50 protein-coding genes and 1 pseudogene (1 of these 51 running past the window's edge) are annotated in these 57,671 nt (G+C 60.3%); 34 read left to right on the forward strand and 17 right to left on the reverse strand.

Features of this window, described 5'->3' with window-relative positions; all coding sequences use genetic code 11:
* The first annotated feature begins 214 nt into the window (after nt 1-214).
* Entirely contained in the window at nt 215-2,041 is a 1,827-nt protein-coding gene (locus PH552_RS14375; protein ID WP_183762849.1) for a bifunctional diguanylate cyclase/phosphodiesterase, read from the forward strand.
* On the opposite strand, the gene PH552_RS14380 is transcribed toward PH552_RS14375, so the two are convergent.
* On the reverse strand, nt 2,004-3,026 hold the full coding sequence (locus PH552_RS14380; RefSeq protein ID WP_285166076.1) for a YeiH family protein: 1,023 nt from the start codon (nt 3,024-3,026) through the stop codon (nt 2,004-2,006). The two genes, PH552_RS14375 and PH552_RS14380, sit on opposite strands and share 38 nt — an antisense overlap.
* A 116-nt stretch (nt 3,027-3,142) precedes the next feature.
* Here PH552_RS14380 and PH552_RS14385 point away from each other — a divergent pair, with 116 nt between their 5' ends.
* Entirely contained in the window at nt 3,143-4,024 is an 882-nt protein-coding gene (locus PH552_RS14385) for a LysR substrate-binding domain-containing protein (protein WP_285166077.1), read from the forward strand.
* A 58-nt stretch (nt 4,025-4,082) separates the two neighbouring features.
* Here PH552_RS14385 and PH552_RS14390 read toward each other — a convergent pair whose 3' ends face one another.
* The gene (locus PH552_RS14390) at nt 4,083-4,892 is read right to left on the reverse strand and encodes a DeoR/GlpR family DNA-binding transcription regulator (RefSeq protein ID WP_112340485.1); all 810 of its coding nucleotides are present in this window, start codon (nt 4,890-4,892) and stop codon (nt 4,083-4,085) included.
* Nucleotides 4,893-5,203: 311 nt separating this feature from the next.
* Here PH552_RS14390 and PH552_RS14395 point away from each other — a divergent pair, with 311 nt between their 5' ends.
* Both PH552_RS14395 and PH552_RS14400 read left to right on the forward strand, forming a co-directional pair.
* Nucleotides 5,204-6,082 (forward strand): choline/ethanolamine kinase family protein, encoded by an 879-nt coding sequence (locus PH552_RS14395; RefSeq protein WP_183762857.1) that lies wholly within the window; start codon nt 5,204-5,206, stop codon nt 6,080-6,082.
* A 9-nt stretch (nt 6,083-6,091) separates the two neighbouring features.
* On the forward strand, nt 6,092-8,539 hold the full coding sequence (locus tag PH552_RS14400) for a GcvT family protein (protein ID WP_183762860.1): 2,448 nt from the start codon (nt 6,092-6,094) through the stop codon (nt 8,537-8,539).
* Between the two features lie 45 nt (nt 8,540-8,584).
* Here PH552_RS14400 and PH552_RS14405 read toward each other — a convergent pair whose 3' ends face one another.
* Complete coding sequence (locus tag PH552_RS14405) at nt 8,585-9,016, reverse strand: P-loop NTPase family protein (protein ID WP_285166078.1); 432 nt, start codon at nt 9,014-9,016, stop codon at nt 8,585-8,587.
* A gap of 338 nt (nt 9,017-9,354) precedes the next feature.
* On the opposite strand from PH552_RS14405, the gene ung reads away from it, so the two are divergent.
* The 3 genes from ung (at nt 9,355) to PH552_RS14420 (ending at nt 11,783) form a co-directional block, all read left to right on the forward strand.
* Nucleotides 9,355-10,056: a uracil-DNA glycosylase gene (gene ung / locus PH552_RS14410; RefSeq protein ID WP_113351624.1), complete on the forward strand. Its 702-nt coding sequence runs from the start codon at nt 9,355-9,357 to the stop codon at nt 10,054-10,056.
* A 167-nt stretch (nt 10,057-10,223) separates the two neighbouring features.
* Nucleotides 10,224-11,156 carry a VOC family protein gene (locus PH552_RS14415; protein WP_183762866.1) on the forward strand — a complete coding sequence of 311 codons (933 nt, stop codon included), beginning with the start codon at nt 10,224-10,226 and terminating at the stop codon, nt 11,154-11,156.
* Nucleotides 11,157-11,171: 15 nt separating this feature from the next.
* Nucleotides 11,172-11,783, forward strand: a complete 612-nt coding sequence (locus PH552_RS14420) for an alpha/beta hydrolase (RefSeq protein WP_183762869.1) — start codon at nt 11,172-11,174, stop codon at nt 11,781-11,783.
* Nucleotides 11,784-11,834: 51 nt separating this feature from the next.
* On the opposite strand, the gene PH552_RS14425 is transcribed toward PH552_RS14420, so the two are convergent.
* Complete coding sequence (locus tag PH552_RS14425; protein ID WP_183762872.1) at nt 11,835-12,260, reverse strand: hypothetical protein; 426 nt, start codon at nt 12,258-12,260, stop codon at nt 11,835-11,837.
* Between the two features lie 245 nt (nt 12,261-12,505).
* On the opposite strand from PH552_RS14425, the gene PH552_RS14430 reads away from it, so the two are divergent.
* The 5 genes and pseudogenes from PH552_RS14430 (at nt 12,506) to rutF (ending at nt 15,920) form a co-directional block, all read left to right on the forward strand.
* Nucleotides 12,506-13,402: a DMT family transporter gene (locus tag PH552_RS14430; protein WP_183762875.1), complete on the forward strand. Its 897-nt coding sequence runs from the start codon at nt 12,506-12,508 to the stop codon at nt 13,400-13,402.
* Between the two features lie 62 nt (nt 13,403-13,464).
* Nucleotides 13,465-13,854 carry a RidA family protein gene (locus tag PH552_RS14435; RefSeq protein ID WP_183762878.1) on the forward strand — a complete coding sequence of 130 codons (390 nt, stop codon included), beginning with the start codon at nt 13,465-13,467 and terminating at the stop codon, nt 13,852-13,854.
* Nucleotides 13,854-14,360: a VOC family protein gene (locus PH552_RS14440; RefSeq protein WP_183762881.1), complete on the forward strand. Its 507-nt coding sequence runs from the start codon at nt 13,854-13,856 to the stop codon at nt 14,358-14,360. The genes PH552_RS14435 and PH552_RS14440 overlap by 1 nt, the downstream gene beginning before the upstream one ends.
* 125 nt (nt 14,361-14,485) lie before the next feature.
* Nucleotides 14,486-15,201 (forward strand): annotated as a pseudogene (locus PH552_RS14445) (class I SAM-dependent methyltransferase).
* A gap of 179 nt (nt 15,202-15,380) precedes the next feature.
* Nucleotides 15,381-15,920, forward strand: coding sequence for an NADH-dependent FMN reductase RutF (gene rutF, locus PH552_RS14450; protein WP_181592280.1), 540 nt, complete (start codon nt 15,381-15,383; stop codon nt 15,918-15,920).
* A gap of 18 nt (nt 15,921-15,938) precedes the next feature.
* Here the strand turns inward: rutF and PH552_RS14455 are convergent, their stop codons facing one another.
* The 3 genes from PH552_RS14455 to PH552_RS14465 form a co-directional block, all read right to left on the reverse strand.
* Nucleotides 15,939-16,712: an alpha/beta fold hydrolase gene (locus PH552_RS14455; RefSeq protein ID WP_183762950.1), complete on the reverse strand. Its 774-nt coding sequence runs from the start codon at nt 16,710-16,712 to the stop codon at nt 15,939-15,941.
* Between the two features lie 5 nt (nt 16,713-16,717).
* Nucleotides 16,718-17,722, reverse strand: a complete 1,005-nt coding sequence (locus PH552_RS14460; RefSeq protein WP_183762884.1) for an NAD-dependent epimerase — start codon at nt 17,720-17,722, stop codon at nt 16,718-16,720.
* 71 nt (nt 17,723-17,793) lie between these two features.
* The gene (locus PH552_RS14465) at nt 17,794-19,116 is read right to left on the reverse strand and encodes a UDP-glucose dehydrogenase family protein (protein WP_112340472.1); all 1,323 of its coding nucleotides are present in this window, start codon (nt 19,114-19,116) and stop codon (nt 17,794-17,796) included.
* 327 nt (nt 19,117-19,443) lie between these two features.
* Between PH552_RS14465 and PH552_RS14470 the strand changes: the two genes are divergently transcribed.
* From PH552_RS14470 to PH552_RS14485, 3 genes are all read left to right on the forward strand, one after another.
* A complete protein-coding gene (locus PH552_RS14470; protein WP_183762887.1) occupies nt 19,444-20,301 on the forward strand; it encodes a GNAT family N-acetyltransferase in 858 nt (285 codons plus the stop codon).
* A gap of 347 nt (nt 20,302-20,648) precedes the next feature.
* Nucleotides 20,649-21,944, forward strand: a complete 1,296-nt coding sequence (locus tag PH552_RS14475) for an adenylosuccinate synthase (protein ID WP_183762890.1) — start codon at nt 20,649-20,651, stop codon at nt 21,942-21,944.
* Nucleotides 21,945-22,005: 61 nt separating this feature from the next.
* Nucleotides 22,006-24,363, forward strand: a complete 2,358-nt coding sequence (locus PH552_RS14485; protein WP_183762893.1) for a hypothetical protein — start codon at nt 22,006-22,008, stop codon at nt 24,361-24,363.
* A gap of 92 nt (nt 24,364-24,455) precedes the next feature.
* On the opposite strand, the gene rpoH is transcribed toward PH552_RS14485, so the two are convergent.
* Together rpoH and PH552_RS14495 are read right to left on the reverse strand one after the other, a co-directional pair.
* Nucleotides 24,456-25,364 (reverse strand): RNA polymerase sigma factor RpoH, encoded by a 909-nt coding sequence (gene rpoH, locus PH552_RS14490; RefSeq protein ID WP_112340468.1) that lies wholly within the window; start codon nt 25,362-25,364, stop codon nt 24,456-24,458.
* Between the two features lie 370 nt (nt 25,365-25,734).
* Nucleotides 25,735-26,760, reverse strand: coding sequence for an RluA family pseudouridine synthase (locus tag PH552_RS14495; protein ID WP_183762896.1), 1,026 nt, complete (start codon nt 26,758-26,760; stop codon nt 25,735-25,737).
* Between the two features lie 49 nt (nt 26,761-26,809).
* On the opposite strand from PH552_RS14495, the gene PH552_RS14500 reads away from it, so the two are divergent.
* Nucleotides 26,810-27,187 (forward strand): hypothetical protein, encoded by a 378-nt coding sequence (locus PH552_RS14500; protein WP_112340466.1) that lies wholly within the window; start codon nt 26,810-26,812, stop codon nt 27,185-27,187.
* A 10-nt stretch (nt 27,188-27,197) separates the two neighbouring features.
* A complete protein-coding gene (locus PH552_RS14505) occupies nt 27,198-28,028 on the forward strand; it encodes a TrmH family RNA methyltransferase (protein WP_183762898.1) in 831 nt (276 codons plus the stop codon).
* Nucleotides 28,029-28,037: 9 nt separating this feature from the next.
* Here PH552_RS14505 and PH552_RS14510 read toward each other — a convergent pair whose 3' ends face one another.
* Both PH552_RS14510 and PH552_RS14515 read right to left on the reverse strand, forming a co-directional pair.
* Nucleotides 28,038-29,246 (reverse strand): coiled-coil domain-containing protein, encoded by a 1,209-nt coding sequence (locus PH552_RS14510; protein WP_183762901.1) that lies wholly within the window; start codon nt 29,244-29,246, stop codon nt 28,038-28,040.
* Between the two features lie 184 nt (nt 29,247-29,430).
* Nucleotides 29,431-30,042: a DUF1134 domain-containing protein gene (locus PH552_RS14515; protein ID WP_112340568.1), complete on the reverse strand. Its 612-nt coding sequence runs from the start codon at nt 30,040-30,042 to the stop codon at nt 29,431-29,433.
* 304 nt (nt 30,043-30,346) lie between these two features.
* Here PH552_RS14515 and chpT point away from each other — a divergent pair, with 304 nt between their 5' ends.
* Together chpT and PH552_RS14525 are read left to right on the forward strand one after the other, a co-directional pair.
* A complete protein-coding gene (chpT, locus tag PH552_RS14520) occupies nt 30,347-30,994 on the forward strand; it encodes a histidine phosphotransferase ChpT (RefSeq protein WP_112340463.1) in 648 nt (215 codons plus the stop codon).
* Nucleotides 30,995-31,197: 203 nt separating this feature from the next.
* Entirely contained in the window at nt 31,198-31,560 is a 363-nt protein-coding gene (locus PH552_RS14525; RefSeq protein WP_183762904.1) for a response regulator, read from the forward strand.
* Between the two features lie 135 nt (nt 31,561-31,695).
* Here PH552_RS14525 and ctrA read toward each other — a convergent pair whose 3' ends face one another.
* Entirely contained in the window at nt 31,696-32,397 is a 702-nt protein-coding gene (ctrA, locus tag PH552_RS14530) for a response regulator transcription factor CtrA (RefSeq protein WP_069611718.1), read from the reverse strand.
* Nucleotides 32,398-32,838: 441 nt separating this feature from the next.
* Here ctrA and PH552_RS14535 point away from each other — a divergent pair, with 441 nt between their 5' ends.
* A complete protein-coding gene (locus tag PH552_RS14535; RefSeq protein ID WP_112340461.1) occupies nt 32,839-33,195 on the forward strand; it encodes a flagellar export protein FliJ in 357 nt (118 codons plus the stop codon).
* 233 nt (nt 33,196-33,428) lie between these two features.
* On the opposite strand, the gene PH552_RS14540 is transcribed toward PH552_RS14535, so the two are convergent.
* The 3 genes from PH552_RS14540 to cysQ all read right to left on the reverse strand — a co-directional run bounded on the left by PH552_RS14540 (nt 33,429) and on the right by cysQ (nt 35,319).
* A complete protein-coding gene (locus PH552_RS14540; protein ID WP_112340460.1) occupies nt 33,429-33,710 on the reverse strand; it encodes a GNAT family N-acetyltransferase in 282 nt (93 codons plus the stop codon).
* 237 nt (nt 33,711-33,947) lie between these two features.
* A complete protein-coding gene (gene sciP, locus PH552_RS14545; protein WP_004107124.1) occupies nt 33,948-34,223 on the reverse strand; it encodes a CtrA inhibitor SciP in 276 nt (91 codons plus the stop codon).
* 301 nt (nt 34,224-34,524) lie between these two features.
* Nucleotides 34,525-35,319, reverse strand: coding sequence for a 3'(2'),5'-bisphosphate nucleotidase CysQ (gene cysQ / locus PH552_RS14550; RefSeq protein WP_112340459.1), 795 nt, complete (start codon nt 35,317-35,319; stop codon nt 34,525-34,527).
* A gap of 327 nt (nt 35,320-35,646) precedes the next feature.
* On the opposite strand from cysQ, the gene PH552_RS14555 reads away from it, so the two are divergent.
* From PH552_RS14555 to PH552_RS14610, 12 genes are all read left to right on the forward strand, one after another.
* Nucleotides 35,647-36,900 (forward strand): sarcosine oxidase subunit beta family protein, encoded by a 1,254-nt coding sequence (locus PH552_RS14555; RefSeq protein WP_112340567.1) that lies wholly within the window; start codon nt 35,647-35,649, stop codon nt 36,898-36,900.
* Nucleotides 36,901-36,913: 13 nt separating this feature from the next.
* On the forward strand, nt 36,914-37,189 hold the full coding sequence (locus PH552_RS14560) for a sarcosine oxidase subunit delta (RefSeq protein WP_112340458.1): 276 nt from the start codon (nt 36,914-36,916) through the stop codon (nt 37,187-37,189).
* Nucleotides 37,186-40,143, forward strand: a complete 2,958-nt coding sequence (locus PH552_RS14565; protein WP_112340457.1) for a sarcosine oxidase subunit alpha family protein — start codon at nt 37,186-37,188, stop codon at nt 40,141-40,143. Before PH552_RS14560 ends, PH552_RS14565 begins: the two co-directional genes overlap by 4 nt.
* A 7-nt stretch (nt 40,144-40,150) precedes the next feature.
* On the forward strand, nt 40,151-40,705 hold the full coding sequence (locus PH552_RS14570; protein WP_113250539.1) for a sarcosine oxidase subunit gamma: 555 nt from the start codon (nt 40,151-40,153) through the stop codon (nt 40,703-40,705).
* Between the two features lie 217 nt (nt 40,706-40,922).
* The gene (locus PH552_RS14575; protein ID WP_285166080.1) at nt 40,923-43,349 is read left to right on the forward strand and encodes a GcvT family protein; all 2,427 of its coding nucleotides are present in this window, start codon (nt 40,923-40,925) and stop codon (nt 43,347-43,349) included.
* A 309-nt stretch (nt 43,350-43,658) separates the two neighbouring features.
* Complete coding sequence (locus tag PH552_RS14580) at nt 43,659-44,561, forward strand: branched-chain amino acid ABC transporter permease (protein WP_112340454.1); 903 nt, start codon at nt 43,659-43,661, stop codon at nt 44,559-44,561.
* Between the two features lie 4 nt (nt 44,562-44,565).
* The gene (gene livM / locus PH552_RS14585; RefSeq protein WP_112340453.1) at nt 44,566-45,990 is read left to right on the forward strand and encodes a high-affinity branched-chain amino acid ABC transporter permease LivM; all 1,425 of its coding nucleotides are present in this window, start codon (nt 44,566-44,568) and stop codon (nt 45,988-45,990) included.
* Nucleotides 45,990-46,862 (forward strand): ABC transporter ATP-binding protein, encoded by an 873-nt coding sequence (locus tag PH552_RS14590; RefSeq protein WP_112340452.1) that lies wholly within the window; start codon nt 45,990-45,992, stop codon nt 46,860-46,862. Before livM ends, PH552_RS14590 begins: the two co-directional genes overlap by 1 nt.
* Nucleotides 46,862-47,590: an ABC transporter ATP-binding protein gene (locus PH552_RS14595; protein WP_112340451.1), complete on the forward strand. Its 729-nt coding sequence runs from the start codon at nt 46,862-46,864 to the stop codon at nt 47,588-47,590. The genes PH552_RS14590 and PH552_RS14595 overlap by 1 nt, the downstream gene beginning before the upstream one ends.
* Nucleotides 47,591-47,614: 24 nt before the next feature.
* Nucleotides 47,615-47,968, forward strand: a complete 354-nt coding sequence (locus tag PH552_RS14600; RefSeq protein ID WP_112340450.1) for a DUF6867 family protein — start codon at nt 47,615-47,617, stop codon at nt 47,966-47,968.
* 185 nt (nt 47,969-48,153) lie between these two features.
* A complete protein-coding gene (locus PH552_RS14605; protein WP_112340449.1) occupies nt 48,154-49,275 on the forward strand; it encodes a branched-chain amino acid ABC transporter substrate-binding protein in 1,122 nt (373 codons plus the stop codon).
* Nucleotides 49,276-49,431: 156 nt separating this feature from the next.
* Nucleotides 49,432-50,403, forward strand: a complete 972-nt coding sequence (locus PH552_RS14610; RefSeq protein WP_112340448.1) for a 2-hydroxyacid dehydrogenase — start codon at nt 49,432-49,434, stop codon at nt 50,401-50,403.
* Between the two features lie 39 nt (nt 50,404-50,442).
* On the opposite strand, the gene PH552_RS14615 is transcribed toward PH552_RS14610, so the two are convergent.
* The gene (locus PH552_RS14615; RefSeq protein ID WP_112340447.1) at nt 50,443-51,366 is read right to left on the reverse strand and encodes a response regulator transcription factor; all 924 of its coding nucleotides are present in this window, start codon (nt 51,364-51,366) and stop codon (nt 50,443-50,445) included.
* Entirely contained in the window at nt 51,359-54,748 is a 3,390-nt protein-coding gene (locus PH552_RS14620) for a hybrid sensor histidine kinase/response regulator (RefSeq protein ID WP_112340446.1), read from the reverse strand. The genes PH552_RS14615 and PH552_RS14620 overlap by 8 nt, the downstream gene beginning before the upstream one ends.
* Before the next feature lie 229 nt (nt 54,749-54,977).
* Here PH552_RS14620 and urtA point away from each other — a divergent pair, with 229 nt between their 5' ends.
* Together urtA and urtB are read left to right on the forward strand one after the other, a co-directional pair.
* Complete coding sequence (urtA, locus tag PH552_RS14625) at nt 54,978-56,267, forward strand: urea ABC transporter substrate-binding protein (RefSeq protein ID WP_112340445.1); 1,290 nt, start codon at nt 54,978-54,980, stop codon at nt 56,265-56,267.
* 67 nt (nt 56,268-56,334) lie between these two features.
* Nucleotides 56,335-57,671, forward strand: the 5' portion of a protein-coding gene (gene urtB, locus PH552_RS14630) for an urea ABC transporter permease subunit UrtB (protein WP_112340444.1). It continues 289 nt past the right edge of the window; only the first 1,337 of its 1,626 coding nucleotides appear in the window; the start codon lies at nt 56,335-56,337; the stop codon falls past the right edge of the window.

The following is a 57,671-nucleotide window of genomic DNA, read 5'->3' on the forward strand; positions in this document are numbered from 1 at the left end:
AAATCGACTTACAATCTGAATCCGCGCTAGAAACAGACAGGTGGGGCAAGATGTCGTTCCGAAGCCGTTTGCATTTTCGGCATTATGCTCTGGTTCAGATATCGAAAACTGCTGATGACCAATGCACTACCATTAAAGTTCGTGAAAGGGAGTAGTGCATATATACTTGCGGCAGTTATGCGGTCTCTTCAGTTCCCGAAGGGAGTGGAGCTCTTTGGCAGAGACTATATCAGGGCGAAGCGAAGAAGAGTTCCAGGACCTTTTGAGAAGGCTGGAGCTGGCGCTGGAGGCGTCACAAATCGGCGTCTGGCAACATAACGTCAACGAGCAGGAGCTGCTCTGGGACCAGCAGATGCACAAGCTCTACGGAACAGGGCGCCACAACCGCCGGGTTTCCTCCAATGTCTGGTTTAAGGCGCTGCATCCGGAGGATCATGAAAGGGCGATCAACGACTTCCAGATCGCGCTCGAGGGGAAGGGTTTCTACAACTCGCAGTTCCGCATCATTTTGCCCAGCGGTGAGGTGCGCCATCTGCGTTCGCGCGCGCATTACTATGAAGATGCCGACGGCGGGCCTTCCTTCATCGGCGCCGAATGGGATGTAACCGCCGATGTTTTGCTCAATCGCGAGCTGACCAGCCAAAAGGCCATTGCGGAAGCCCGCGCCGTTGCGCTGGAGCAGAGCCGCGCGCGAATCGAGCATGCCGCCGACCACGATTATCTCACCGGCCTTCCGAACCGGCGCTATTTCGATCGGCGATTGGCTGAATTGCGTAACGACGCATCTATCGAGACATTGGCCGTGCTCCACATCGATCTCGTCGGGTTCAAGGAGATCAACGACAAATGGGGTCATGCGGCCGGAGACGCGACATTGCAGAGTGCTGCCGCGCGCATATCCGGAGCCATCACCGCCAACGATATAGTCGCGCGTATCGGCGGCGATGAATTCGTGGCTGTGCTGGTGAATGTCGGTAACGCCGAGAGGCTGGTGGCGATCGCGAATGATATTTTCCGGCGATTGCGACGCGAGGTGCGTTTCGGCAGTGAGATGCTGAGCATTGGCGCGTCCATCGGTGTGGCCATGAGCGAGGCCGGCGGCGCCGGCAATCTGCTGGCGGAATCCGATGTCGCCCTTTTCCAGGCCAAGAAGCTCGGTCGCAACCGGGTGGAGTTCTTCACGCCGAAGCTGCAGTCCGACCTGCAGGCGGAACGTCAGCTGGCCGACGAATTGCGTTTGGCGCCGGTGTTGTGTCAGATCGAGCCTTTCTATCAAATTCAGGTGGATGCCCGCAGCCGCCGCATTGTCGGGCTGGAGGCTCTCGCCCGCTGGCGCCATTCGGAAAGGGGATTGTTGAGCCCAATCGCCTTCCTGAAGGTGGCCGATGAATACGGGCTCACCGCGGAGATCGATGCGGCCGTCCTGAAGCGCGCGCTTGCCGACCGGTCGGACTGGGTGTCGCAAGGTCTCTCGCCGCCGCGCATTGCCGTCAATATCTCCGGGCGCCGACTTGCGGATCCGGATCTTATCGAAGGGTTGAGGGCGCTCAGGATACCCCGTAATGCCATCGCCTTCGAACTGGTCGAAACGATCTTTCTCGATGCTCCCGACGAGCGGGTGCTCGCCAATATCGCCGGCATCAAGGAGATGGGAATCGATATAGAAATCGATGATTTCGGCTCGGGACACGCGTCGCTGATCGGCCTGGTCACGTTGAAGCCGAAGCGGTTGAAGATCGACCGGCAACTGGTGACGGCGGTGACGGTATCGGACGAGCGGCGCCGACTTGTCGGTTCCATCGTCGATATTGCGCGCGCCTTGAATGTCGAGGTCGTTGCCGAAGGGGTCGAGACCGAAGAACATGCGCGCATCCTGGCGGAAGTCGGCTGCGACGGGCTGCAAGGCTATGCCATCGGCTATCCCGCTTCTGGAAGCGAGATCGCTGCGTTGCTGAAAGCGGCTCTTGTCATGGACAAGAACCGATCCACGGCGGGCACGCGGGCTACTGGATCTGCAAGACGGCGATCAAGCCGTAGCTGATCAGACCGAGCATCAGCAGCGATAGCGTCGCAGCGGCGATGACCCGACCTCCCGCATGCGCGACGGAGCGGATATTCACGGACAAGCCGAGCGCCGCCATGGCGATGACCGTCAGGATGCCCGAGACCACCTCCATTGGAGCAACCAGCGTATCCGGAATAAGGCCGAAGGAGCGCAGCGCCATCAGCCCGAGAAAGCCGCAGATGAACCAGGGAACAAGCGAATGATGGTGGCTGCCGCGGGCGTCGGCGCCAACGGCCTCAGCCTTGGTAATGATGCCGAACAGAAAGATCACGGGACCCAGCATCAGGACGCGGACAAGCTTGACGAGCGTGCCGGTCTGGATGGCGAGCAGACCGACGGGCGCGGTCGCGGCCAGTACCTGCGGCACCGCGTAGACGGTCAATCCGGCCAGAGTGCCGTATTGCGGTACGCTCATGCCGAGATGGAAATAGAAAAGCGGCAGCAGAAACACTGCCGCAATGCCAAGGACGGCGGTAAAGGCGAGTGCGGCTGCGATCTCCTGCGAATCCGCCTCGATCACGGGGGCCACGGCTACGATTGCCGAGTTGCCGCATATCGAATTGCCGCAGGCGATCAGCGTTGCCAGCCTTGGCGGCAGGCCAAGCTCGCGCCCGATGACGTAGGTGGCGGCGATCGACAAAATGACAACAATGGCGATGCCGACGATCAGCCAGACGCCGGCGCCGCGAATGGCCGGGAGGCTGATGGAGGCGCCGAGAAGCACGATGGCGATTTCCAGCAGGGTCTTGGCGCTGAAATCGATGCCGGGCTTCATGGCCGGGTTCAGCGGCTTGAGAGTGCAGACGGCGATGCCGATCGCGATGGCAAGCACCAGGCTTTCGATCCATCGGCCTCCGAACAGGCCGATTTCGAGATGTTCGCCGGCATAGGCGAGAGAGGCGACGGCACAGGTGAGTGCGAGGCCGGGGAGGATCGTGTTTGCGCGTCGAGCAAGTGACATATCGTGCCGTCGTTCGTTTGGTATGCTTCGGTGACGGCAGGAAAGTCTCATCTGTCGATGTCGACATCCATCGAATATTATCCTATGTTTCATTCGATAAATTAGAATGATTTCCCATGACCTTCGAGCAGCTCGCAATTTTCGTCGCCGTCGCCGAGCGCGAACATCTGACCAATGCCGCCGAAGCCATCCATCTGACGCCTTCGGCCGTCAGCTCGGCGATCAAGAATCTCGAGGCCTATTACGGCGTGGAGCTGTTTCATCGCGTCGGCCGGCGGATCGAGCTGACGGAGACGGGACGGTCCTTCCTGGGTGAAGCCAAGGCGACGCTCGCCCGCGTGCGCTCGGCGGAACTCATGCTGTCTGAATTGGGTGGGCTGCAGCGCGGCCGGCTCAGCATCTATGCGAGCCAGACCATCGCCAGCTACTGGCTGCCGCCTCTGTTGATGCGGTTTCATCGCGACTATCCTGGCATCGAACTTGATCTGACGATCGGCAATACGCGAACCGTAACCGAAGCCATTATCGACGGTGCGGCCGAGCTGGGCTTCATCGAAGGCGAAGTAGATGCGCCGGCGCTGTCGATGAAGACCGTCGCTCAGGATGCGCTCGTCATCGTCGTGCCGCCGCATCATCCCTGGGCTGATGGTCGGCGGTTGACCGCGGCCGACCTCGCCACCGGCACCTCCTGGGTGATGCGCGAGGAGGGCTCGGGCACGCGTTCGGAATTCGAGAATGCGGTCGCCAGGCTCGGTGCAAACCCGCGAGATCTCGACGTGGCGCTCGTCCTCCCCTCCAATGAGGCGGTGCTGTCCGCCGTCTGTGCCGGGGAAAGCGCTGCGGCTGTTTCCAGTGCTGCGGCAAGCGCCTATCTCGGACAGGGTTTGCTTGTTCAAGCAACCTTCGATCTGCCCGTCCGCAGCTTCCGGCTGCTGCGTCACAAGGAGCGTCATGCGAGCAAGGCGGCGCTGACGCTTGAGGCGATGTGCAAGGATTGAGGAGATTCAATGCATTCCGGAAGCGGATGCCGGCGATGCCGATAGCATCACTTTCAATCTATCGCCGCTCGGCCCGCTGCCGATTGGCGACCACGAGTTCGATGTTGTTGCGCTCCAGCATGGCGCGAATGTCTGATGGCGGTGTATCGTCGGTGACCAACTTATCGAATGCTGACGGTTCGTTGAGGACAATGGGCGCGCTGCGTCCGAACTTGGCGCTGTCGGCGACGATGATGCAGTTTTCGGCGCGGCCGGCCGCTTCCCGGGAATATTCCGCCTCCTCCAAATCGTGCAGCATGAAGCCGGAGGTGGCGTTGATGGCGCCCACCGACAGGATGGCATGGCGTATGTTGAAGCGGCGCAGGAAATTGGCGGCCTCCATGCCAAAGGCGCCGCCGTCATGCCCGCGCAGTTCGCCGCCGGCGAAAAAGACGCGGTTGCCATTGCGAGTGGCAAGCGCGTGAGCGACCGCGACGGCATTGGTGACGACGAAGAGGTTCTGATGCTTCTGCAGCGCGACGGCGATGAAGGCGGTGGTCGAGCCGACATCGAGGAAGAGTGCGTCTCCATCCTCGATCATGGCGGCGACCGAAGCGGCGATCATCCGCTTGGCCTCCGCGTTCTCGTTCATGCGCAGATGCAGCGGCGGCTCGATCATCGAATCCTTGATGTGGACGCCGCCATGCACCTTGGTAACGAGCCCGTTGGCCTCCAGGCTGCGGATATTGCGGCGGATGGTTTCTTCGGAAACGCCGAGCCGTTCGGCCAGGAACTGGATGCGGCTCGCGCCGCCGGCCAGGCGCAGTTCCTCCAGAATCTCGCGTTCGCGATGATTGGAGTGAAGCGGTGGCTGGGATATGCCCGACATGGTTGCTGATCCTATTGAGGGTATGATCCCGAAATGTGCCTGGCGTCCACAATAACTGACCCCTGACGCCGCCAGAGGCGCCAGTTCGCACAGCTTGATCCGATTGCCTCGCGCTTGAGTTTTTAAGACAAATCTCACCTATGGTGAAGCGCCGTATTCGCGATATCCATAGCTCATCCAATTCGAGTGGCCTCTCGAAACCAACAAAAAGCCAAATCTTCGTTTCATTTTGTGGGGTGCCCTTGACAGCTTCGCGTTTGTAAGGGACCTTTCTCATCCGAAGGATGCTCAGCAGTGGTACCGGAGGGGGAATGGCTGCGACGCCGGAAGACAGGATCCACTCTCTGGGCATCTGGCACGGGGCGATCGAGATCGCCCCGCTGGCGGGCGGCATTACCAATCGCAACTATCTGGTCGGCAACGCAGGCCGGCGTTTCGTCGTCCGGCTTGGGGCGGATATTCCCGTTCACCACATCAGCCGCGCCAATGAATTGGCGGCGAGCAGGGCTGCCCATGCGGCCGGTCTTTCGCCTGCTGTGATCCATCATGAACCCGGCATACTGGTGCTCGACTATATCGATGCGAGGCCGCTGTCGGCCGATGATATGAGAAATCCAGCCATGATGAGCCGTGCCGTGCCGCTCGTCCGGTCCTGTCATCGCGACGTCGGCAAGTATTTTCGTGGGCAGGCGGCGATCTTCTGGGTCTTCCATGTGGTCAGGGACTATGCGGCCGTTCTCGAGGCCGGCGGTAGCCGGCACCGAGCGATGCTGCCTTCCTTTCTGGAGACGGCAGAGCGGCTCGAACGCGAAGCGGGTCCTTTCGAGATCGCTTTCGGCCACAATGATCTGCTGGCGGCGAATTTCCTCGACGACGGCAAGCGGCTGTGGTTGATCGATTGGGATTATGCGGGGTTCAACACGCCGCTGTTCGATCTGGGCGGCCTTGCCTCCAACAATGAATTCTCCGAGGCGCAGGAAGAGGCGATGCTGGAGGCCTATTTCGAGGCTCCCGTCGGCGATGAACTGCATCGGCGCTATCAGGCGATGAAATGCGCCTCACTCCTGCGCGAGACGATGTGGAGCATGGTTTCGGAAATCCATTCCGACATCGAATTCGATTATTCTTCCTATACAGTTGAAAATCTCAGGCGCTTCGAGAGCGCCTGGCAGGATTATCGCCATTCTTGAGGTAATGTCATGAAGGAACTGCCGGCTACCGCAAAGACCGTCGTCATCGGCGGTGGCATCATCGGCTGCTCGACGGCCTACCATCTCGGCAAACTCGGCTTCACCGATACCGTGCTGCTGGAGCGCAAGAAGCTGACTTCGGGCACGACCTTCCATGCTGCCGGCCTCGTCGGCCAGCTGCGCACCAGCGCCAACATCACACAGATGCTCGGCTATTCCGTCGATCTCTACAAGAAGCTCGAGGCGGAGACGGGGCTTGCCACCGGCTGGAAGATGAATGGCGGCCTGCGCCTTGCCTGCAACGAGGGGCGTTGGACCGAGGTAAAGCGGCAGGCGACGACGGCGCAGTCCTTCGGCCTGCAGATGCACCTGCTGACGCCGCAGGAAGCGCTCAATCTCTGGCCGCTGATGGATGTTGACGATCTCGTCGGCGCCGCCTTCCTGCCGACGGACGGTCAGGCCAATCCTTCCGATATCACCCAGGCGCTGGCGAAAGGCGCCCGCATGAGCGGCGTGTCGATCTTCGAGGATACCGAAGTTCTCGATCTGGAGATCGACCAGGGCCGGATCCGTGCCGTCATCACCGAGAAAGGCCGTATCGAATGCGAGCGCGTCGTCGTCTGCGCGGGGCAATGGACGCGAACTTTTGCAAGCCGTTTTGGCGTCAATGTGCCGCTGGTCTCCGTCGAGCACCAATACCTCATCACCGAATCCTTCGGCGTGCCGTCCAACTTGCCGACGCTGCGTGATCCCGATCGGCTGACCTATTACAAGGAAGAGGTCGGCGGGCTGGTCATGGGCGGCTATGAGCCCGATCCTATCCCATGGGCACTCGACGGCATCCCGAAAGATTTTCATTACACCTTGCTCGACAGCAATTTCGACCACTTCGAGCAGATCATGGAGCAGGCGCTGGTGCGTGTGCCGGCGCTGCAGACGGCCGGCATCAAGCAGCTGCTGTGCGGCCCGGAGAGCTTTACGCCCGACGGCAATTTCATTCTCGGCGAGGCGCCGGAACTGAGGAGTTTCTTCGTCGGCGCCGGCTTCAATGCCTTCGGCATCGCATCCGCCGGCGGGGCGGGCATGGCGCTCGCCGAATGGGTTGCCAAGGGCGAACCGCCCTACGATCTCTGGCCTGTCGATATCAGGCGCTTCGGCCGCCCGCATTTCGACACCGACTGGGTGCGCACCCGCACGCTGGAGGCCTATGGCAAGCATTACACCATGGCCTGGCCCTTCGAGGAGCATTCCAGCGGCCGGCCCTGCCGCAAGTCGCCGCTTTACGATCGGCTGAAGGCGCAGGGCGCCTGCTTCGGCGAAAAGCTCGGCTGGGAACGGCCGAACTGGTTTGCCGATCTCTTTGCGGGCGAGGAGCCGAAGGACGAGTACACGTATGGACGGCAGAACTGGTTCGATGCCGTCGGCCGCGAACATAAGGCGGTGCGCGAAGCGGCCGTCATTTTCGATCAGACCTCCTTTGCGAAATTCGTGCTGAAGGGCAGGGATGCCGAGGCGGCGATCTCATGGATCGCTTCCAACGACGTCGTCAAGCCTGTTGGCGCACTGACCTACACCCAGATGCTGAACGACCGTGGCGGCATCGAATGCGACGTTACTGTCGGCCGCATCGCCGAGAATGAATTCTACATCACGACAGGCACCGGCTTCGCAACGCGTGATTTCGATTGGATCGCTCGCAATATTCCGCCCGAGATGCATGCGGAACTGGTAGACGTCACCTCCGCCTATTCGGTCCTGTCGCTGATGGGGCCGAAGTCGCGCGAGATATTGCAGGCCGTGACCTCGGCGGATGTTTCGAACACCGCATTCCCCTTCGGCAAGGTGAAGACTATCGGCATCGCCGGCTGCCCCGTCAGGGCGCTGCGCATCACCTATGTCGGCGAACTCGGTTACGAGCTGCATGTGCCGGTGGAATATGCCACTAGCGTTTATGACGTGCTGATGGCGGCTGGTCGCGAATACGGGCTTATCAATGCCGGCTATCGCGCCATCGAGAGCTGCCGATTGGAGAAGGGCTATCGTGCATGGGGTTCGGATATTGGGCCGGATCATACTCCGATCGAAGCAGGGCTTGCCTGGGCGGTGAAGACGAAGAAGGACGTCGCATTCCGCGGCAGGGAGGCGATCGAGCGCCAGCTGGCCTTGGGCGTCAAGAAGATGCTCGCCTGCTTCGTGCCCGACGATGCCGAAACCGTGCTTCTCGGCCGCGAGACGATCTATCGCGATGGCCAGCGTGTCGGCTGGCTATCGAGCGGCGGCTATGGCTACACGATCGGCAAGGCGATCGGCTACGGCTATGTCCGCGATCCCGGCGGCGTGACGGAGGATTTCGTGCTGTCCGGCCGCTACGAGCTCGATGTCGCGCAGAGCCGAGTGCCGTGTCGGGTGTCGCTGAAGCCGCTTTATGATCCGCAGATGGTACGGATCAAGGGGTGATTGTAGACCGCGTGTATTAACTCGAAGACCATTTCGGTATGAGGCCTATCGCCTGCTCGGCAGATCCCAAGCCCGATAAAGGCCATTGAGCGCCTCCGCTGTGTGGCATTCCACCATCGGCAAATTAGCTTCCTGAAGAATTTTTGCGTATTTGGCGCCACTGTTGCGGGTCTTCACGAGTATCCAGTGAATCATCTCCCATTTGACGCTGTCCTTGGCGCCTTCGAGATGGCCTGCTCGATCTGAGCGGTTGATCAGGGTCCGCTTGAGATAGCGGGAAAAGCGCAGCCAATGATTGGAGGTGATGAGGATGGCGCCGGTCGCGCGAGCCAAACGTTGCGGCATCAGGCGCGTATAATTGCCTTCCATGATCCACTGTTCGCCAAGAATCGCTGCATCGTGGAGCGCGGCAAATTCTGCTTCGGGGCGCTGCTTCCAGTCCGTATGAGGCAGGTGATGAAGCTGATCGAGATGCACGGTCGGAAAGCCGAGCTTCTTGGAGAGTGCAACCGCCAGGGTTGACTTGCCAGCATTGGAGGGGCCGAGCACAACGATGCGCTCGCCAAGGGAATGCAAGGGAAGCATGAGACACCGGTCGGAAAATTGGGATGGCTTTCATTGGCGGAAGCGAACCGCCTTGTCAACGCTTGCGTGTCCTGCTGTTGTGATTACGTCATTTACGAGACGAGCTTGGAACCAGACCCCACCACCTCCCGAAAACTGTGATCTCCCCGCCGCGGCGTCCGCCATTTTCTTGACACGCCGGCGCTTTCATCCTCAATCGACATGCTGAAAACAGACGGAGGCCGGAAACGATGGCGGAAGCGAACATCAAGCTTGAGGAGAGCTGGAAAGAGGCGCTGTCGCAGGAGTTCGAAAGCCCCTACATGCAGCAGCTCAAATCTTTCCTTGTCGAGGAAAAGCAGCGCGGGAAGGTGATCTTTCCCCGTGGCAGCGAGTATTTCCGGGCGCTGGATCTGACACCGCTCGACGAGGTGCAGGTGGTCATTCTCGGGCAGGATCCCTATCACGGTTTCGGCCAGGCGCATGGGCTCTGCTTTAGCGTGCGCCCCGGCGTGCGCATCCCACCGTCGCTGGTCAATATCTACAAGGAACTGGAAACCGATCTCGGCATTCCGCCGGCCCGCCACGGCTTTCTGGAAAGCTGGGCAAAGCAGGGTGTGCTTCTGCTCAACAGCGTGCTGACGGTGGAGGAATCCCAGGCCGCCTCGCATCAGGGCAAGGGCTGGGAGCGCTTCACCGACGCCGTCATCCGCAGGGTCAACGATGAATGCGACGGCGTCGTCTTCATGCTCTGGGGTTCCTATGCGCAGAAGAAAGCCGCCTTCGTCGATACCGAGCGCCATCTGGTGCTGAAGGCGGCGCATCCGTCGCCGCTATCGGCTCATAACGGTTTTCTCGGCTGCCGGCATTTCTCCAAGGCCAATGCCTATCTGGTCGCGCATGGCCGGGATCCGATCGATTGGGCACTGCCAAGCAATCCGGATGCTCAGTAAGGCGCTGCTTTCCGGATCGTAGCTTACATCAGTGAACGATCCGAATTTATCGTTCACTCATTGAAGACAATCCGTTTGGCTATTCGGGGCTATCGAAACGCGGCCGACAAGACCATCTTCTGCCCATGAGAAACGCCTGCCGGTGCAGGCGAGACAAGGGGTTTAAGATGCTTAACCAGATCAAAGGTCTTCACCACGTTACCTCGATGGCGGAAGACGCCCGGACCAATAACAAGTTCTTCACCGACACGCTCGGCCTGCGCCGCGTCAAGAAGACGGTGAATTTCGACGCTCCCGATGTCTATCACCTCTACTATGGTGACGAGATCGGCACGCCCGGCACCATCATGACGTATTTCCCGTTCCCGAAGATGGCGCGCGGCCGCCCGGGCACCGGTGAAGTCGGCAACACAGTCTATTCCGTTCCGGAAGGTTCCATCGGCTATTGGACCGAGCGGCTCGGCCAGCATGGCGTCGAGGGCTTGAAGGCCGACGAATCCTTCGGCCAGAAGCGCCTGCATTTTGCCGGTCCGGATGGCGATGGTTTCGCGCTCGTCGAGGTCAAGGACGACAAGCGGCAGCCTTGGACGCATAACGGGGTCGATGCCGAGCATGCCATCAGAGGCTTCCATTCCGTCGCCATGCGGCTCAGGGATGAAGGCGCCACGGCCGAGTTGTTGAAGTACATGGGCTACGAAGTCGTCGATACACATGATGGCATCAAGCGGCTTGCCATTCCCGGCGGTAACGGCGCCGATTATGTCGACCTCGAGACGATGCCGAACATCAATCGGGCGCTTCCGGGCGCCGGCTCCGTCCACCATGTCGCCTTTGCCGTCGAGAACCGCGCAAAGCAGCTCGAGGTGCGCAAGGCGCTGATGGATACGGGCTATCAGGTGACCCCGGTCATCGACCGCGATTACTTCTGGGCGATCTATTTCCGCACGCCGGGCGGCGTGCTGTTCGAAGTCGCCACCAACGAACCTGGCTTCAACCGCGATGAGGATACGGCCCATCTTGGCGAGGCGCTGAAACTGCCAGAACAACATGCGCATCTGCGTGGGCTGATCGAGCAGCATCTCGAACCGCTGGAAGGCTAATCCAGGAGAAAGATCATGACGGATACGACTTATGTGCACCGGCTGAAGGCCGGTGCACCCGGAAAGCCTATTTTCTTCACCTTCCATGGCACCGGCGGCGACGAGAACCAGTTTTTTGATTTCGCTGCCCGGCTGCTACCGGACGTCACCATCATCTCGCCGCGCGGTGATGTCTCGGAATATGGCGCGGCGCGCTTCTTTCGCCGCACAGGCGAGGGCGTTTATGACATGGCCGATCTTGCCAGGGCGACGGAAAAGATGGCGAAATATGTCTCGGAACTGGCGGCGGAATATGGCGCATCGCAGGTGCTCGGCCTCGGCTTTTCCAACGGCGCCAATATCCTCGCCAACGTCCTGATCGAGCATGGCGATCTGTTCGATGCGGCGGTGCTGATGCATCCGCTGATCCCCTTTCAGCCGAAGGACAATGCCAGGCTGGCAGGCAAGCGCGTGCTGATCACCGCGGGTGAGCGCGATCCGATCGCGCCGGCGCCGGTCACCAAGTCGCTCGCCGATTACTTTGCGCGGCAGGCTGCAGAGGTCACCCTCGAATGGCATCCGGGCGGTCACGATATTCGCCCTAACGAGATCGAGGCCATCGGCAAATTCCTTGTGCCCTACGCGTAAGCTCGAAAAATGACCAAGCCACGCGGCAGACAGCTCCTGCCGCGTGGCCTGCTATTTGCCGATGAGGCGCAGCATCGCCTTCGCTTGCGAGGCGGCTGCGAGTTTTCCGTTCTCGTCGAGATAGCCTGTTCCGCAGAAGCGGTTGAGATTTGCGACATCCATGCTGTCAGGCAGAGCATGTTGTGATTCGGCAATGACCATGCGCCAAGCGCAGCCGAGCATCTTGTCGGGCTGGATCGCCTCGTCGCAGCCGGTGCTCAGGCACAGGGCGACATGCTTCTGCGCGCGATACTCGCCTGCGATGGCTTCCTCATAATCGGCCTTCCAGCTGTCGCGTGTGTGTTCGCAGCGGCCGGGATTGTCGCTTTGGCTGCATTGCACCGTCTTGTCGACATAGGTTTGCGCCGGCGGCCATAGCGGGCCGTCGACCAGGCTGACGCAGCCGCACGCAAACAAGGTGGCCGACAGCAGGCGCAATTGATTCTCCTTCGATGAAGCCGCCAGAACGGTAGAGCGATCGTAAAGATGTGCAAGATCAAAGCGGTCTTGCCAATAATAACGCTGAGACGACGCCTCTTGTTTGCTCACGGCAGGGTGTGGCGTGACCTTCCTGCAACCCTCGTGATCTTCCGGCGTCAGCGACACGCTGCGACGCAAGCTCAGCTTGTAGGCATCATGGCCACCCGCTAATGATCTGCCTCGACGGGGCAGGGGATTTCATCGTGACGGCGGGGGAACAGCAGCAATATAGGTTGGGTGTGGCTTATGTCGCGCTCTCGGCGCTTGCCTGGTCGACATCGGGCCTTTTCGTGCGGGCGATCCATGCCGATCTCATGACCATTCTGTTCTGCCGCGGCATCGTCTCCGGCCTCGGCGTTTTTGCGCTCTTCTTCTATATCGAGCGCCGCAACGCTTTTCGCATCCTGCGCTCCATGGGTGGTCCTTCGCTGGCGGCGACAATCTTTTCCACCGCATCCATGATCAGCGGCATTGGCTCGATCTATTATACGTCGGTCGCCGATGCCATGGTCATCTATGCGACCGTGCCCTTCGTCACCGCGGGTGTCGCTTTTCTCTTCATCCGCGAACGTCCCAACATGAGGACGCTGATTGCCAGTGGCGTTGCCTTCATCGGCGTGCTCGTCATGCTTTCCGGCCATGTGAGCGATGCCGGCAGCTGGCTCGGCAAGGGGCTGGCCGCGATGATGACGCTGACCGTCGCCTGCCTTGCCGTCGTCATGCGGCAGCATCGCAATGTGCCGATGCTGCCGGCCATGGCGCTTTCCGCCTGGCTGTGCTCTTTCATCACCTTCTGGTTTGCCTCGCCGCTTTCGATCTCCGGACAGGATCTCGGGCTGATCATCGCCTTCGGCATCATCCAGAATGCGATGGGTCTCAGTCTCTATACATTCGGCTCGCGGCTGGTTCCGGCCTCGGATGCCGCCCTGCTGACAGCGCTCGAAGTGCCTCTGACGCCGCTCTGGGTCTGGATGGTCTTTGCCGAGCGTCCGTCGACGGCAACGCTCATCGGCGGGCCGATTGTGCTTGCAGCACTTTTCGGACATATCTTGTTGGAAGTGCGCCGAAATCGGGCTGATATTTCAGCGCAAGCGCATTGAACGGCTTGTCGGCATACAATCAAAATGCTGAAATCGGTCCGGTCCACTAGGAGTCGGTATCGATGAAAAAGGTATTCAATCCCCCATCCGTCCGCCGCCCTTTCGGCAATTACAATCACGGCCTGCTGGTGCCGCCGGGCGCCAGCCTGCTGGTCACGTCCGGCCAGCTCGGCATCGGTATCGACGATCGCATTCCGCCTGATGTTACCGGCCAGGCCGAACTGTGTTTTAAAGCGATCGGTGCTATCCTCGAGGAGGCCGGCATGGGGTTTGCCGACGTCATCCGTATCGGCGGCTTCGTGACCACGCGCGAGGATTTTCCCGCCTATATGGCCGTGCGCGATCGCTATGTCCAAAATCCTGCACCGGTCTCCACGCTGCTGATCGTCGGCGGGTTTACACGGTCCGAGTTTCTGGTCGAGGTCGAGGTCACGGCGGCGAAGGTGATGTGATGACGACCGGTCATGCCGAGCATTCGGCCGATCCGTCGATGCCCCGCATTCTGGGCCTTTACGAGACACATCTGACGGTTGCCGATCTTCAGCGCTCAATCGCTTTCTATCGCGACGTCCTGAAGCTGGAGCTTGCAACCGTCATCGAGAGCAGGAATGTCGCCTTCCTGTGGATCGACGATAAACGCATGGGCATGCTCGGCCTGTGGGAAACCGGCAGCTCCCCTCTCAAGATGCGCCTTCATATCGCGTTCAGAACCTCTCTTGCCGATGTACTCGGCTCCGCTGCTGCATTGAAGGCTTATGGCGTCCAGCCGAAGGGTTTTAATGGCGAGCCGCTCGATGAGCCGGTCGTTGGCGGTTGGGTGCCGGCCGTGTCGCAATATTTTTCGGATCCCGACGGGCATTCGATCGAATTCATCCATGTGCTCGATGAGGCGGCGGATCCGGATTTCGGCGTAAAGCCCTACTCGCAGTGGCTATCGCGGCCAAAGCCGGCAGCTTGACCGGTCCGGCCGAACCTCCCTTTCAACCGGCTTTCCGTCGGCATGTTTATGGTCTAAGCGAAGAGGAAACGAACTATGCCTCCGATACGGTCACTTCCGGGCCGCGCAGAGGATAGAAGACGAATATGACCCAGAATATCTACGACGATCCGGCCTTCTTTGAGGGCTATAGCCGCCTGCAGCGCTCAATCGACGGGCCGAATGGCCCGCCATCCGTGCCTTGATGCCTGACATGAAGGGCCTCGACGTCGCCGATCTCGGCTGCGGTTTCGGGTGGTTCTGCCGGTGGGCTGTCGGGCAGGGGGCCGCCAGCGTGCTGGGCCTCGACGTTTCCGAGAAGATGCTGGCGCGGGCTCGCGCCGAGACGGCGGATGCATGCATTCGCTATGACCGGGCCGATCTGGAGAAACTTCAGCTTCCCGAGGCAACCTTCGATCTCGTCTATAGTTCCCTGGCCTTCCACTATATCGAAGGCTTTGCACGCCTTCTGGCGACGATCCGTCAAGCGCTGAAGCCGGGCGGTCGGCTAATCTTTTCGATCGAGCATCCGATCTATATGGCGCCACGGCGGCCGGAATGGCTAGATGATGCCGAGGGTCACAAGGTCTGGCCGCTCAGCGCCTATCAGATCGAGGGGCCGCGGGTGACGAACTGGCTCGCCGAAGGCGTCGTCAAGCAGCATCGGACGATGGGCACGACATTGAACCTATTGATCAAATCGGGCTTCGCCATTGCGCATGTCGAGGAATGGTCGCCGAGCGACGAGGAGCTCGCCGTCCATCCGGATTGGGCAATCGAGCGCGAGCGGCCGATGTTTCTTCTGATTTCCACCCGAACCTGAAACCTGCTTCGGAATATCCTCACAGCTTCGGTTCCTGCCTTGGTTATTTTCCTTTGTTTATAGATTTTATGGGGAACTAATTGCTCGCGAAGAGCCGCTTCCGTAAAATGTCGTTTCTTGAGGCGCATCGATCCTCCAGATAGTGTGGGTTATCCGGCGCGAGTTAGGGGACTGTGGGAATGAACATGAAAACCTCCGTGGCAATCGAGAGGGCGGTGCCCGTCGCCGATCCAGATATTGCGCGCGCCGATTTTCGTAACGCCATGGCACGGATGGCGGCAGCCGTGAACATCGTCACGACCGATGGTCCAGCCGGGCTTGCCGGCTTTGCGGCGACTGCGGTTTGCAGTGTCACCGACAGTCCTCCGACCTTGCTCGTCTGCCTGAACCGCGGCGCTTCCGTTCATCCCGCCGTCACGCAAAATGGCGTGCTCTGCGTTAACGTATTGTCGGAAGCGCATGAAGATCTGTCGCGTCTCTTCGGTGGCAAGACCCCGGTCGCCGAGCGTTTCGCAGCCGCTTCCTGGTCGGAATTGTCCACCGGTGCGCCGGTGCTCGAAGATGCTCTCGTGTCGTTCGATTGCCGGATTGTGCGTCGGGCCGATGGCGGCACGCATGACATTCTGTTCTGCGAGGTCGATGCCATCCGCCAGCGCGATGGCGGACAGGGACTCATCTATTTCGACCGGGCCTATCATTCCGCCGGTCAGGCCGAGTAAGCCGGCCTTCTCATCGCTTCACGCCAGAAAGTCTTCGATGGCTTTCATAACGAGGCTAGGGCGTTCGCGATGCGGCGAATGTCCGGTGTCCGGCAGGATATGGAGCGACCCACGTCCGGCCGCAATCCGGCGTGGATGGGCCTCGGAACCATACTCGTCACGGTCACCGTGAATGGCAAGCACCGGGCAATGTAGCTTTTCAAGCGCAGGGTCGAGGCTCCACTCGGCGCGTTCGGGAGCAAGCCAGGTGTCGATCCATGCGCGCAGCACCCAATCGGTCTTGCTGCCGTGATATCTCGCAAGCCGGGCGAAGGTCTCGGTCGATCTGAATTCCTGCTGCGCGCTCCTGATGCCCTGCAGGGTTCTCTCCTCCACGAAAGCCTGAGCGGCGATGGTGATCACGGCCCGGCAGCGTTCGCCAAAGCGTGCTCCCGTTTCAACTGCCATGCCGCCGCCCACGCTATGCCCACAGGCGACGAACTCCTGGATGGAGAACTGCTCGCATAGCAGCGGCACAGCCTGCCCGGCCTCCAGGGCCATGAAGTTCTGCTGCAAAACGTCCGTGCGGGCATCGGATCGACCGAAGCCCAACCGATCATAGGCGATCACCTGACGGCCGAGGGAATGAGCGAGCTGCTCCGGGAAATCTCTCCAGAGCGTGATGCATCCAAGGGAATCGTGAAAGAGGATGATCGGCGGCAGGGAGGTCCCGGCATCCGGTGTCCACGATTTTGCATAGAGGCGCCCGGCGCCGCTCTCGATCCAATGTTCCGTTTCGACGATGCCTGTCATTTTGCTCAATAGTTTTCCTGATACCACTCGACGAAGCGCCGCACGCCTTCTTCGACTTCGATCTGCGGCTTGAAGCCTGTCAGCGCTATCAAGAGGTCCGGCACGGCATAGGTGTTGTGGACGTCTCCGGGCTGCATGGGCAGCATCTTGCGGATCGCCTTCTTGCCGAGCATCGTCTCGATGGTTTCGACGAAACTCATCAGGCCGACGGGCTGGCCGCCGCCGATATTGACGACGCGGAAGGGAGCGTTCTTCGACAGGGTGTCGATGACCGCATCCGATACCACGCGGTTTTCCTCCGACGGCACGACGCCGATGAGACGCACGATGCCTTCGACGAGATCGTCGATATAGGTGAAATCGCGGCTCATCTTGCCTTCGCCGTAGATCTCGATCGGCCTGTCGTTCTTGATGGCATCGACGAACTTGAAGAGCGCCATGTCCGGACGGCCCCAGGGGCCATAGACCGTGAAGAAGCGGAAGGCTGTCGTGGGCACACGGAAGAGATGGGCGTAGCTATGTGCCATCAGCTCCATGCTCTTCTTGGTCGCCGCATAGATCGTCATCTGTTCGTCGGCCTTGTCGCTTTCGGCAAAGGGGATCTTTTCGTTGGCGCCATAGACTGACGAGGTGGAGGCAAGCAGCAGGTGCTTCGGCTGCAGGTTTCTTGCCAATTCCAGGATGTTGAACGAACCGACGAGATTGGAATCGACGTAGGAACGCGGATTTTCGAGGCTGTAGCGGACGCCTGCCTGCGCGGCGAGATGGACGATCACATCCGGCTCGGCGAGTTCGGCGGCGTGATCCAGCGCCGCCTTGTCCTCCAGCATGCCGGTGACGGCTTTGAAACCGTTGGAGCGTGCGAGGATGGCGGTTCGCTTCTCCTTGAGCCTAACGTCGTAATAGGGCGTCATGCCGTCGAAACCGACCACGAAATGCCCCTCGTCGAGCAGGCGTCTGGCGAGGTGGAATCCGATAAAGCCGGCGGTGCCGGTGATGAGATAGCGCATTGATCGGCCTTTGCTTAAAGCATTTCCAGGAAAAGTGCGTAGCGGTTTTCCGTTCGGAATGCGTAAACGCTCTAAAGTGTGGCGTCGTTCGAGGGTCTGCCGACGCTAGTATAGGCAAAGCCGTGCTTTGTGACCTCGTCATGGCGATAGATGTTTCTGAGGTCGACGAGGACCGGAGCCTTCATGACGGATTTGAGCCGGGCGAAATCCAGTGCGCGGAACTGGTTCCATTCCGTCACGATGACAAGCGCGTCGGCATCGCGTGCGGCGCTGTAGGCATCGTCCGCATAGGTGATGTTGTCGATCACCAGGCGGGCATTCTCCATGCCCTCTGGATCGTAGCCGGTCACCGTGGCGCCGGCATCCTGCAGTGTCTGGATGATCGAGATCGACGGGCTGTCTCGCATGTCGTCGGTATTCGGCTTGAAGGTCAGGCCGAGCACCGCAATCGCCTTGCCCCTGATATCGCCGCCCATGGCCGCGATCACCTTGCGGCCCATGGCGCGCTTGCGGTTGTCGTTGATCGACACGGTCGTTTCGATCAGGCGCACGGGGCTGTCGTAATCCTGCGCCGTCTTGGCGAGCGCCAGCGTATCCTTCGGGAAGCAGGAGCCGCCGTAGCCTGGGCCGGCATGCAGGAATTTCGGGCCGATACGGCCGTCAAGCCCGATGCCGCGGGAGACTTCCTGCACATTAGCGCCGACCTTCTCGCAGAGATCGGCCATCTCGTTGATGAAGGTGATCTTCATAGCGAGGAAGGCATTGGCGGCGTATTTGATCAGTTCCGATGTGCGGCGGGAGGTAAAGAGCAACGGTGCCTGGTTGAGGTAGAGAGGCCGGTAGACTTCGGTCATGACGCCGCGGGCGCGCTCGTCGTTGAGGCCGATGACGATGCGGTCCGGTCGTTTGAAATCCTCGATCGCGGCACCCTCGCGCAGGAATTCCGGATTGGAGACGATGGCGACGTCGGCTTGCGGATTGGTTTCGCGTACGATGCGTTCGACCTCGTCGCCAGTGCCGACCGGTACGGTCGATTTGGTGACGATGACGGTGAAGCCTTTGACATGCTCGGCAATTTCGCGGGCGGCAGCATAAACGTAAGAGAGATCGGCATGGCCGTCGCCGCGCCTTGAAGGTGTTCCGACCGCGATGAAGACGACGTCGCTGTCGGCGACGCTGGTTTCGACGTCCGTGGTGAAGGAGAGGCGGCCGGCGCGGACATTGTCCGCAACGAGCTGCTCCAGGCCCGGTTCGAAGATCGGTATTTCGCCTCGCCGCAGTGCCTCGATCTTGCTTGCGTCCTTATCGACGCAAATGACGTCGTGGCCGAAGTCGGCAAAGCAGACGCCGGACACCAGTCCCACATAACCCGAGCCGATCATCGTGATGCGCATGAAACTTCATTCCTTTTGCTGGCGCCGGATCCCACGAGAAAGCACGAAACCGGCATTGGCGATTGAATGTGCTTATACACAGGATCGCGAGGGACGCCTATATGCGACGACCCTGCCGGAGTAATTGCAATAGAAGTGTCACAAAAGGCGGTTTGTCTTGCTGTGGTTCCACTGGCGTTGTTCTTTGTGCTCGGCGTGAAACGAAGCCTTTGTATTTCCAGCTTATCATTGCTGTCGCTTGTGATTGGCATCATGTTGCCGCATGATGAATTGGGCGCAATCGTTCCGTGGGGAGCGGCTGTATAATGGGCGGTTCGGGACTATTGCATGAAGTCGACTTTTGCCGTGCGTACAATGCGGGCTGGTGAGCTGGAGCTTGCTCTGGAATGGGCTCGGCAAGAGGGATGGAACCCCGGGGTCGATGATGCTCCCGCCTTTTGGGAAGCAGATCCATCCGGCTTTCTGGTCGGTGCGGTCGGAGAGGTGCCTGTCGGCTGCATCTCCGTCGTTCGATACGGCGAGGCTTTCGCGTTTCTCGGTCTTTACATTCTTCATCCGGAGCTTCGCGGCAGAGGATACGGCAAGCAGCTCTGGAACAAGGGCATGATGCTTGCGGGCAATCGCACGGTCGGATTGGACGGCGTCGTCGCGCAACAGGAAAATTATCGCCGCCACGGCTTCGAGACCGCGTACCGGACCCTGCGCTACGGCGGCATCCCAAAGGTGCCCGATGTGGAGGAGCAGCAGGCAAGGCAGGTGGTGCCGGTAATCGACGGCAAGCTTGACGGATTGGTGCACTACGATGCGGAAATCTTCCCCGGTCTGCGCCACTCCTTCATTCGTGCGTGGTGCGGTGCTCCGGAGAGGCGCGCATCCTTCATCGTGGGTGGCGGCAGCAGGGTTCGCGGCTATGGCACGATCCGGCGCTGTTTCGAAGGCTACAAGATCGGCCCGCTGTTCGCCAATAAGCCGGACGTGGCACTTGCCTTGCTGAGCAGGCTGCTTGCAAAGGCCAAGGGCGCGCCGGTCTATCTGGATGTGCCGGCGGAGAATGCTCACGCCATCAAGCTTGCGGAAGATTGCGGCCTGTCGCCGGTTTTCGAAACGGCTCGCATGTATCGCGGCAAGGCGCCGGAAATACCTCTCGATCGCGTTTTTGGCGTGACCACGCTCGAGCTCGGTTAGCCACAATCTTCTAGTGCTAACCGGGAGCGGGAGCCGCCGATCTTCGATGGAAGAATAATCACGGCATCGGAGTATAACCGGTGCGACGGTCTTGGCAGAGCCCGAATATTTCCATGTCGTCGCGCGCAAGTCCGGTCTTTTATGAGGAGGGGCAGTCAGCTGGATGAGGGTTATTGGCGGGGTGCGCCCAGCCGCTGGCCGGGAAAATTCCTGTTGGAGGGGCTGATTCGTCATGCAAAAAGCCGAATCTCCTGAGACAACAGGGTCGCTTTCCCAAAAACAAAGCTTTATAGATGCGCGGGTTTGAGCAAGGCGCGCGGCTGCGCGCAGGAAGCGGGAATGGATAAATGACGAACGTTGTAGTGATCGGCTCGCAATGGGGCGACGAAGGCAAAGGCAAGATTGTCGACTGGCTTTCGGAACGCGCCGATGTGATTGTGCGCTTTCAGGGCGGTCATAATGCCGGTCATACGCTTGTTGTCGACGGTGTCAGTTACAAGCTGGCGCTGCTGCCCTCCGGGCTGGTGCGCGGCAAGCTCAGCGTCATCGGCAATGGCGTCGTCGTCGATCCCCACCATTTCGTCGCCGAGGTGGAAAAGCTACGCGCCCAGGGCGTCGCGGTGACCCCCGATGTGCTGCGCATTGCCGAGAACGCACCGCTGATCCTGTCGCTGCACCGTGATCTCGACGCCATGCGCGAAGATGCTGCCTCCAACAGCGGCACGAAGATCGGCACGACCCGTCGCGGTATCGGCCCCGCCTATGAAGACAAGGTCGGCCGCCGGGCCATCCGCGTCGGCGATCTTGCCGAGCCGGAAACGCTGCCGGCCAAGATCGACCGGCTTCTGACCCATCACAATGCGCTGCGCCGCGGCATGGGCGTCGACGAGATCTCCTTCGATGCCCTGCACGATGAGCTCAGCTCCGTTGCAGAGCATATTCTTCCCTATATCGATCAGGTCTGGCGGCTGCTCGACGAGCAGCGCAAGGCCGGCGCCCGCATTCTTTTCGAAGGCGCCCAGGGCGCGCTGCTGGATAACGACCACGGCACCTATCCTTTCGTGACCTCGTCCAATACGGTCGCCGGACAGGCAGCGGCCGGTTCCGGCCTTGGCCCGACGGCGCTCGGCTACGTGCTCGGCATCACCAAGGCCTATACGACGCGCGTCGGCGAGGGACCGTTCCCCTGCGAACTGCATGACGAGATCGGCCAGCATCTATCGACCGTCGGCCGCGAAGTCGGCGTCAACACCGGCCGTCCGCGCCGCTGCGGCTGGTTCGATGCCGTGCTGGTGCGCCAGACGGTGAAGACTTCGGGCATCACCGGTATCGCGCTTACCAAGCTCGACGTTCTGGACGGCCTCGACGAGCTGAAGATCTGCGTCGGCTATACGCTCGACGGCAAGGAAATCGACTACCTGCCGGCAAGCCAGGCGGCGCAGGCTCGCGTCGAGCCGATCTACATCACGCTCGAAGGCTGGAAGGAATCAACCGTCGGTGCGCGCAAATGGGCCGATCTGCCGGCGCAGGCGATCAAGTATGTCCGCCAGGTGGAAGAGCTGATCGGGGCTCCGGTAGCACTGCTTTCGACCAGTCCGGAGCGCGAGGACACCATACTTGTGACTGACCCCTTTGAGGGCTAAAGTCGCGTATCTATGACGAATCCCGGCCCGGCTGCCCGCCGGGCATCATGAGAAAGTACTGATGGCGGATTTTGTAGCAGTTATTCGACGGGCCGTTGACGGCCTGGCCGAAAATACTCCCGAAATGCGGGTCAAGGTTTATGATCGAGCTCGCGGTGCCGTGCAGCGGCAGCTCGAGAGCATGAAGCCGCGCCCCCCCGAGGAAATGCTGCGCCGTCAGCTCGACAAGCTCGAGGCCGCAATCGTCGAGGTCGAGGCCGAGCATGCCGAGGCCCTTCCCGGAGCGGAGGAACCGATCGCGGAAGCGCCCGAGGTGCAAGAGCCTGCGGTGCACGAGGATGTCGCGCCCGAGCCTGTTCACGAGCAACATCCGGCTGAGGACGTCCATGCCGAAGCGGATGTGGAAGAGCCTGCAGCGGCTCCGGCCGAGGCTCATGCCCATGAGGAACCGGACGTTGCCCCGCCGGCCCACGAAGAACCTGTCCGTGAGGAGCCCGCTCACGAAGAGCCTGCTTCGTATGTGGAGCAGGACCATGCACATGAGCATCAGGTAGCCGAGGAATGGAGCGAGCCGCATCGTGAAGAGGAACTCCATGTTCCTGCTGCTGAACATGCCGGCGCCGAGCACCATGCCGAGATAGATGAGGCGCCGGCGGTCGAGCCGGTTTATCAGGACGAGCCGCAACATCACGTGGAGGAAGCGCCGGCGGTTGCCGTTGAGCCTGTCCAGGCCGCGCCCGACCAACGCGCGCAATATACGCCGGTCGACGACGTCATAAGCCAGGTCGAGCAGATCTGGGCCGAGGTGGATGCGCCGACTCGTCATTCCGCGCCCGAGCCGGTCATGCCGGCCGCAGCTTTCGCGGAGACGCCGTTCGGCCATCCCGTCGAGGCATCCGAGACCGCAAAGGCGCCGGCCATCAACAAGGGCTTCGTCTGGGATGCCGATGTCTTCGAGGAATTGCAGTCTTCGTCTACCGCTGCCAAGCCGGTCCAGCAGATGCCGGAAAACGCCTTTGACGACGTCGATCTCTTTGCGGATGTGCATTCTCCCAGCAAGACGGCGCCTGATGCCGATGCTGCCAGCGATGGCTGGCGCGAACTCAAGGAGCTTGCCGGCTTCGATAAGCGCGCGGAAGACGAGCGCGGTGGTGGCTCCTCCGGTCCGCCTGATCTCGACCAGGGCATGGCGGCAAAACTGCAGGGCCGCAGTTTCCGCATGGAGCCGAAGCGCCGTCGGCTCAACATTACCGGCATTATCGTCACGCTTGTGGGACTTGCGGTCGTTGGAGGCGGTGGCTATGCGGCCTGGCTGAACCGTGATGCGCTCAACAACATGGTGACGAAACTCGTCAGCTCGGCAACGAAGAATGGGGCAACGCCACCTGCGGCTGATACGGCAGGCAACAATGCACCGAAGAACGGTAACGCTTCCGCCCCCGCCCAGCAGCAGGCGGCCGCGCCGCAGCCGAACAATCCGGCGAGCCAGCAGCCGTCGGGTGTGGGCAATACGGATGTTGCCGCGGTGACCAGCGACCCGAATACGGTCAACACGAAGTTCACGCAGCGTCTTCTGGCCAATGGCACGGAAGAGGATCAAGGGCCTGCCCCCACCGGTCAGCCGGGTGTCGTCGAGGGCAAGTCCGTTGCGCAGCAGAATGTCGCTTCCGCCGCACCCTCCGCGACGGCGACGCCGCCGGCGAACAATGCTGCTGCCGCGCAGACCCAGGCACCTGCGACTACCGCGCCGAACCCATCCGCTTCCGCGGACCAGCAGACACCCCCGGCCAGCCAGCAACAGCAGGCACCTGCCAACCAGCCGCCGCCTGTGACGCAGCAGACGGCGACGGCTACCAACGGGCAGAAGGTTTTCCTTTATGAGGAGCGCCTTGGTCAAACGTCGCCATCCGCCTTCCAGGGCACGGTCACCTGGTCCGTTCAGGAAGGCAAGGGGGCCGATGGCCGGCCGGAGCCTTCAGTACAGGGTCTTATCACCGTTCCGGATCGCGGCCTGACCGCTACCATCACCGTTTCGCGAAATTCGGATTCCTCGCTTCCGGCGAGCCATCTGATCGAGCTGGCGTTCCAGGTTCCCCCGACTTTCGAAGGCGGAGCGATCGATAATGTCCAGCGTGTGGCGTTGAAGGCGACCGAGCAGGATCGTGGCGATGCGTTGATCGCGGTGCCGGCCAAGGTGACCGATGATGTCTATATGGTCGCGCTCAACGATTTCCCCGATGCGCGCAAGACCAATCTCGATCTCTTGAAGAGCCGTAACTGGATCGATATTCCGGTCGTCTATCGCAACGGCCGGCGCGCCCTGCTGACGATGGAAAAAGGCCCGACCGGCACCGATGCCTTCAACAAGGCGATTTCGGAATGGCAGGCACTTGGCGGTGTCGCCTCGAACGGTCAGTAAGGCTTTCTGAAATCGATGGATATGCAAAAGGCGGGCTTGCGCAGCCCGCCTTTTGATTTTCACCTATAGAGAAATCTATCCGAAGACAGGCTTCAGGCCGTCGCTTCAACGACGCGAAGCGCCTTGGCGCGTTCCAGCGCATCCTTCTGAACGGCTTCCTGGACCTTTTCGAAGGCACGAACTTCGATCTGGCGGACACGTTCGCGGCTAATGTCGAATTCAGACGAGAGATCCTCCAACGTCACCGGCTCATCGGCGAGGCGGCGTGCCTCGAAGATGCGGCGTTCGCGATCGTTCAGCACGCCCATGGCGCGCGCCAGCATGCGGCGGCGCGTGTCGAGCTCGTCCTGTTCGATCAGCACGTCTTCCTGGCTGTCGTGATCATCGACGAGCCAATCCTGCCACTGGCCGGAATCGCCCTCGGAAGCCTTGATCGGGGCGTTCAACGAAGCGTCGCCGGAAAGGCGGCGGTTCATCGAAACGACTTCCTCTTCCGAGACGTTCAGCTTGGTGGCGATCTCGGCCACGTGTTCCGGCTTCAGATCGCCATCGTCGATAGCCTGGATACGGCCCTTCAGCCGGCGCAGGTTAAAGAACAGGCGCTTCTGGTTAGCCGTCGTGCCCATCTTCACCAGCGACCAGGAGCGCAGGATATATTCCTGGATCGAAGCCTTGATCCACCACATGGCGTAGGTGGCTAAGCGGAAGCCGCGTTCCGGGTCGAACTTCTTCACGGCCTGCATCAGGCCGACATTGCCTTCCGACACGACTTCGCCGATCGGCAAGCCATAGCCGCGATAGCCCATGGCGATCTTCGCCACGAGGCGCAGATGGCTGGTGACGAGCTTATGCGCGGCCTGACGGTCGGCATGTTCCGCATAGCGCTTGGCGAGCATGTACTCTTCCTGCGGTTCCAGCATCGGGAACTTGCGGATTTCATCGAGATAGCGATTGAGGCCGGCTTCTCCGGCAGCAATAGACGGTAAGGTATTACGGGCCATGATTTTGCACCCTCCTATTCGAGATTTGGTTCCTCCTGGGGGCGTATTTTGCGCGCCTTCTTCGAAGCGGACCAAGGCGTACGGGTCCGAGGACCCCGCACTGAACCAATGTAAAGATAAGTACGGCGAAATGGTGATTCAAGGATGTGGTCACGCAAGTGTTATTGCAGCGTGACCGCCGGTCCCGCCGTGACTTCGCCCTTGGGTTTATCCTCCCGAATGCTCCGGCAACAGGCAACTCGGTCACATAGACCTCGAAAACGCGGTCGCATTTTCGATAGACACAAGCGCTCGGACTTCGGTCCTCCATATCTGGCATTATAGGGCGGCAGGCCGTGAACGTCCAGCCGCTCGCTCCGGAGACGAACTCCTAGCCCCTGAGAGCTTCAACCAGTTCTTCCATATCCCCAGGCAGTGGCGCCTCGAAATGCATGACCTCGCCGGTACGGGGATGCTCGAATTGCAGCATGTAGGCATGCAGGGCCTGGCGGGTGAAGCGGTTGACGACCTGCTTTGCGGTCTCCGGCAGAAGATTGGCCTTGGTCTTGAAACCACCGCCGTAGACGGCGTCGCCAAGCAGGGGGTGACCGATATGCGCCATGTGCACGCGGATCTGGTGGGTGCGGCCGGTTTCCAGATGGCAATCGATCAGCGAGGCGAGTGCAGTCGAGTCCGGCGTCTCGTGAAAGCGCTCCAGCACCTCGTAATGCGTGATGGCCTCATCGGCCTCCTGTGAATCCGGACGCTTGACGGCTCGGCGGGTGCGGTCGCTGCTCGACCGGCCGAGGGGCGCATCGATGGTGCCGACAAGCTGGCGGGGGCGCCCCCAGACGATGGCCTGATAGGCACGCTCCAGCGAAGTCGTCCTGCCATGATCGGCAAATTGCAGCGACAGATGCCGGTGGGCGATATCGTTTTTGGCGACGACCATCACGCCAGTCGTATCCTTGTCCAGCCGATGCACGATCCCTGGACGGCGAACGCCCCCGATGCCGGAAAGGCTGCTGCCGCAATGATGGATCAGTGCATTGACCAGCGTGCCGGTCCAATTGCCGGCGGCGGGATGAACGACCAGCCCGGCGGGCTTGGAGATGACAATGACATCGTCGTCCTCGTAGAGCACGTCCAGCGGAATATCCTCGCCCAGCGGCGTCGGGTCTTCCGGCTCGGGCAGGGTGATCTCGTAGACGTCGCCGAGGCGAACCTTGCGCTTGGCGTCGGTCACCGGCGCGCCGTTGAGCGTAACGGCGCCGTCCTTGATCAGCGCCTGCACGCGGCTGCGGGAAAATTCCTCGCCGATCTCGGCCGTCAGCCATGAATCCAGCCGTCCTTCGGCATTTTCATCGACGGTTAGGACTTTTCTAATGCCCGCGGCTTCTTTAAAGGGGTCGCTCAAATCTATTCTCCGGCGCTCAAAGCGCTCTTCAGGAAGCAAGGACGCATCGATGACGAATCTCGAGCCAGACGATCAAGAGGAAAAACCCCTCGATCCGGCCCTGGAGAAAGTCCGACGCAAGATGATCCGCCTGCAGATCGTCTCTGCGGCCGTCATGGTGGTGAGCCTTATGGCTGTCTTCGGTGCGGTTGTCTACAAGACGATGAAGCCAGCGGCCAAGCCCGCAGGGCAGGCGGCGTCCGGCATTCCGTCCGATGCCCCGGTTGCGGTGACGGCACTGCTGCCGGCGGGCTTTACGGTGCAGTCCACGGCGCTGTCGGGCAACCAGATCCTGTTCTACGGCACGCTTGCCGGCGGCCAGCGCCAAGCCATCGTCTTCGACTACGGTATCGGTCGCATCGTGGCGACCGTATCGCTGTCCAACTGACGGCCTGACGATGGCGAGTGAGCGGCTCATCGAGATCACGCATCCCGACGATCCGCGTATCGCCGAATTCCGCAATATCCGCGAGCGCGATCTGACAGGTCGCGAGAACCGCTTTGTTGCGGAAGGCACTGTCGTGCTGCGGCTTCTTGCCAGCGCTCATTCGGCGGGTGGCGATTTCACCGCCGAAAAGGTGCTGCTCCTCAAGAACCGCGTTGCCGGCCTAAGCGACATCATCGACACCTTCCCGTCGGATGTCCCGATCTATGTCGCCGAAGCCGAGGTGCTCGACGGCATTGTCGGTTTCCATCTCCATCGCGGTGTTCTGGCAATTGGACGCAGAACGGTGGAAGACGGGATGAGCGGCCTTCTCGATCGCCTCCCGAAGCACGCGCTCGTGCTCGTCGGCTGCGGCATTTCCAATCACGACAATATGGGTTCGATGTTCCGCAATGCGGCAGCCTTCGGCGCGGCTGCGGTACTGCTCGACGAGAGCTGCTGCGATCCGCTCTATCGCAAGGCGCTGCGGGTTTCGGTCGGTTCGATCCTGACCGTGCCCTACCGCCGGCAATCGTGCAGCGTGGAGCTGCTTGCGGCGCTGGCCGAGCATGGCTTTGCGATCTGGAGCCTCTCGCCGCGCGGGGCGGTCGATATTCGCGACGTCACGGCTTCGGAGCGCATGGCGCTTGTCGTCGGCACGGAAGGGGACGGTTTGCCGGAGAGTATCCTGTCCGCCTTCGACAGCGTGCGCATTCCGCAGGCGCCGGGGCTGGACAGTCTCAACGTCGCGACGGCCAGCGGCATCGCACTTTACGAGATGGCAGCGAAGCACGGCCGCATCTGAACGGGGCGGTCAGGGATGCTTCGGCAGCATGGCCGCGACGCGATCGGCAAGGCTGAGGCGCGCACCCGGCTCGGCGGGTTCTCTATCCTTCGGCAGGAGATCGAAGATCGGAGAGCTATCGCCCTCCTTCAGCGCCGTCAGCGCCACCATATTGGCAGCGATCTTCGCGATCTCCTCGCGCATGGCGTCGTCATGCGCGGGCGAGCGGGTCTTTGCCAAACGGTCCGAAAGAGCCGTAGCCCGGTTGCGGACCTCTTCCGTCATTTCGGCGATCTCGTCTTCCACTGTCCGTTCCGGTTCTGCCATTTGCGGCGGTTCTGCAGATTTTGCCTGATCATCGGCGGTCGCGATCACCGCGGCGGCTGAAAGTTTCGGCGTTCTTGCCGGCTTTTTCGGTGGCGTTAGACCGGCGGCGCGCAACGCCTTGCCGGCCTCCTTGGATTCCCTGACGGCGGTTTCGAGCCGCTCCCTCAGTCGGATGACATCCTGAGCCTGCCGCTCGATCGCGGTTTCCTTGTCGGCGCTGCCGGCGATCTCGCGATTGAGGCGCTCCTCGAGCCGCTTGTTCTTGTCGCTTTCCTGCCGCAGCGCCTGTGCGGCATCCGCAGCGCGCAGGTTTGCCGCGCTCAGCTCCTGGCGCAGCGTATCACGCTCGTCCCGCAATGTATTGATGCGCAGCTTCAGGCTTTCGATTTCGGTTTCGCGCGTTGCGAGATCGATCTTGAGATTGTCCGTGTCGGCGGCCATCTTCGTCATCCGCTTGCGCAACCCGTCGATATCGGCTTCTTTTTCGGCACTGGCCTGCTCGGCAGCATGGATGCCCGATTTGAGCTGGCTGATATAGCTCTCCTCTTGCCTCAGGCGGGAGCGCAGTTCACCCGCTTCCGCTTCCAGATCGTCGATGCGTGTCTGCAGCTCCGCGTTTCCGGCGGAGAGGCGGCTCGCTTCCTGCTGAAGCTTGCCATTATGGATCTGCAGGGCAACGGTCTTGTCGCGCTCCTGGCTCAGGGCGTGTTCGGTTCTGGCGTTTTCGGCCGCAAAGAGGGCGCGCGCCATATCCTTCTGCGCGCGCACTTCCTGAGGGCTCAGCGGCATGGTCGCCTTCAGGCGCTTTTCGGTGAACCAGACGATGCGGCTATGGATTGCCGGCGCGGTGAGAAAGACCAGAAGAGCGGCCGTCAGAAAGCCCAATCCGAACAAGAGAGCAAATTGAATCACGACGCGGCCAGTATCCTGGAGTTATGTTCGATCTCGATAAAATGATTAATCATGGGTTAGCCATGCGGGCAAGCGTTTAACGCGGATATGGTTTATCGGCACGAGGACGAATTTACGGAAAGAAAAGGCCCGCGATTTGCGCGGGCCAAGGCTGGGCGCCTGGGAGACCATATGAGGCCCGGGATCAGAAAGGATTCCAGGTCGGGCTGGACGTAACCTTCAGATAGCCGAGGTTGACGCCAAGGCGGGCGCCAAGGCCAGTGCGGATCGGCACGAGGACGATGTTGTTGTTCTTCAGCACGGTCATGCCGAAGCCGGCAACCACGAAAGCCTGGCCGCTGACGCCGCCAAAGCGCGTATAGACGCTGTCAATGCTCGGCAGGTCGTAGACCAGCATCATGACCCGGGTGCCCTGGCCGCCATAATCGAAACCGAGCGACGGACCCTGCCAGTAGAGCGGATGCTCGCCGGCGTTCTTGGTGTTGAGCTGGCCCTCGCCGTAGGTCAGGCCGGCGAGGAACGCCCCAGAACCCTCCTGGCCGAGAATATAGCCATTCGGCAAGCCATATTGCTGGAAGGCCCGCTCGACCACCTTGGCGAGGCCGCCGCTGGTGGAACCGAAGAAAGAATGGCCGGCATCGACGATTTCCTGCGCCGAATACTGATTGGTGGGCGCGGCAGAAGCCTGGCGGACCGGCAAGGCGAAGCTCACGAATGCGACAATGGCCAGGATCAGGCCGAGGCCGAGCGTCCTGGTGCCGGGGCTTGGCATTCTCTTGAGGAGTTCATAGCGCATGAAAGTCATCCGTTCATCATGGTCGGTGCAACGGGGACGAATAAGCAACGCATTCGGCTGAATGCGCCACGCATGGCACGCCCCCATATTCAGACCATTCCGCCCATCTATCGCAGGCCGATTCGCGTGCGAAAAAGTCTGATGGTGATGAGTGCATTTTGCGTCGATGGTCTTAACAATCGGTTTACCAAATATGGTGTCATTATGGCGCGCGGTACACTGGCTGCGACAACCCTCGGGCAACCTTACCGTGGCAACGTGGACTCGACTGCATTTTGCCTTGCCAGCATTCAGGAGACAATGAATGTCGAAGAACCCGAATCTCACTTTGACCGGACCGGATCTGGCCGCACTGCTATGCAGCCGCGTCTGCCATGATGTGATCTCTCCGGTCGGGGCGATCAACAATGGCCTGGAGCTGCTCGACGAGGGTGGTGCTGACGCCGATGCCATGGATCTGATCCGCACAAGCGCGCTCAACGCTTCCGTCCGCCTGAAATTCGCGCGCCTTGCCTTCGGCGCTTCGGGCTCGGTCGGGGCCTCGATCGACACGGGCGAAGCGGAGCGGGCGGCCAAGGATTTCGCCGCTGCCGAGAAGAAGACCGAGGTCAACTGGATCGGCCCGCGCGCCATCATCGCCAAGAATCGCGTCAAGCTGCTGCTCAATCTCTTCCTCGTTGCCTATGGCGCCATTCCGCGCGGTGGCAATATTGACGTGACGCTCGAAAATCCGGAATTCGACGCCAAGTTCACGATCACCGTGAAGGGGCGGCTGATGCGCGTGCCACCGAAATTTGCCGAAATCTGCTCGGGTACCCTGGAGGAGGCGATCGATGCACATTCGATCCAGCCTTACTACACGGTTCTTCTTGCCGAAGAGAGCGGCATGGAGCTTTCCTACAATGCGACGCCGGAGGAATTGACCTTCGTGGCGTCCATGGCAGCACAATAAACGGATCGGTTCACCGGTGTCTTTCACCCGCGGTCGAGCATCGGCGGCGGGTTTATTTTTTCGTGCATTGAAAATTCTGTGCAATCTTGGGGTTGTCCGCTCAATTGATCATGTAGCGGTAACGAATCCTTAGCTTGCTGCTCCTATCGTTTCAATTTGAAGCCGGCATTGGATGATGGCGGCTGATGCCAGGGAGCTCATAGATGCAGCGGTTCATGATAACGGATACATCGGATGTCGTACGGAAGGTCGGCAAACGAATCCTGTCCGAGCTGGATTTTCTCGTGAGCGAAGCCGGCGATGCACGTGAGGCGCTGATGCGCTGCCAAGCCGAAATGCCTGATTATCTGATCGTGGATGCCGGCATGGAAGGGGCGCTCGAGCTCATCGCCAGCATCCGGGCAATGCCCAATGGCAAGGACGTGAAGATCTACTACTGCGTCATCGAGGCTGACCTTCGCAAGCTGATGGCCGGAAAGCGCGCGGGCGCCACCGATTTTCTGCTGAAACCATTCGATCGCAAGATCCTGACGGCCATCTTCGGCAATCGTGCCGCGGCCGCGTAAATTTTAACGAGGCATATCAAGCAGCGATAGCCGTCCTTCGAGGCGGCTGTTCTTTTGCGCTCCATTGCAGCGCCAAAAAAAATCCCGCCTGAGGAGGCGGGATTTCCGTGTATCGGCGGTAAAGGCAGGTTTGGCTCAGGCGCTTTCGGCGAAATCGCTGCTGTCGGGCTCGCGCAGCACATAGCCGCGGCCCCAAACGGTTTCGATATAGTTGGCGCCGCCGGCGGCGTTGGCCAGCTTCTTGCGGAGCTTGCAGATGAAGACGTCGATGATCTTCAGTTCCGGCTCGTCCATGCCGCCATAGAGATGGTTGAGGAACATTTCCTTGGTGAGTGTCGTGCCCTTGCGCAGCGAGAGCAGCTCCAGCATCTGGTATTCCTTGCCGGTCAGATGCACGCGCTGGCCGCCGACTTCGACGGTCTTGGCGTCGAGGTTGACGATGAGCTCGCCGGTCATGATCACCGACTGGGCATGGCCCTTGGAACGGCGGACGATGGCGTGAATGCGGGCGACCAGCTCGTCCTTGTGGAAGGGCTTGGTCATGTAGTCGTCGGCGCCGAAGCCGAGTCCGCGAACCTTGTCCTCGATGCCGGCCATGCCGGAGAGGATCAGGATCGGCGTCTTGACCTTCGAAAGGCGCAGGGTGCGCAGCACTTCGTAGCCGGACATGTCAGGAAGGTTGAGATCGAGAAGAATGATGTCGTAGTCGTAAAGCTTTCCGAGATCGACGCCTTCCTCACCGAGATCGGTGGTATAGACGTTGAAACTTTCGGATTTGAGCATCAATTCGATGCTCTGCGCTGTCGCGCTGTCGTCTTCAATGAGTAGAACCCGCATAATTGTCCCCTTTACCGCCGCCGAAAGGTCGTCAGCCCCCTTACGCGATACCGATCAAATCACTGGTTGATTTGGAAGCTGCCATGCAATGGTTAACAAATTCTGATTCACTCTGGCAAGTCGTATCGAATTTATTAAATAATTTTTCCATTGCACTGTTTTCCAACGACAATCAGTAAAACCTTCTCCTAAAGTATCGCATTAAGAACTCACGCCAAGTGATTCATCCGACTCATCAATGACAACATGTCGAAATCCGACCGCAACATTTACCGAGCCTTAAATCATTGCGCCTATCATTAACGATGCCCGTAAACGAAAGGTTACCAGCGGTAGGCTTTTATTAAGATCGCTGGAAATTTTTTTAACCAAGCCGTCTCAAAGCGGTTCGGCGGGCGGGAATATCGAGAGCCGGGGTCTCGCATCACGGGAGTAATGCGTATGAAGTCACGTGAGAGCCTTGTTCGCCTGAAAGAGTTTCAGGTGAACGAAAAACGCCGTCAACTGCAGCAACTGCAGATGATGATGGCGGAATTTGACCGCATGACGAAGGAACTGGAAAGCCAGATCGTGCTGGAAGAGAAGAAGTCCGGCATTTCCGATCCTAACCACTTTGCTTACCCGACTTTTGCCAAGGCGGCCCGCCAGCGCGCGGACAATCTGCAGGTGTCGATCCGTGAGCTGCAGGTTCAGGAAGAAACGCTGGAAAGTTCGCTCGAGGAAATGCAGGCGGAATATGCCAAGGCTGCCGCGCTCGAGGAGCGTGATGGTTTGGGTTCGGCGCGGGCACGCGCCTGACAACGCAAGTTCGCGCCCCTTTCGGGATCGGGTTTAGCTTCATCCCGATATGAGGGTAATCTTCGCAATGCGGGCGATTTACGAAGGGCGCATGAAAGCTGCGCATGACTGGCCGTGACGGGGCCGGCCATGCGCAGCTTTTGCATTTTGAAAAGTAATCCGTCTATCTGGACGGATTAATATGCGCATGAAGCATTACGTGAGTGTGCGCACGGTTCCTGCTGCCGCCGCGCTTAGAGATTGACGACGTCGCGCCAGTCATCATGGCGTTGCGACTGCGCCTTGAAGAAGGGGCAGAGCGGAATGATCTTCCAGCCGCCGCGGCGTGCTTCCTCGACGGCGTGAAGGGCCAGAGCCTGGCCGACACCCTTGCCGCGCAGGGCATCCGGCACACCGGTATGGTCGATGATGATCAGCTTGGGGGAGGTGCGGGAAAACGTCATTTCTGCCTCGTGGCCTTCGACGGTCGCGACATACCGCCCGCCGGATGCATTGTTTTCGTTGCGGATATCCATGATTTTTTCCCTTAACGCGTTGCAGATGACGAGGATTGCATGTGCTCCGACGTATGCCAACCATCGAGATTGTTAACGGATCGTCTCCGTTTAAATTGGTGTCGAAAAACGCCGAGCCAAGCCCTTTGCTGCCAAGCGCGCTACATTCTCAGAGAGCAGTGCGACAAATAATTCGGGCCTCTTTGCTGGAAAGAGGCCCGAACACAAAAGCAAATTAAGGTGGTGCTGTCGCTGCTGTCAGTGGCGATACTGCTGTATGCGGGTCGTCCGGAGGCCGGCAAGGCCATGGGTATTGATGGACGACTGCCAGGAGAGGAACTCTTCGACGGTCAACGTATAACGTTCGCAGGCTTCTTCCAAGCTGAGCAGACCACCACGCACGGCGGCGACAACCTCTGCCTTACGACGAATGACCCAGCGGCGCGTATTCGGCGGCGGAAGGTCTGCTATCGTCAGCGGGCTGCCATCGGGGCCGATGACATACTTCACTCGGGGACGTATCATTTCGGTCATTGGACTCTCTACACACACTCAAGACCACGAGAGGCACTCTATCTTGCCACATTTAAAAATTGCCTAAGCACATGGTAAGACTTTGCTAATAAATTTAATCAATGTGGCGGAGAGGTGATTTGCGTATGTTTCGCCTGAGCAAAACACCTGAAAGTCCCTGTTATTTCAGGGTGAATCGTATTCACTCTATGATTTTTCGTCAGTGAAAACTTACGCTTTAGGGCCGAAATTTCGGTAGCTGATTTGCTGCTCTGCGGCTCGGGAGCAGGTGCAAGAATTGTTTTTACTTGCAAAAATAAACTTACGCCGACACGCCTTGCTTCTGTCCACCCCAGCAGATGAAGTGCGGATTGGCGAAGTCGCAATCCTCACTCTGATCGGTCTTGCCGTATGTCAGAAGGCCGCCTTCGACGGTTACCGTCATGCCGCCCGCCGCCCTCAACACGGCATCGCCGGCTGCCGTATCCCATTCCATGGTCCGGCCGAAACGTGGATAGACATCGGCCTTACCCTCGGCGAGCAGGCAGAATTTCAGCGACGAACCGATCGATGTGCAGCCGGAAACCGCATTGTCCGTCAAAAAGCCTTCGGTTTTCGCATTGCTGTTGCAGCGGCTGGCTAGCGCGGTCAGTTTGGCGGGTGGTTCGCGCACGGCGATGGTCAGGCGGTCGGCAACGGAAAATTGCTCGTCGACGATCAGCTTGCGGGCTCTGCCGGGTTCACCGGTAAAGGCGACACCAAGTGCCGGGGCATAGACGATGCCGATGAGGGGAATACCATCCTCGATATAGGCGATGTTGACGGTGAACTCGTCACGATGCTCGATGAATTCCCGGGTGCCATCGAGCGGGTCGACCAGAAAGAAGGCGCGGCCGCGTACGTCCGGAATCTTGCCGGCGGCAACCTGCTCCTCGGCAATGGCGGGGATATGGGGAAAATCGCGTTCGAGGTGCCGGAGAATGATGTTTTCGGCGCGTTCGTCCGCCAGCGTGACGGGGCTCAAGTCCTGCTTCAAGGCAACGGAATAGCCGGCACGATAGACCTCCAGAATGGCCTTTCCTGCCTCGAGCGCCGCCTTTTCGAATGTTGCAAGCATCTGCTTCTTCGTCTTCCGCGCACAGTCCGCGCCTGAACTCTCCGGACATTATATATAAGAAGTTGCGATTGCGAAGTTTAGACTTCCGATGCCCCTTCCTTCGCCTTAACGTGTAAGCAAAGGTTTAGCAACAGCGCCCCGTGTGGCTTTCCGAGTGGGCGGGCTTTTCGGCAGCTTGGCAATGTATTCTTCCGAGAGCAGACCGTGCCCGTCACTGCGCATTCGGAAAAGATCTTGTTCTGTTTGCGAAGCTTTTTCGTCCTTTCGGGACTTGTCGTTTTTATTGCATGTGCGAATGTGCGGCCGGGTCGTGATCGGGATGAATGCATGCGTTATTCGGCTTATCAGCTTCTAAAACAGGCGTTTTCAGGCAATCGCCATTGGCAGCCGCTGTGGCGGACGCCGGAGCCGAAACCACATTATGACGTGATCATCGTTGGCGGTGGCGGACATGGCTTGGCGACGGCCTATTATCTCGCCAAGGAATTCGGCATTACCAATGTCGCAGTGCTGGAAAAGAGCTATATCGGTTCCGGCAATGTCGGGCGTAACACGACGATCATCCGCTCCAACTATCTGCTGCCCGGTAACGAGCCTTTCTACGAGTTCTCGATGAAGCTCTGGGAAGGGCTTGAGCAGGATTTCAACTATAATGCCATGGTGTCCCAGCGCGGCATCGTCAATCTGTTCCATTCCGATGGCCAGCGCGATGCCTATGCCCGGCGCGGCAATGCCATGCGCATGCACGGCGTCGATGCCGAATTGCTCAATCGCGAGCAGGTCCGCCGGATGATGCCCTATCTGAACTTCGATCATGCCCGCTTTCCGATTCTTGGTGGCCTCCTGCAGCGGCGCGGCGGCACGGCGCGGCACGATGCGGTCGCCTGGGGTTATGCGCGTGGCGCCGACAGCCGCGGCGTCGATCTCATCCAGCAATGCGAAGTAATCGGCATCCGCCGCGACGAGGGTGGTGCAGTGACAGGGGTGGAAACGAACCGTGGCTTCATCGGCTGCAACAAGCTGGCGCTCGCGGCCGCCGGCCATACATCGATCCTCGGCAATATGGCCGATCTGGAATTGCCGATCGAAACGCATGTGCTGCAAGCCTTCGTTTCCGAGGGGCTGAAGCCTGTTATCGACAATGTCATCACCTATGGCGCAGGACACTTCTATATATCCCAGTCCGACAAGGGCGGCTTGGTCTTCGGCGCCGATATCGACTACTACAGCTCCTATGCGCAGCGCGGCAATCTTGCGACCGTCGAGCATACCATGGAGGAGGGGGTGGCGCTTATCCCCGGCCTGTCGCGCGTCCGCGTGCTGCGCACCTGGGGCGGCGTCATGGACATGAGCATGGACGGTTCGCCGATCATCGATCGCACGCCCATCGAAAATCTTTATCTGAATTGCGGCTGGAACTATGGCGGCTTCAAAGCGACGCCCGCCTCGGGCTTTTGCTTCGCGCATCTGATCGCCAAGGGCGAGAGCCACGATGTCAGCCGCCTTCTGCGCCTCGACCGTTTCGAGCGCGGCTTTGCGATCGACGAAGGCGGCAAGGGTCCGCAGCCGAACCTGCATTGAGGGCACAATACCAATGGCAAGCTTGATCATCTGCCCGCATTGCGGCGTGCGACCCAAGGAAGAATTCTCCATTCGCGGCGCATCCGTCGTTCGCCCGGCGCCGACTGCACCGGATGAAGACTGGAACCGCTATGTCTTTGTCCGCGACAACGAGCGCGGCCGGATTCAAGAGTACTGGCATCATAGCGCGGGATGTCGCCGCTGGCTGGTCGTCGAGCGCAGCAATGTCACGCACGAGGTCTTTTCCGTTACCGATGCCGAGGACAAGGCGAGGGAGGCGGCACGATGACGGCCTATCGACTGTCGACAGGCGGGCTCGTCAATCGGAGCCGCCCGCTTTCCTTCCAATTCGACGGCAAGGAAATGAAGGGTCTGGAAGGCGATACACTCGCCGCCGCCTTGCTTGCCAACGATCAGATGCTGGTCGGGCGCAGCTTCAAATACCATCGGCCGCGTGGTGTTCTGACCGCAGGCTCGGCCGAGCCGAATGCGCTCGTCACCATCGGCAAGGATGGCCGCACCGAGCCGAATACGCGCGCGACCGTCGCTGAGCTCTATCAGGGCATGAGTGCAGTGAGCCAGAACCGCTGGCCGTCGCTGAAGTATGATTTTGGCGCGATCAATGGCTTGTTCTCGCCCTTCCTCGGCGCCGGCTTCTACTACAAGACCTTCATGTGGCCGGCCGCCTTATGGGAAAAGGTCTATGAGCCGCTGATCCGTCGCGCTGCCGGCCTCGGCAAGGCGGTCATGCAGGCCGATCCGGACCGTTACGAGAAGGCCTGGGCGCATTGCGACCTGCTTGTGATCGGCTCCGGTCCGGCGGGGCTCATGGCGGCTCTGACCGCTGCCCGCGCGGGCTTGCGCGTGGTATTGGCCGACGAAGGCTTTCGGCTCGGCGGCTCGCTATTGTCGGAAAAGCTGACGATCGGCGGCGCTTCTGCTGACGTGTTCGTGCAGGCAACGCTTGAGGAGCTGCAGAGCTTCGATAACGTGACCTTGATGCCGCGGACCACCGTGTTCGGCTGGTATGACGGCAATGTCTTCGGCGCGGTCGAGAAGGTACAGAAGCATGTAGCGATGCCATCGCCCGACCTGCCGATCGAGCGGCTCTGGCGCATCGCCGCCAAGCGCGCCATCCTCGCCTCGGGTGCGGAAGAACGGCCGCTGGTGTTCGGCGGTAATGATCGCCCGGGCGTGATGATGGCCGGCGCCATGCGCAGCTACCTCAACCGTTATGGCGTCGTTGCCGGGCAGAAGGTGGCGGTTTTCACCAATGGCGGTTCCGGCTACCGAACTGCGGCCGATCTCGCCGCTGCAGGCGTCGAGATTTCGGCAATCCTCGACACGCGTGCCGCATCGGCGGATGCTGCTCCTCAGGGCGTGCGCGTGGTTCATACGGCAAGCGTCCACGCGACCAAAGGCAAATATCGCATCAGCGGCGTCATCGCCGATCGCGGTGGGCTGGATGAGCTGATCGCCTGCGATGCACTGGCAATGTCGGGCGGTTGGTCGCCGATCATCCATCTTGCGTGCCAGCGCGGCGCCAAGCCGGTCTGGTCGGACGAGAAGCAGGCCTTCATGGCGCCAATCGTTTCTGGAGAGCTGGAGATTGCCGGTTCGGCTGCGGGTATCGAGAGCGTTTCCGGCTGTCTTGCCGACGGCGCGGACAAGGCACGGAAGATTGTCGAAAACCTGGGCCGCACGGCTTATGCGGCTGACTTGCCCGAAGTGGAGGGTGAGTATGATCCATCCTTCGCCGCGATCTGGCATGTGCCGGGTGCCAAGGACAAGGCATTCGTCGACTTCCAGAATGACGTCCACAGCAAGGATCTGGGCCTCGCTTTGCGTGAAGGCTTCGGTCATGTGGAGCATGCCAAGCGTTATACGACCAGCGGCATGGCAACGGACCAGGGCAAGCTCGGCAATGTCAACGCCGCCGGCATCATCGCCGGCATGCGCGGTGTCAGCCCGGCCGCCGTCGGCACCACGACATTCCGGCCGTTCTATACGCCGGTATCCTTTGGCGCACTGGCGGGAACCGCGCGCGACAAGCATGCGCAGCCGATCAGGGAATCGCCGCTGCATGGCTGGGCGAAGAAGAATGGCGCGGCCTTCGTCGAGGCTGGTCTCTGGTATCGCTCGTCCTGGTTTGCCCGGCCGGGCGAGAAGGGCTGGCGCGACAGCGTCGACCGCGAGGTGCTGAATGTCCGTAACAATGTCGGGCTTTGCGATGTGTCGACGCTCGGCAAGATCGAGATCTTCGGCAAGGATGCGGCGGAGTTCCTCAACCGGCTCTACTCCAACGCCTTCCTCAAGCTGCCGATCGGCAAGGCGCGCTATGGTTTGATGCTGCGCGAAGACGGTATGGTCTTCGATGATGGCACGACGAGTCGGCTGACGCCCGACCACTTTTTCATGACGACCACGACGGCGATGGCCGGTGAGGTGATGACGCATATGGAATTCTGCGCTCAAACGCTTTGGCCGCAGCTCGACGTTTGCTTCGTGTCCTCGTCCGATCAATGGGCGCAGATGGCGATTGCCGGCCCGAAGGCGCGGCTGGTGCTGGAGCAGATCGTGGAAGACGATATTTCCGACGCGTTCTTCCCCTTCCTTGCGGCAGCCGAAATCATGCTGAAGGGTGGGCTCAGGGCGCGCCTGTTCCGCATTTCCTTCTCGGGTGAGCTCGCCTATGAACTGGCGGTGCCGGCCGGCTACGGCGAGGCGGTTGCCGATGCCATCATGGAGGCCGGCAAGGTGCATGGCATCTGCCCCTATGGCGTCGAAGCCCTCAACGTGCTGCGTATCGAGAAGGGTCATGTCACCCATAATGAACTGGATGGCCGCACCACACCTGACGATGTCGGGCTCGGACGGATGATGGCGGCGCAGAAGCCGGATTTCATCGGCAAGAGGCTCTCGACCCGCTTTGGTCTGACGGCCGCCGATCGCGGGCAACTCGTGGGCCTGAAGCCTCTCGATACCACGAAGGAAATTCACGCCGGCGCGCATCTTTTGAAGGAAGGCGCACGGCCATCGACCGTGAACGATCAGGGTCATGTCTCCTCGGCCTGTTTCTCGCCGACGCTCGGTCATTCCATCGCGCTCGCTTTCCTGAAGTCGGGCCGGGAGCGGATTGGCGAGCATGTGATCGTCTGGGACGGATTGCGCGGCGAGGAAGTGGGGGCGGAAATCTGCAGTCCGGTCTTTGTCGATCCCGACAACAAGAAACTTTTGGGGTGATGGATTGATGAGCGTCGCGTTTCAGAACAGGCACGTGCTGGAAGATCATATTTCGGGCTTCGAGGCGGCCGCAAATCCGAATCATCTCGCTGTGCTGCGTCGTCCGGTGATCTTCTCGGTGCTTGGCAAGGCCGGGGATCAGGATGATGTCTTGGCGAGCTTGAAGGCGATCAAGGACGTATCTGTTCGCAACGTCGGACCGAGGGAATGGCTTGTCGTGTCGGAGGCGCTTGGCGCCGATAGTGTGGCGCGGGATCTCTTCAAGCTCGATCCGGCCCGGCTTTCCTTCTTCGAGCAGAGCGATGGCCGTGTGCTGCTGCGCATTTCCGGTCCCAGCGTTCGCCGAATCCTTGCCAAATGCGTGGCTGTCGATCTGCATCCGCAGGTCTTTGCCGAGGGACAGTCAGCGAGCATGCTGTGCTGCCATGTCGGCGCCAATGTCGCGCGCACCGGCCTCGATCGCTTCGAAATCATCGTGCCGCGCTCCTATGCCGGCAGCGTCTTCGAAGAGATCATGGAAATGGGGCGGGAGTTCGCGCTGACGGCCGGTTTCGCCGATTGAAAAACCTTATGTCGCCGGACATGGAATGGCTTGCAGCCGGATTCCGTTGCCGATAGCAGATGGCGCGATCCGAACAATTGCGATGGCGCAAACAGACATATCGGTTTCGCAGTTCGGGCTATTTGGCCTTCCGGATAGCCTCTAGGTTTCCTCTCAAATACGGTCGGTCGCGCGGGAAGACACCCGGCGGCTTCGTGCCGAAAACAGGGGATTCCCAATGAAAAGCCATGCCAAGGTCGTCGTCATCGGTGGCGGTGTCGTCGGATGTTCGGTGCTCTACCACCTGACGAAATTCGGCTGGACGGATGTGGTGCTGCTCGAACGCTCCGAACTGACATCCGGCTCGACTTGGCATGCCGCCGGCGGCATGCATACGATCAATGGCGATCCGAACGTCGCCAAGCTGCAGAAATATACGGTCGAACTCTATAAGGAGATCGAGGAATATTCGGGCCAGGATATCGGGTTGCATCTGACGTCCGGCCTGATGCTGGCGGCCACGCCGCAGCGCTTCGACTGGCTGAAATCCATTCTCGCCAAGGGCCGCTACAACGGTTTGGAGGCGACGCTGCTGACGCCGAAGGAAGCGCACGACATGATGCCGCTCCTTGATCCCGATCAGTTCGTCGGCGCGCTTTACGATCCCGTCGAAGGCCACCTCGATCCCTATGGCACAACTCATGCCTATGCCCGTTCGGCCAAGAAGAACGGCGCTGAAATCTATCTCCATACCAAGGTGGAGGAGCTGGTGCAGCGCGAGGATGGCTCCTGGCGCGTCATCACCAACCAGGGCGAGATCATCGCCGAGCATGTCGTCAATGCCGCCGGTCTCTGGGCGCGCGAAGTCGGCCGCATGGTGGGGCTGGAGCTGCCGGTGCTCGCCACGGAGCATATGTATCTCATCACCGAGGACATGCCCGAGGTCATCGACTTCAACAAGACGACGGGCAAGGAGCTGATGCATTGTGTCGACTTCGACGGCGAGATCTATCTGCGCCAGGAGCGGCAGGGCATGCTGATGGGCACCTATGAAAAGGCCTGCCGTCCATGGTCGCCGGTGACGACGCCGTGGGATTTCGGCCACGAGTTGCTGGCCGAGGATATCGAGCGCATCACCCCGGAACTGGAAGTCGGCTTCCGCCATTTCCCGGCCTTCAACAATGCCGGCATCAAGCGGATCATCAACGGACCCTTCACCTTCTCGCCCGATGGTAATCCGCTCGTCGGGCCGGTGCGCGGCTTGAGGAACTATTGGTCGGCCTGTGCCGTCATGGCCGGCTTCAGCCAGGGCGGCGGTGTGGGTCTCGCGCTCGCCAACTGGATGATCTACGGCGATCCGGGCTTCGATGTCTTCGCCATGGATGTTTCCCGCTATGGCGACTACGCGACGCTCGCCTATACGAATGCCAAGGTACGCGAGAATTATGCCCGTCGCTTCTCGATCCGCTATCCCAACGAGGAGCTGCCGGCGGCGCGTCCGCTGCTGACGACGCCGATCTACGACATACTGCAGCAGGCCGGCGGCGTCTTCGGCGCTTATTACGGTCTCGAGCAGGCGCTGTGGTTCGCGCCGAAGGGTGAGGTCGACCAATTCTCATGGCGCCGTTCCAACGACTTCGATGTCGTCGGCGCCGAAGCGAAGGCCGTGCGCGAGAGCGTTGGCCTGATGGAAACTTCGGGCTTTGCCAAATATTCGGTCAAGGGGCCGGGCGCGGAAGCCTTCCTCGATACGCTGCTCACCTGCCGCATTCCCGCCATCGGCCGCATGACGCTGGCTCCGATGCTGAAGCATGACGGCAAGCTGATCGGCGATTTCACCCTGGCGAAACTGGGCGAGGGGGATTTCCTTCTCATCGGCTCCGGCATTGCCGAGGCCTATCATATGCGTTGGTTCGAAAGCCTGCTGCCGAAGGATGGCTCGGTCGAATTGCAGGCTCTCGGCCTTTCGCTGCTTGGCCTGTCGGTCGCCGGTCCGAATGCCCGCAAGCTCATGCAGAAGCTGACCCATCAGGACCTCTCCACCGCAGAGTTTCCCTTCATGTCGATCCGCCGCATGGATCTCGGCATGGCGCCGGCGATCGTCGGCCGGGTCTCCTACACCGGCGATCTCGGTTATGAGATCTGGATGAAACCGGAATATCAGCGCTACATCTTCGACCTCCTGATGGAGGAGGGGGCCGAATTCGGCATCCGGCTCTTTGGTCTGAGGGCATTGAACGCGCTTCGTCTCGACAAATCCTATGGCAGCTGGGCGCGTGAATATCGTCCGCTTTACGGGCCGCTGGAAGCGGGACTGAACCGCTTCGTGGCCTTGTCCAAGGAGGCCGATTTCATTGGCAAGGCGGCTGCATCCAAGGAGAAAGCGGAAGGCGGGGTGCTGCGGCTGCGTAGCTTCATTCTCTCGGCAAAGGACGCCGATGTCATCGGCGACGAGCCGATCTATCACAATGGCGCCGTCTGCGGCTGGGTTACGTCGGGCGGCTACGCCCACGCCTCCGGGCTTTCGGTTGCCGTCGGCTATGTGCCGAAGGACATCGCCGACGAGGCGCAGGGGTGGTCAATTGAATTGCTCGGCGAGCTTCTGCCGGCGAGCTTGCAGGCTGAACCTCTGTTCGATGCCGATGGCGCACGCATGCGCGCCTGACAGATATCGTCGAGCGCAAGGACGGCAGGCCCGAGATAGGGTCTGTCGCTGATAAAAGCTTTTCAGCGAAGATTCGAAGTTCGGTCGTTTTGGCTGTTTTTGAGCCACGAGCTGCCGCTTTTGTGTCATTTTTGGTCGGATTCGCGTCAGCCCACAGCGATTTGAAAAGAATTTGTCAATTTCTTGCCTTTTTGGCTTCACATTTCCTTCGAAAACAGTATGGAATCGCGGCCACGGGCCTTCGCGAAGGAACCTAAAAAAGCAATAAGAGATGCGGTGGGCTGACGCCGCATCCAGGGGAAATGATATATGGATTATTTTATCCAGCAGCTCTTAAACGGGCTGACTCTCGGGTCGATCTACGGCCTGATCGCCATTGGCTACACCATGGTTTACGGCATCATCGGCATGATCAATTTTGCCCACGGTGATGTTTTCATGCTTGGCGGCTTTGCCGCTCTCATCGCCTATCTGGTCCTCGTTTCGCTCTTCGCCGGCCTGCCGGTGGCGATCATGCTGCTCGTCATGCTCATCGTCGCGATGCTGATGACGAGCCTGTGGAACTGGGTGATCGAGCGTGTAGCTTATCGTCCGCTGCGCGGTTCTTTCCGCCTTGCGCCGCTGATCACGGCAATCGGCATGTCGATCGTGCTGTCGAACTTCATCCAGGTCGCTCAGGGTCCGCGCAACAAGCCGATCCCGACGCTTGTGGGCGATGTCTATAATTTCGGCGGCGTCTCGGTGTCGCTGAAGCAGATCGTCATCTACATCATCACGGTCGTGCTGCTTGCCGCCTTCTGGTATCTGGTCAACAAGACGGCGCTTGGCCGCGCCCAGCGCGCCACCGAGCAGGATCGCAAGATGGCGGCTCTGCTCGGCATCAATGTCGACCGCACCATCTCCGTGACCTTCATCATGGGTGCGGCATTGGCTGCCGTCGCCGGCACGATGTATCTGATGTATTATGGCGTCGCCAACTTTTCGGACGGCTTCGTGCCGGGCGTCAAGGCCTTCACCGCCGCGGTTCTCGGCGGCATTGGCTCGCTGCCGGGCGCAGTCCTCGGCGGGTTGATGATCGGTCTTATCGAGTCGTTCTGGTCGGGCAATTTCGCTATCGCGTACAAGGACGTCGCAACATACGGCATCCTGGCCTACGTGCTGATCTTCAAGCCGACGGGTATTCTCGGCCGGCCGGAAGTCGAAAAGGTATAACGCCATGGCACATTCAAACTTCGTTGCAGGCAAGACCGCACCCGGCCTTGTCCAGAAAGGGATTACGGACGCCTTCTGGACCGCGCTGATCGCTTTCGGCATGTTCGTTCTCTACATCGGTCTCAAGACCGAACAGAACATGGACAACAAGCTGATCATCGTGCAGCGCTGGGGCCTTCTGGCGATCATCGTTGCAATCGCTGCCGTCGGTCGCTTTATCATGACGGTCTTCGTTCAGCCTTATCTGGCCGCGCGAAAGGCCGCCAAGGCCAAGGTCGTTGAGGTGGAGGGCGAACCCAGCTTCGCCACCAGGCATTTCAATAAGATCGCGCTCGTCCTCCTGCTCATCTATCCGTTGGCGGCGGTGGCGATCTTAGGCCCGCAGGGATCGCTGACCTATGTCGACAATTTCGGCATTCAGATCCTCATCTATGTTATGCTCGCCTGGGGCCTGAATATCGTTGTCGGCCTCGCCGGCTTGCTCGACCTCGGTTATGTCGCCTTCTACGCGGTCGGTGCCTATTCCTACGCGCTGTTGTCGATGCATTTCGGTCTGTCCTTCTGGCTGCTTCTGCCGATATCGGGCCTTCTTGCAGCGCTTTGGGGTATGATCCTGGGCTTTCCGGTCCTGCGTCTGCGAGGTGACTATCTGGCGATCGTCACGCTGGCCTTCGGCGAAATCATCCGCATCGTGCTGACCAACTGGACCGACGTGACGCAGGGAAGCTTCGGCATCTCCAACATCACCAAGGCATCGTTCTTTGGCTTCTACACCTTCGATATGAAGGATCCGCACAACTTCGTCCGTAGCTTTGGCCTGCCGATCTCGTCGGCCTGGTACAAGATCTTCCTGTTCTACGTCATCCTGTTGCTCTGCATGCTGACCGCTTATGTCACCATCAGGCTGCGCCGCATGCCGATCGGACGTGCGTGGGAAGCGCTACGCGAAGATGAAATCGCCTGCCGCTCGCTCGGCATCAATACGGTGACGACGAAGCTCACGGCTTTCGCAACCGGCGCGATGTTCGGCGGTTTTGCCGGCTCCTTCTTCGCCGCGCGTCAGGGCTTCGTCTCGCCGGAATCCTTCGTCTTTCTCGAATCCGCCGTGATCCTCGCCATCGTCGTTCTCGGCGGCATGGGATCGCTGAAGGGCATCGCGATTGCTGCGATCGCCATGGTTGGCGGCACCGAATTGCTGCGCAACATGAGCTTCCTAAAGACCGGGCTGGTCTTCGGCGATACGACGATCATTCCCGGCTTCGGCCCGGACTTCACACCGGAACTCTACCGCATGCTGATCTTTGGCCTTGCCATGGTGGTCGTGATGATCTTCAAGCCGCGCGGCTTTGTCGGCACGCGTGAGCCGACCGCTTTCCTCAAGGAGCGAAAAGCGATCTCCGGCAGCTTCACCAAGGAGGGCCACGGCTGATGAACGCTGTGACCGCAACCCCCGACGACATCCTGCTGAAGGTCGATCACCTGTCGATGAAGTTCGGCGGCCTGATGGCGATCAACGACTTCTCCTTCGAGGCGAAGCGCGGCGACATCACGGCACTGATCGGCCCTAACGGCGCCGGCAAGACCACGGTGTTCAACTGCATCACCGGCTTCTACAAGCCGACGATGGGCATGATCAGCCTGCATCAAAAAACCGGCAAGGAATATCTCCTGGAACGGCTTCCGGATTTTCGGATCACGCGCGAGGCCAAGGTGGCGCGCACTTTCCAGAATATCCGCCTGTTCTCGGGCCTGACAGTGCTCGAGAACCTGCTGGTGGCGCAGCACAACAAGCTGATGCGCGCCTCCGGTTACACGATCCTCGGTCTTCTCGGGATCGGCCGGTATCGCAGCGAAGCGAAGAATGCGATCGAGCTCGCGCGCTTCTGGCTTGAGAAAGCCGATCTCATAGACCGCGCCGACGATCCCGCTGGTGATCTCTCCTACGGTGCTCAGCGCCGTCTGGAAATTGCCCGCGCCATGTGCACAGGCCCCGAGCTGCTCTGCCTCGACGAGCCGGCGGCCGGTCTCAACCCTCGCGAATCCCTGGTTCTGAATGAATTCCTGCGCAGCATCCGCAAGGATACCGGCACGTCGATCCTGCTGATCGAACACGACATGTCTGTGGTCATGGAAATCTCCGACCATGTCATCGTGCTCGAATACGGACAGAAGATCGCCGACGGTACGCCGGATGAGGTCAAGAACGATCCGAGGGTGATCGCTGCCTATCTGGGTGTCGAGGATGAGGAAGTGGAAGAGGTGATTGCCGAAGTCGAACACCTCCAAGAGGGTGAAAATTGATGGCGGGGCAACCACTTCTGAAGGTCGCGGGTGTCGAAACCTACTACGGCAATATCCGCGCGCTTGCCGGTGTCGATATCGAAGTCAACAGCGGTGAGATCGTCAGTCTGATCGGTGCCAACGGTGCCGGCAAATCGACGCTGATGATGACGATCTGCGGCAGCCCGCAGGCCCGAACCGGATCGGTCACCTTCGACGGCCGCGATATCACCCACATGCCGACGCACGAGATCGCGCGGCTTCGCATCGCCCAGTCGCCTGAAGGCCGGCGCATCTTTCCGCGCATGACGGTCTATGAAAACCTGCAGATGGGCGCGAGCCTCGACAAGCTCAAGCATTTCAACGAGGACGTCGAGAAGATCTTCACGCTGTTTCCGCGCCTCAAGGAGCGCCAGTCGCAGCGCGGCGGTACGCTCTCGGGCGGCGAGCAGCAGATGCTGTCGATCGGCCGCGCGCTGATGGCGCGTCCCAAGCTGCTGTTGCTGGACGAGCCGTCGCTCGGTCTTGCGCCTTTGATCGTCAAGGGCATCTTCGAGGCTATCAAGGTCTTGAACCGGACCCAGGGGCTGACGGTTTTTCTTGTCGAGCAGAATGCCTTTGCGGCGCTCAAGCTATCCGACCGCGCTTATGTGATGGTCAACGGCCGTGTGACGATGAGCGGTTCGGGCAAGGAACTGCTCGCCAATCCGGAAGTGCGCGCCGCCTATCTCGAAGGCGGACATCATTGAGTTTCGTTCCTCGGAGAATTTGACATGCAGGGACTTCTCTTCGACAGCGATACCGGCGGCCGCATGGTCATCCGCGCGGTTATCGTCATTCTCGGCTTCTGGACCGCATGGCGCGCAGGCCGCGCTGTCGCCTCCAACTGGGAAACCTATCCTCTTGTCGTCATCTACAGCTTTCTGATCGGCCTTGGCCTGCAGTTTCTGCACCATTCGCTATTCGAAGGGCCGGTGTTCGATCCCACCATCTACATCATCGACATCGTTCTTCTGCTCGTCTTTGCGACGGCGGGATACCGGTATCGGCGTACCGATCAGATGGTGAATAACTATTACTGGCTCTATGAAAAGACCTCGGCCTTTTCCTGGAAGAAGAAGAATTGACAGCGTGCCGAAACTAGGCACAGTCTGTATGTAGAAGTTGCGTCATCCTGCCTCATAAAAACGAAAGACCGACGACAGGATGATGCTTCCAAAGTTCGGAATACAAGCTTTACCGGCGTGATGATTGGTGGGTATCGCGCAGGGCAAATCAAACGGAACCCGCTTAAAAAATTGGGAGTAACAATATGAAGAAGTATCTTCTGTCGGCGGTGGCTCTGTCGGCGATGATCACATTCGGCGGCGTTGCTAAGGCCGACATCATTGTCGGCGTTGGCGGTCCCTTGACAGGCCCGAATGCTGCGTTCGGCGCGCAGCTCCAGAAGGGTGCCGAGCAGGCCGCTGCCGATATCAATGCGGCTGGCGGCATCAATGGGGAAAAGGTCAAGATCGAACTCGGCGACGACGTCTCCGACGCCAAGCAGGGCGTTTCAGTTGCCAACAAGTTCGTCGCAGACGGTGTGAAGTTCGTTGTCGGTCACTTCAACTCGGGCGTTTCCATCCCGGCTTCCGAAGTTTACGCCGAAAACGGCATCCTGCAGATCACTCCCGCTTCGACCAATCCGAAGTTCACGGAACGCGGCCTGTGGAACACCTTCCGTACTTGCGGTCGCGACGACCAGCAGGGCGAAGTTGCCGGCAAGTATATCGCCGACAATTTCAAGGGCGCCAAGGTTGCCGTCGTTCATGACAAGACCCCGTATGGTCAGGGCCTTGCCGACGAAACCAAGAAGAACCTCAACGCCGCCGGCGTGAAGGAGGTTCTCTACGAAGGCATCACCCCCGGTGACAAGGACTACTCCGCCCTCATCGCCAAGATGAAGCAGGCTGGCGTCGACTTCGTCTATTACGGCGGTCTGCATACCGAAGCCGGCCTCATCATGCGTCAGATGGCCGACCAGGGCGTAAAGGCTCACTTCATGTCCGGTGACGGTATCGTCTCGAACGAATTGGCTTCGATCGCCGGCGACGCCGTTGACGGCACGCTGATGACCTTCGCGCCGGATCCGCGCAAGAACCCGGCTTCCAAGGATCTGGTTGCCAAGTTCCGCGCTGCAGGCTACGAGCCGGAAGGCTACACGCTCTACTCCTACTCGGCTCTGCAGGTCATCGCTGCCGCTGCCAAGGCTGCCGGTTCCAACGATCCGATGGCTGTTGCGGACGCTCTGAAGGCAAAGGGTCCGTTCAAGACCGCCATCGGCGAGCTTGGCTTCAACGCCAAGGGCGATATCACCCGTCCGGATTACGTCATGTACAAGTGGGCCAAGGGCTCCGACGGCAAGTACAACTACGACGAAATCTCGAAGTAATTCTTGCATCGCCTTTACGGGCATTGCTGATCTTAGGAGCCCGGCCATCGGCCGGGCTTTTCTCATGCCGTTTTCATAGTTCCGAAGTCGGTTCGCCGTTTCCTTCGTGCAAAAGCTGCTTTAAATCTGCCCCTGTATCGGCAGGAGGAAGGCAGCATGAGCAAACCCCGTATTCTCGTTACACGGCGCTGGCCGGCCGCGGTCGAGGCCGTGCTCTCGGAGCGTTTCGACACCACTTTGAACAGGGATGACGCAGCACTCGATGCGGGGCAGCTGCGCGAGGCGCTGCTCACCTATGACGGCGTCCTGCCGACCGTATCCGACAAGCTTCCGGCCGCGCTCTTCGAAGGTCAGGTAATCCGCACAAGAATCCTCGGCAATTTCGGTGTCGGCTTCAATCACATCGATGTCGCCGCCGCCAAGGAAAAGGGCATCGTCGTCACCAACACGCCCGGCGTGCTGACGGATTGCACGGCCGATATCGCCATGCTGCTCCTGCTTTCCGTTGCCCGGCGCGGCGGAGAAGGGGAGCGCGAACTCAGGGCCGGGGCATGGACCGGCTGGCGGCCGACGCATCTCGTCGGTACCAAAGTCACCGGCAAGACAGTCGGCATCATCGGCTTCGGCCGCATCGGCAGGGCGTTCGCGCAACGCTGCCATTTCGGCTTCGGCATGGATGTCGTCTTCTACAACCGCTCCGCCATCGATCCGATGGAGGCCGCGCGCTATGGCGCCGTGCAACTGCAGAGGGTGGAGGATGTTCTCGAAGTCTCGGACTTCGTCTCCCTTCATTGCCCCGGCGGTGCCGAAAACCGTCACCTGATGAATGCGGCCCGCTTCGCAGCCATGAAACCCGGCGCCTTCCTGATCAATACGGCAAGGGGAGATGTCGTCGACGAGGCGGCGCTGATTTCCGCACTGGAGAAGGGGACGATCCGCGGCGCCGGCCTCGATGTCTATGAGGCGGAGCCGCATGTACCCGAGCGTCTGCGGGCGATGAACAATGTCGTCCTCCTGCCGCATCTCGGCAGCGCCACCGAAGAGACGCGCACCGCCATGGGCATGAAGGTCGTGGACAATATCACCGCCTTCTTTGCCGGGCACCAGCCGCCGGATCGGGTGATATAGCTTCTTCCTGCCGCAAGCCGAGAGAGGGCGTGACGGTGCCTACACTTCATGCAGAACATGCGCTGCCTTGACGGCGGCCGATGCGCGGTTCTCGACGCCAAGCTTCACATAGATCTGTTCCAGATGCTTGTTCACCGTGCGGGCTGACAGCCCGAGGATTTCGCCTATGTCGCGGTTCGATTTACCCTTGGCGAGCCACAGCAGCACTTCGGATTCGCGTTGCGTCAGCGCGAAGTGCTGGCGCAAGGCTTCGTCGTCTGCGCGCTGACTGGTGGCCGTCAGGCGAAACAGATATTCGTCGGGGCCGATGGCTCCGAGGAAGGTGAATTGCAATGCGGCCTGACCGCCATTGCTGATCGAAAGAAGATTGTCGCGTGCCGCACCGAGCCGTTCCCGTTCCAGCATGAAGGCGGCAATGTGTTTCGAGGCGAGATCAAGCCCGTCGTCGCTGCCGGTTGCGGCATTGATGAGGCGGGTCGCCTGCGGCGTCGACCAATGGATGGCGCCATTGCCCTTGACCGCCAGGAGATGGCGGCCGGCAGCGTCGAGAGCCACTCTGGCGCTCTGGGCGGAGCGGGCATTGCGCAAGTGCACGCGGATGCGGGCGCGCAGCTCATCGATATTGATCGGTTTGGTGAGATAGTCGACACCGCCCGATTCGAGCGCATGCACCACATGCTCGGTCTCGGTCAGTCCGGTCATGAACACGACGGGGATCTGGGCGATGCCCGCATTGGCCTTCAAGCGGCGGCAGGTCTCAAAACCATCCATCGTTGGCATGACGGCGTCGAGCAGGATGAGATCGGGCGTGATGCGTTCGACGATGTTCAGTGCCGCCGATCCGGACGTGGCGATCAGTACGGAGAAGCCGGATTGCTCGAGCGCATCCGTCAGGAAGCCGAGCGCCTCGGGCGAATCGTCCACCAGCAAGACTATGTCACGGGGAAGGGTGGGCTCAGCCAATCTGTTCTACCTTTTCAGTATCGAAGCCGTGCAGCACGTTCAGGAACCCGTCGAGATCGAAGGCCTGGACATGAGCGCGCAAAGCGTCGGTGAAGGGCCTGTTCTCGTCCAGCTTGGCGAGATCCGCAAGCTTCGCCTCGATGCCTCTGATATAGCCGATCTCGCCGAGTCGCATCAGTTCGCGGACATGTTCTATCCCTGGGCTCTTCAGGGGCGGTGGCGGCTTTGGCGCGACCGGGGCGGAGGCATCGGCATAGAGCCATTTCAACCCGAGGTGCAGCGCAAGCTTGTCGCGCAGCTGGCGGATATCGACCGGCTTGGAGATGGCGTCGTTGTGGCTGTCGTCGCTGTCGGTCGCGGCGGCGGCATCGCCGATATTGGCCGACAGCATCAGGATCGGCGCCGTCTGGCCGTTTTCCCTAAGCCGCGAGACGAGCTGCCAACCATTCATGCCGGGCATGGAAATATCGACCAGGAACAGATCCGGCTTGATGCCCTCGATCAGCGTCAGGCAGTCCGGCCCGCCGGCCGCCGTCAGCACGATGAAATCGAGCGGCGACAGTATCTCGCGCATCAGCTCGCGATGATCTTCATTGTCATCGACAACGACGATGGTACGGCGCGGCCCCTCGTAGCCGGCAATGCGCTGCTCCTGCGCCGGCGGTTTCATCGGCCGAATCACGGCCGACAGCATCAGGCGCACTCTGAACGTCGAGCCGACATCCTTCTCGCTTGTGACCGAAATCTCGCCGCCGAGCGTATTCGTCAGCAGCTGGGTGATCGTCAAACCAAGGCCAAGCCCCGGCATGGGTCTGACGCTGTCGGCCTCGCCGCGCTGGAAAGGCTCGTAGATACGGGTAATATCTTTTGCCGCGATGCCGCGACCGGTATCGGAAACCGTGAAGGTGGCGACCTGGTTGCGGTAGCTCACTTCGAAGCGGACTCTGCCTTCATCGGTGAATTTGATGGCATTTGAAAGCAGGTTGACCAGGATCTGGCGCAGCCGCTTCTCGTCGGTGCGGACATAGTCGGGCAGCGCTGGAGAGCGTTCGTGGATGAAAGTCAGCCCCTTGGCCTGTGCCTGCGGATGGAACATGTCGACGATCTGGTCGAGGAAATCCTGGATGTTGATCTCGTTGGAATAGACCTGCAAACGGCCCGCCTCGATCTTCGAAATATCCAGCAGCCCGTCGATCAGGCCTGAAAGATGCTCGGCGCTGCGCCGGATGACCTTCAGCGAGGATTGCCGGGGCGCCGGAATGGTCTCGTCGCGCTCCAATATCTGCGCATAGCCGAGCACAGCATTGAGCGGCGTGCGCAGCTCGTGGCTGAGACCCACGACATAGCGGCTCTTGGCGCGGTTTGCCGCCTCCGCCGCTTCCTTGGCACCCTGCAGGGCAGCGTCCGTCTTCTTGTGCGCAGCAATTTCCTTCAAGAGCAGCGTGTTCTGGCGTGAGGATTCCTCCTCGGCGACAACGCGGCTGTCATGGGCAAGCACATAGAACCAGCAGACGACGCCGGCGATGACGGCAAAGACGAAGAAGACGATGAGAATGGTGCGATTGACGACGGCGGCCGTCTCCGGAGAAGCGGCCCCGACCTGATGCGCGATCATTGCCAGGATCGCTCCCACGGCGGTCAGCGCCACGGCAACGGCAATGCCGTAGCGGCCGAGGCGCGTGGCGAGCTTCGCCACGATGCTTTCCGGCAGCAGGGTCCTTGCGACGGTAGCGACCTGCGTATTGAGGCGCGCCTTCGGCTTGCACATGTCGTGGCAGCGGCTGTCGAGCGAACAGCAGAGCGAGCAGATCGGCGCGGCATAGGCAGGGCACCACGCCATATCCTCCGGCTCGAACGGGTGTTCGCAGACGGAACAGGTAATGGTGGTCAGGTTCTTCCAGCTCTGTCGCGGTTTGCGAGCAAGATAGTACTTGCCCCCCGTGATCCAGGCGATGGCGGGCGAGGCGATGAGTGCGACGATCAGGGTGATATAGGGTGCAAGCGAGGCGGCGATCGAACCGAAGGCGCCGAAATGCGCGATGAGAGCGATGGTAGCCGAAAGCGCCATCGCACCGAGGCCGACCGGATTGATGTCGTAGAGATGCGCGCGCTTGAATTCGATGCCGGGCGGGGCCAACCCCAGCGGCTTGTTGATGAAGAGATCGGCGGAGATGGTGCAGAGCCAGGCCATGGCGATGATCGAGAAGATGCCGAGCGTCTCCTCCAGCAGCCGGTAGATGCCGAGCTCCATCAACAAGAGCGCGATGGCGACGTTGAAGACCAGCCAGATGACGCGGCCTGGATGGCTGTGTGTCAGCCGCGAAAAGAAGTTCGACCATGCGAGCGAGCCGGCATAGGCATTCATGACGTTGATCTTCAGCTGCGAGATCATCACGAAGGCTGCCATCAGGAGCAGCGCGGCATTGTGCCAGGGGATCATGTAGCCGAAGGCGGTCAGATACATCTGCGCGGGATCGGCGGCGCGGTCGGCCGGCACGCCAGAGGTCAGCGTCAGGACGACGAGGAAGGAACCGGCGAGCAGCTTCGGCGCTCCGATGATGACCCATCCCGGTCCAGCGAGAAAGATGGCGAGGCGATGGCGCCATTTGCGATGGCCGTCCGGCGGCAGGAAGCGCAGGAAATCGGCCTGTTCGCCGATCTGCGACATCAGCGCCAGGATGACGGCGGAGGCGGCGCCGAACTCGATCAGATCGAAGGGGGCGGCGGTGCCTGGTGCGCTCGCGGGATGATGGATGCCCGCGAAGGCGCGCCAGAGATCGAATTTTTCCCAGTCGGCAAAGGCGATGAAGACGAAGGGCAGGATGTTGAGAACGATCCAGAAGGGCTGCGTCAGCAGCTGGAACCGGCTAATGAGGCGCACGCCATGGGTGACGAGCGGGATCACCATGACGGCGCTGACGATGTAGCCGATCCACACGGGTATGCCGAGTGTCAGCTCGAGCGCACCGGACATGATCGAGGCTTCGATCGCAAACAGCATGAAGGTGAAGCTGGCATAGATCAGCGAAGTGATGGTCGAGCCGATATAGCCGAAGCTTGCGCCGCGGGTCAGAAGATCGATGTCGACGCCGTGGCGGATGGCGTATCGGCTGATCGGCAGGCCGACGGCCAGCATGACGAGGCTGGCGACGATGATCGCGTAGAAAGCGTTGGTCGTGCCGTAGGACAGCGTGATCGTGCCGCCGATCGCCTCCAGCGCCAGGAAGGAAATGGCGCCGATCGCGGTTTGCGAGATGCGTTGCGAGGAAAACTGGCGTGCGCTCTTGGCGGTAAAACGCAGGGCGTAGTCTTCCAGCGTCTGGTTTGCGACCCAGCGATTATATTCGCGTCTTACCGGAATGATGCGTTGCCGCGCAGCCATGCTTGCCCTTCAGTCGTCCCGCCTTGGTCGTTCCGGCGGTCCAGAGATGTCGTAACACGGATCGATACGGTGCTTAAGGGCATGAGAGTGCACAAAGCTGCACATTTCGCCCCGGCGCCTACGTCATATTACGTATGTGGTTTCCCAAGGGGCTGCCGGATAGTCGCTGAAGGCAACGGTTAATCCTTGTTTACCGGCCGTTGCGGCAGACAAAAGAGGGGAACCATAGATGAAACTCAAGACTCTCGTCTCCGGCGCGCTGCTCGGCGCCATCATGTCCACGACAGCATTCCACGGCGCTTTCGCAGCCGACGACACCATCAAGGTCGGCGTCCTGCATTCGCTGTCCGGCACCATGGCGATCTCGGAAACGACGCTGAAGGACGCCATGCTGATGCTCATCGACGAGCAGAACAAGAAGGGCGGCGTTCTCGGCAAGAAGCTCGAGCCCGTCGTCGTCGATCCGGCCTCCGACTGGCCGCTCTTTGCCGAAAAGGCCCGCGAACTGATCCAGAAGGACAAGGTCTCCGCCGTGTTCGGTTGCTGGACTTCCGTGTCGCGCAAGTCAGTGCTGCCCGTCTTCAAGGAACTGAATTCGATCCTGTTCTATCCGGTACAGTTCGAAGGCGAGGAGTCCGAGCGTAACGTCTTCTATACAGGCGCCGCCCCGAACCAGCAGGCAATTCCGGCCGTCGACTACCTGATGAAGAACGAAGGCGTGCAGCGCTGGGTGCTCGAAGGCACCGACTATGTCTATCCGCGCACGACCAACAAGATCCTCGAAGCCTATCTGAAATCGAAGGGCGTCAAGGACGAAGACATCATCATCAACTACACGCCGTTCGGCTTCTCCGACTGGCAGACGGAAGTCTCCAAGATCAAGGCCTTCGGCGCGGCCGGCAAGAAGACGGCCGTCGTCTCCACCATCAACGGCGACGCCAACGTTCCCTTCTACAAGGAGCTCGGCAACCAGGGCGTCAAGGCTGAAGATATTCCGGTCGTCGCCTTTTCGGTCGGCGAAGAAGAGCTTGCCGGTGTCGACACCAAGCCGCTTGTGGGACATCTCGCCGCCTGGAACTACTTCCAGTCGGTCGATACGCCCGCCAACGCCGCCTTCATCAAGGAGTGGCATGCCTACACCAAGAATGACAAGCGTGTGACCAACGACCCGATGGAAGCCGCCTATATCGGCTTCAACATGTGGGTAAAGGCCGTCGAGAAGGCCGGCACGACCGATCCGGACAAGGTGATCGACGCGCTCGTCGGTGTCGCGGTACCGAACCTCACCGGCGGCACCGCCACCATGATGCCGAACCACTACATCACCAAGCCAGTCCTGATCGGCGAAGTGCAGGAAAACGGTCAGTTCGACGTCGTGTCGCAGACCCCGGCCGTGGTCGGCAAGGAATGGTCCGACTACCTGCCTGATAGCAAGGACCTGATCTCGGATTGGCGCATGCCGCTGAACTGCGGCAACTTCAACGTCACCACCGGCAAGTGCGGCGGCAAGGGCTCCTGATACCAGCCGACACAAGATCGCCGCGGGCAGGATTTTCTGGCCGCGGCAGCTTGAGGGGACTAGCGCAATGTTCGACAAATTCGTTTACCGCATGGCCTTGGCGCTGGTCGCCTGCTTCTGTCTGATGCTGGTGCTGATGGCGACAAGCCTGCGCGCCCAGGAGGACGCCCATAGCCTGATCAATTCGCTCGGCCAGGCCAATTTCCAGAAGGCCGGCGATATCGTCCAGAGCCTTGCGAAGTCAGGTGATCCCAAGGTCGTACCGGCATTGCAGGCCTTCTCCGACGGCGATCTTTATGTCAGGAAATCCGACAATCAGGTATTCATCGCCAAATCCTCTGGCGACATGATGGATCTGCTGGATCCCGTGAGCGGGCAGGTGGTCGGCCAGGAAGGCAAGGACAATCTCGGCAAGATCAAGATCAACAACAATCTGCGCCGTGCGGTTCGCGCGGCTCTCGGCGGTCTGACGCTGATGAGCCCGGATCGCGCTACGAGGCTCGAGGCGGCGCAATCCGTTTTGAAGGCGCCGAGTGCGGATTCGCTTGACGCCGTCGAGACGGCGCTGCAGTCCGAGAAGGACACGGACATTCGCGGTGTGCTTGAACGCGCAAAAGCGGTTGCCGTGCTCGGCTCGGACCGTCCGATCGAAGAAAAAAAGGCGGCAATCGAGACGATCAAGAACGAAGGCGGCCGCGATGCCATCGGCATTCTCTCGTCGGTTTCCGTCGATGATAGCCTGAAGCCCGATGTTACCGCCGCCATTGCGGGCATCCAGGATCAATTGAAGTTCTGGGATGCGGTTCAGAATGTCTGGTATGGCCTGTCGCTCGGCTCGGTGCTGCTGCTGGCCGCCATCGGCCTTGCGATTACCTTCGGTGTCATGGGCATCATCAACATGGCCCATGGTGAAATGGTGATGCTCGGCGCCTACTCGACCTTCGTCGTTCAAAGCATCATCCGCACCTCTTATCCCGAACTCTTCGACTGGTCGCTGGCGATCGCCCTGCCTGTCGCCTTCATCGTCACCGGTGCCGTCGGCCTCGTCATCGAGCGCGGCGTTATCCGCTTCCTTTACGGCCGGCCTCTCGAAACGCTGCTCGCCACCTGGGGTATTTCGCTGATCCTGCAGCAGGCGGTGCGTTCGATCTTCGGGCCGACCAATCAGGAAGTCGGCAACCCCTCGTGGATGTCCGGCTCCTTCGACCTCGGCTATCTCTCCATCACCTGGAACCGGCTCTGGATCATCGTCTTTTCGCTCGGCGTGTTCGTTGCGCTCCTGCTTCTTCTCAAGCGCTCGGCCTTCGGGCTGCAGATGCGGGCGGTGACGCAGAACCGGCGCATGGCCTCATCGATGGGGATCCGTACCTCCTGGGTTGACGCCTTCACCTTTGCGCTCGGCTC

Origin of the sequence: Rhizobium aureum (assembly GCF_030182495.1) — a bacterium.
Lineage (GTDB): Bacteria > Pseudomonadota > Alphaproteobacteria > Rhizobiales > Rhizobiaceae > Rhizobium > Rhizobium tropici_C.

Bases quoted from the DNA above. Each gene is read 5' to 3' on its own strand.
- PH552_RS14380 (WP_285166076.1), bottom strand. From the start codon at position 3,026: ATGTCACTTGCTCGACGCGCAAACACGATCCTCCCCGGCCTCGCACTC.
- PH552_RS14385 (WP_285166077.1), top strand. From the start codon at position 3,143: ATGACCTTCGAGCAGCTCGCAATTTTCGTCGCCGTCGCCGAGCGCGAA.
- PH552_RS14390 (WP_112340485.1), bottom strand. From the start codon at position 4,892: ATGTCGGGCATATCCCAGCCACCGCTTCACTCCAATCATCGCGAACGC.
- PH552_RS14395 (WP_183762857.1), top strand. From the start codon at position 5,204: ATGGCTGCGACGCCGGAAGACAGGATCCACTCTCTGGGCATCTGGCAC.
- PH552_RS14400 (WP_183762860.1), top strand. From the start codon at position 6,092: ATGAAGGAACTGCCGGCTACCGCAAAGACCGTCGTCATCGGCGGTGGC.
- ung (WP_113351624.1), top strand. From the start codon at position 9,355: ATGGCGGAAGCGAACATCAAGCTTGAGGAGAGCTGGAAAGAGGCGCTG.
- PH552_RS14415 (WP_183762866.1), top strand. From the start codon at position 10,224: ATGCTTAACCAGATCAAAGGTCTTCACCACGTTACCTCGATGGCGGAA.
- PH552_RS14420 (WP_183762869.1), top strand. From the start codon at position 11,172: ATGACGGATACGACTTATGTGCACCGGCTGAAGGCCGGTGCACCCGGA.
- PH552_RS14435 (WP_183762878.1), top strand. From the start codon at position 13,465: ATGAAAAAGGTATTCAATCCCCCATCCGTCCGCCGCCCTTTCGGCAAT.
- PH552_RS14440 (WP_183762881.1), top strand. From the start codon at position 13,854: ATGACGACCGGTCATGCCGAGCATTCGGCCGATCCGTCGATGCCCCGC.
- rutF (WP_181592280.1), top strand. From the start codon at position 15,381: ATGAACATGAAAACCTCCGTGGCAATCGAGAGGGCGGTGCCCGTCGCC.
- PH552_RS14455 (WP_183762950.1), bottom strand. From the start codon at position 16,712: ATGACAGGCATCGTCGAAACGGAACATTGGATCGAGAGCGGCGCCGGG.
- PH552_RS14460 (WP_183762884.1), bottom strand. From the start codon at position 17,722: ATGCGCTATCTCATCACCGGCACCGCCGGCTTTATCGGATTCCACCTC.
- PH552_RS14465 (WP_112340472.1), bottom strand. From the start codon at position 19,116: ATGCGCATCACGATGATCGGCTCGGGTTATGTGGGACTGGTGTCCGGC.
- PH552_RS14470 (WP_183762887.1), top strand. From the start codon at position 19,444: ATGAAGTCGACTTTTGCCGTGCGTACAATGCGGGCTGGTGAGCTGGAG.
- PH552_RS14475 (WP_183762890.1), top strand. From the start codon at position 20,649: ATGACGAACGTTGTAGTGATCGGCTCGCAATGGGGCGACGAAGGCAAA.
- PH552_RS14485 (WP_183762893.1), top strand. From the start codon at position 22,006: ATGGCGGATTTTGTAGCAGTTATTCGACGGGCCGTTGACGGCCTGGCC.
- rpoH (WP_112340468.1), bottom strand. From the start codon at position 25,364: ATGGCCCGTAATACCTTACCGTCTATTGCTGCCGGAGAAGCCGGCCTC.
- PH552_RS14500 (WP_112340466.1), top strand. From the start codon at position 26,810: ATGACGAATCTCGAGCCAGACGATCAAGAGGAAAAACCCCTCGATCCG.
- PH552_RS14505 (WP_183762898.1), top strand. From the start codon at position 27,198: ATGGCGAGTGAGCGGCTCATCGAGATCACGCATCCCGACGATCCGCGT.
- PH552_RS14515 (WP_112340568.1), bottom strand. From the start codon at position 30,042: ATGCGCTATGAACTCCTCAAGAGAATGCCAAGCCCCGGCACCAGGACG.
- chpT (WP_112340463.1), top strand. From the start codon at position 30,347: ATGTCGAAGAACCCGAATCTCACTTTGACCGGACCGGATCTGGCCGCA.
- PH552_RS14525 (WP_183762904.1), top strand. From the start codon at position 31,198: ATGCAGCGGTTCATGATAACGGATACATCGGATGTCGTACGGAAGGTC.
- ctrA (WP_069611718.1), bottom strand. From the start codon at position 32,397: ATGCGGGTTCTACTCATTGAAGACGACAGCGCGACAGCGCAGAGCATC.
- PH552_RS14535 (WP_112340461.1), top strand. From the start codon at position 32,839: ATGAAGTCACGTGAGAGCCTTGTTCGCCTGAAAGAGTTTCAGGTGAAC.
- PH552_RS14540 (WP_112340460.1), bottom strand. From the start codon at position 33,710: ATGGATATCCGCAACGAAAACAATGCATCCGGCGGGCGGTATGTCGCG.
- sciP (WP_004107124.1), bottom strand. From the start codon at position 34,223: ATGACCGAAATGATACGTCCCCGAGTGAAGTATGTCATCGGCCCCGAT.
- cysQ (WP_112340459.1), bottom strand. From the start codon at position 35,319: ATGCTTGCAACATTCGAAAAGGCGGCGCTCGAGGCAGGAAAGGCCATT.
- PH552_RS14555 (WP_112340567.1), top strand. From the start codon at position 35,647: ATGCGTTATTCGGCTTATCAGCTTCTAAAACAGGCGTTTTCAGGCAAT.
- PH552_RS14560 (WP_112340458.1), top strand. From the start codon at position 36,914: ATGGCAAGCTTGATCATCTGCCCGCATTGCGGCGTGCGACCCAAGGAA.
- PH552_RS14565 (WP_112340457.1), top strand. From the start codon at position 37,186: ATGACGGCCTATCGACTGTCGACAGGCGGGCTCGTCAATCGGAGCCGC.
- PH552_RS14570 (WP_113250539.1), top strand. From the start codon at position 40,151: ATGAGCGTCGCGTTTCAGAACAGGCACGTGCTGGAAGATCATATTTCG.
- PH552_RS14575 (WP_285166080.1), top strand. From the start codon at position 40,923: ATGAAAAGCCATGCCAAGGTCGTCGTCATCGGTGGCGGTGTCGTCGGA.
- PH552_RS14580 (WP_112340454.1), top strand. From the start codon at position 43,659: ATGGATTATTTTATCCAGCAGCTCTTAAACGGGCTGACTCTCGGGTCG.
- livM (WP_112340453.1), top strand. From the start codon at position 44,566: ATGGCACATTCAAACTTCGTTGCAGGCAAGACCGCACCCGGCCTTGTC.
- PH552_RS14590 (WP_112340452.1), top strand. From the start codon at position 45,990: ATGAACGCTGTGACCGCAACCCCCGACGACATCCTGCTGAAGGTCGAT.
- PH552_RS14595 (WP_112340451.1), top strand. From the start codon at position 46,862: ATGGCGGGGCAACCACTTCTGAAGGTCGCGGGTGTCGAAACCTACTAC.
- PH552_RS14600 (WP_112340450.1), top strand. From the start codon at position 47,615: ATGCAGGGACTTCTCTTCGACAGCGATACCGGCGGCCGCATGGTCATC.
- PH552_RS14605 (WP_112340449.1), top strand. From the start codon at position 48,154: ATGAAGAAGTATCTTCTGTCGGCGGTGGCTCTGTCGGCGATGATCACA.
- PH552_RS14610 (WP_112340448.1), top strand. From the start codon at position 49,432: ATGAGCAAACCCCGTATTCTCGTTACACGGCGCTGGCCGGCCGCGGTC.
- PH552_RS14620 (WP_112340446.1), bottom strand. From the start codon at position 54,748: ATGGCTGCGCGGCAACGCATCATTCCGGTAAGACGCGAATATAATCGC.
- urtA (WP_112340445.1), top strand. From the start codon at position 54,978: ATGAAACTCAAGACTCTCGTCTCCGGCGCGCTGCTCGGCGCCATCATG.